General features: G+C 71.0%; 46 protein-coding genes and 2 tRNA genes (2 of these 48 running past the window's edge). 27 read left to right on the top strand and 21 right to left on the bottom strand.

What is annotated here, in order from left to right; genetic code table 11:
- Together P8A18_RS13695 and P8A18_RS13690 are read left to right on the top strand one after the other, a co-directional pair.
- Positions 1 to 385: the final stretch of a DUF8823 domain-containing protein gene (locus P8A18_RS13695; protein ID WP_306054591.1), read on the top strand. It extends 1481 nt beyond the left edge of the window; 385 of the gene's 1866 nt are visible here — the last part of the coding sequence; its start codon lies beyond the left edge, outside the window; its stop codon occupies positions 383 to 385.
- A gap of 349 nt (positions 386 to 734) precedes the next feature.
- The gene (locus P8A18_RS13690; RefSeq protein ID WP_306054589.1) at positions 735 to 1937 is read left to right on the top strand and encodes a PP2C family protein-serine/threonine phosphatase; all 1203 of its coding nucleotides are present in this window, start codon (positions 735 to 737) and stop codon (positions 1935 to 1937) included.
- 10 nt (positions 1938 to 1947) lie between these two features.
- On the opposite strand, the gene P8A18_RS13685 is transcribed toward P8A18_RS13690, so the two are convergent.
- The 3 genes from P8A18_RS13685 to P8A18_RS13675 all read right to left on the bottom strand — a co-directional run bounded on the left by P8A18_RS13685 (position 1948) and on the right by P8A18_RS13675 (position 6717).
- Positions 1948 to 2895, bottom strand: coding sequence for a GNAT family N-acetyltransferase (locus P8A18_RS13685; RefSeq protein WP_306054587.1), 948 nt, complete (start codon positions 2893 to 2895; stop codon positions 1948 to 1950).
- A 77-nt stretch (positions 2896 to 2972) separates the two neighbouring features.
- Positions 2973 to 5060: a restriction endonuclease gene (locus P8A18_RS13680; protein ID WP_306054585.1), complete on the bottom strand. Its 2088-nt coding sequence runs from the start codon at positions 5058 to 5060 to the stop codon at positions 2973 to 2975.
- Between the two features lie 205 nt (positions 5061 to 5265).
- Positions 5266 to 6717, bottom strand: coding sequence for an MFS transporter (locus tag P8A18_RS13675; protein WP_306054583.1), 1452 nt, complete (start codon positions 6715 to 6717; stop codon positions 5266 to 5268).
- Positions 6718 to 6860: 143 nt separating this feature from the next.
- Here P8A18_RS13675 and P8A18_RS13670 point away from each other — a divergent pair, with 143 nt between their 5' ends.
- On the top strand, positions 6861 to 7787 hold the full coding sequence (locus P8A18_RS13670) for a LysR family transcriptional regulator (protein ID WP_371933669.1): 927 nt from the start codon (positions 6861 to 6863) through the stop codon (positions 7785 to 7787).
- Between the two features lie 308 nt (positions 7788 to 8095).
- Here P8A18_RS13670 and P8A18_RS13665 read toward each other — a convergent pair whose 3' ends face one another.
- The 3 genes from P8A18_RS13665 to P8A18_RS13655 form a co-directional block, all read right to left on the bottom strand.
- On the bottom strand, positions 8096 to 9046 hold the full coding sequence (locus P8A18_RS13665; protein ID WP_306054579.1) for a DMT family transporter: 951 nt from the start codon (positions 9044 to 9046) through the stop codon (positions 8096 to 8098).
- 265 nt (positions 9047 to 9311) lie between these two features.
- Positions 9312 to 9384: transfer RNA gene (locus P8A18_RS13660), tRNA-Arg, on the bottom strand.
- A gap of 232 nt (positions 9385 to 9616) precedes the next feature.
- Positions 9617 to 10897, bottom strand: coding sequence for a M6 family metalloprotease domain-containing protein (locus tag P8A18_RS13655; RefSeq protein ID WP_306054577.1), 1281 nt, complete (start codon positions 10895 to 10897; stop codon positions 9617 to 9619).
- A gap of 283 nt (positions 10898 to 11180) precedes the next feature.
- On the opposite strand from P8A18_RS13655, the gene P8A18_RS13650 reads away from it, so the two are divergent.
- Positions 11181 to 11843 (top strand): TetR/AcrR family transcriptional regulator, encoded by a 663-nt coding sequence (locus P8A18_RS13650; protein ID WP_306054575.1) that lies wholly within the window; start codon positions 11181 to 11183, stop codon positions 11841 to 11843.
- A 184-nt stretch (positions 11844 to 12027) separates the two neighbouring features.
- The gene (locus P8A18_RS13645) at positions 12028 to 13566 is read left to right on the top strand and encodes an MFS transporter (protein ID WP_306054573.1); all 1539 of its coding nucleotides are present in this window, start codon (positions 12028 to 12030) and stop codon (positions 13564 to 13566) included.
- Positions 13567 to 13712: 146 nt separating this feature from the next.
- On the opposite strand, the gene P8A18_RS13640 is transcribed toward P8A18_RS13645, so the two are convergent.
- On the bottom strand, positions 13713 to 14225 hold the full coding sequence (locus tag P8A18_RS13640; protein WP_306054571.1) for a MarR family winged helix-turn-helix transcriptional regulator: 513 nt from the start codon (positions 14223 to 14225) through the stop codon (positions 13713 to 13715).
- Positions 14226 to 14361: 136 nt separating this feature from the next.
- Between P8A18_RS13640 and P8A18_RS13635 the strand changes: the two genes are divergently transcribed.
- On the top strand, positions 14362 to 15141 hold the full coding sequence (locus P8A18_RS13635) for a dioxygenase family protein (RefSeq protein ID WP_306054569.1): 780 nt from the start codon (positions 14362 to 14364) through the stop codon (positions 15139 to 15141).
- Between the two features lie 9 nt (positions 15142 to 15150).
- Here the strand turns inward: P8A18_RS13635 and P8A18_RS13630 are convergent, their stop codons facing one another.
- Positions 15151 to 16203, bottom strand: a complete 1053-nt coding sequence (locus P8A18_RS13630; RefSeq protein ID WP_306054567.1) for a questin oxidase family protein — start codon at positions 16201 to 16203, stop codon at positions 15151 to 15153.
- Positions 16204 to 16626: 423 nt separating this feature from the next.
- Between P8A18_RS13630 and P8A18_RS13625 the strand changes: the two genes are divergently transcribed.
- Positions 16627 to 17625: a sigma-70 family RNA polymerase sigma factor gene (locus tag P8A18_RS13625; RefSeq protein WP_306054565.1), complete on the top strand. Its 999-nt coding sequence runs from the start codon at positions 16627 to 16629 to the stop codon at positions 17623 to 17625.
- A 136-nt stretch (positions 17626 to 17761) separates the two neighbouring features.
- Here P8A18_RS13625 and P8A18_RS13620 read toward each other — a convergent pair whose 3' ends face one another.
- Entirely contained in the window at positions 17762 to 18721 is a 960-nt protein-coding gene (locus tag P8A18_RS13620; protein WP_306054563.1) for a helix-turn-helix transcriptional regulator, read from the bottom strand.
- A 62-nt stretch (positions 18722 to 18783) separates the two neighbouring features.
- On the opposite strand from P8A18_RS13620, the gene P8A18_RS13615 reads away from it, so the two are divergent.
- Positions 18784 to 20397, top strand: a complete 1614-nt coding sequence (locus P8A18_RS13615; protein ID WP_306054561.1) for an MFS transporter — start codon at positions 18784 to 18786, stop codon at positions 20395 to 20397.
- Positions 20398 to 20606: 209 nt separating this feature from the next.
- Here the strand turns inward: P8A18_RS13615 and P8A18_RS13610 are convergent, their stop codons facing one another.
- Together P8A18_RS13610 and P8A18_RS13605 are read right to left on the bottom strand one after the other, a co-directional pair.
- Positions 20607 to 21359, bottom strand: coding sequence for a DUF6227 family protein (locus P8A18_RS13610; protein WP_306054560.1), 753 nt, complete (start codon positions 21357 to 21359; stop codon positions 20607 to 20609).
- 133 nt (positions 21360 to 21492) lie between these two features.
- Positions 21493 to 22590, bottom strand: a complete 1098-nt coding sequence (locus P8A18_RS13605; RefSeq protein WP_306054558.1) for a P1 family peptidase — start codon at positions 22588 to 22590, stop codon at positions 21493 to 21495.
- Between the two features lie 256 nt (positions 22591 to 22846).
- On the opposite strand from P8A18_RS13605, the gene P8A18_RS13600 reads away from it, so the two are divergent.
- Genes P8A18_RS13600 through P8A18_RS13575 form a run of 6 tightly spaced genes read left to right on the top strand, consistent with a single transcriptional unit; the run spans position 22847 to position 28415 of the window.
- Positions 22847 to 23998: an MFS transporter gene (locus P8A18_RS13600; protein WP_306054556.1), complete on the top strand. Its 1152-nt coding sequence runs from the start codon at positions 22847 to 22849 to the stop codon at positions 23996 to 23998.
- Positions 23995 to 26319 (top strand): molybdopterin oxidoreductase family protein, encoded by a 2325-nt coding sequence (locus P8A18_RS13595; RefSeq protein WP_306054554.1) that lies wholly within the window; start codon positions 23995 to 23997, stop codon positions 26317 to 26319. The genes P8A18_RS13600 and P8A18_RS13595 overlap by 4 nt, the downstream gene beginning before the upstream one ends.
- A 7-nt stretch (positions 26320 to 26326) precedes the next feature.
- Complete coding sequence (locus P8A18_RS13590) at positions 26327 to 26929, top strand: 4Fe-4S dicluster domain-containing protein (protein ID WP_018104243.1); 603 nt, start codon at positions 26327 to 26329, stop codon at positions 26927 to 26929.
- On the top strand, positions 26926 to 27720 hold the full coding sequence (locus P8A18_RS13585) for a QcrA and Rieske domain-containing protein (protein WP_306054551.1): 795 nt from the start codon (positions 26926 to 26928) through the stop codon (positions 27718 to 27720). Before P8A18_RS13590 ends, P8A18_RS13585 begins: the two co-directional genes overlap by 4 nt.
- Complete coding sequence (locus P8A18_RS13580; RefSeq protein ID WP_306054549.1) at positions 27717 to 28145, top strand: hypothetical protein; 429 nt, start codon at positions 27717 to 27719, stop codon at positions 28143 to 28145. The genes P8A18_RS13585 and P8A18_RS13580 overlap by 4 nt, the downstream gene beginning before the upstream one ends.
- 60 nt (positions 28146 to 28205) lie before the next feature.
- On the top strand, positions 28206 to 28415 hold the full coding sequence (locus P8A18_RS13575; RefSeq protein WP_306054547.1) for a hypothetical protein: 210 nt from the start codon (positions 28206 to 28208) through the stop codon (positions 28413 to 28415).
- Positions 28416 to 28470: 55 nt separating this feature from the next.
- On the opposite strand, the gene P8A18_RS13570 is transcribed toward P8A18_RS13575, so the two are convergent.
- From P8A18_RS13570 to P8A18_RS13545, 6 genes are all read right to left on the bottom strand, one after another.
- Positions 28471 to 28896: a large conductance mechanosensitive channel protein MscL gene (locus P8A18_RS13570; RefSeq protein WP_202454076.1), complete on the bottom strand. Its 426-nt coding sequence runs from the start codon at positions 28894 to 28896 to the stop codon at positions 28471 to 28473.
- 174 nt (positions 28897 to 29070) lie between these two features.
- Complete coding sequence (locus P8A18_RS13565) at positions 29071 to 29625, bottom strand: hypothetical protein (RefSeq protein ID WP_306054544.1); 555 nt, start codon at positions 29623 to 29625, stop codon at positions 29071 to 29073.
- Between the two features lie 217 nt (positions 29626 to 29842).
- A complete protein-coding gene (locus P8A18_RS13560; protein WP_306054542.1) occupies positions 29843 to 30676 on the bottom strand; it encodes an S-methyl-5'-thioadenosine phosphorylase in 834 nt (277 codons plus the stop codon).
- Between the two features lie 145 nt (positions 30677 to 30821).
- The gene (locus tag P8A18_RS13555; protein ID WP_306054540.1) at positions 30822 to 31169 is read right to left on the bottom strand and encodes an FmdB family zinc ribbon protein; all 348 of its coding nucleotides are present in this window, start codon (positions 31167 to 31169) and stop codon (positions 30822 to 30824) included.
- Between the two features lie 67 nt (positions 31170 to 31236).
- On the bottom strand, positions 31237 to 32520 hold the full coding sequence (locus P8A18_RS13550) for an MFS transporter (RefSeq protein WP_306054538.1): 1284 nt from the start codon (positions 32518 to 32520) through the stop codon (positions 31237 to 31239).
- A gap of 342 nt (positions 32521 to 32862) precedes the next feature.
- The gene (locus tag P8A18_RS13545; protein ID WP_306060883.1) at positions 32863 to 34473 is read right to left on the bottom strand and encodes a potassium/proton antiporter; all 1611 of its coding nucleotides are present in this window, start codon (positions 34471 to 34473) and stop codon (positions 32863 to 32865) included.
- Between the two features lie 242 nt (positions 34474 to 34715).
- On the opposite strand from P8A18_RS13545, the gene P8A18_RS13540 reads away from it, so the two are divergent.
- Entirely contained in the window at positions 34716 to 37466 is a 2751-nt protein-coding gene (locus P8A18_RS13540; RefSeq protein WP_306054536.1) for a penicillin acylase family protein, read from the top strand.
- 26 nt (positions 37467 to 37492) lie between these two features.
- On the opposite strand, the gene P8A18_RS13535 is transcribed toward P8A18_RS13540, so the two are convergent.
- A complete protein-coding gene (locus P8A18_RS13535) occupies positions 37493 to 38101 on the bottom strand; it encodes a 5-formyltetrahydrofolate cyclo-ligase (RefSeq protein ID WP_306054534.1) in 609 nt (202 codons plus the stop codon).
- Positions 38102 to 38184: 83 nt separating this feature from the next.
- On the opposite strand from P8A18_RS13535, the gene galU reads away from it, so the two are divergent.
- The 8 genes from galU (at position 38185) to P8A18_RS13495 (ending at position 44523) form a co-directional block, all read left to right on the top strand.
- Positions 38185 to 39087: a UTP--glucose-1-phosphate uridylyltransferase GalU gene (gene galU, locus P8A18_RS13530; protein WP_018551899.1), complete on the top strand. Its 903-nt coding sequence runs from the start codon at positions 38185 to 38187 to the stop codon at positions 39085 to 39087.
- 4 nt (positions 39088 to 39091) lie between these two features.
- Positions 39092 to 40402, top strand: a complete 1311-nt coding sequence (gene glp / locus P8A18_RS13525) for a molybdotransferase-like divisome protein Glp (protein ID WP_306054532.1) — start codon at positions 39092 to 39094, stop codon at positions 40400 to 40402.
- Positions 40403 to 40521: 119 nt separating this feature from the next.
- Positions 40522 to 41022 (top strand): cyclic pyranopterin monophosphate synthase MoaC, encoded by a 501-nt coding sequence (moaC, locus tag P8A18_RS13520; RefSeq protein WP_018551901.1) that lies wholly within the window; start codon positions 40522 to 40524, stop codon positions 41020 to 41022.
- Positions 41019 to 41525: a MogA/MoaB family molybdenum cofactor biosynthesis protein gene (locus P8A18_RS13515; RefSeq protein WP_306054530.1), complete on the top strand. Its 507-nt coding sequence runs from the start codon at positions 41019 to 41021 to the stop codon at positions 41523 to 41525. The genes moaC and P8A18_RS13515 overlap by 4 nt, the downstream gene beginning before the upstream one ends.
- Before the next feature lie 17 nt (positions 41526 to 41542).
- Positions 41543 to 42157, top strand: coding sequence for a GNAT family N-acetyltransferase (locus tag P8A18_RS13510; RefSeq protein ID WP_306054528.1), 615 nt, complete (start codon positions 41543 to 41545; stop codon positions 42155 to 42157).
- 184 nt (positions 42158 to 42341) lie between these two features.
- A complete protein-coding gene (gene sepX, locus P8A18_RS13505) occupies positions 42342 to 43481 on the top strand; it encodes a divisome protein SepX/GlpR (protein WP_306054527.1) in 1140 nt (379 codons plus the stop codon).
- A 98-nt stretch (positions 43482 to 43579) separates the two neighbouring features.
- Positions 43580 to 43653: transfer RNA gene (locus P8A18_RS13500), tRNA-Ala, on the top strand.
- Positions 43654 to 44190: 537 nt separating this feature from the next.
- Complete coding sequence (locus P8A18_RS13495) at positions 44191 to 44523, top strand: hypothetical protein (protein ID WP_306054525.1); 333 nt, start codon at positions 44191 to 44193, stop codon at positions 44521 to 44523.
- Positions 44524 to 44986: 463 nt separating this feature from the next.
- On the opposite strand, the gene P8A18_RS13490 is transcribed toward P8A18_RS13495, so the two are convergent.
- Positions 44987 to 47449: an AAA family ATPase gene (locus P8A18_RS13490; protein WP_306054522.1), complete on the bottom strand. Its 2463-nt coding sequence runs from the start codon at positions 47447 to 47449 to the stop codon at positions 44987 to 44989.
- A 195-nt stretch (positions 47450 to 47644) separates the two neighbouring features.
- Positions 47645 to 48643, bottom strand: a complete 999-nt coding sequence (locus P8A18_RS13485) for an EcsC family protein (RefSeq protein WP_306054520.1) — start codon at positions 48641 to 48643, stop codon at positions 47645 to 47647.
- A gap of 268 nt (positions 48644 to 48911) precedes the next feature.
- On the opposite strand from P8A18_RS13485, the gene P8A18_RS13480 reads away from it, so the two are divergent.
- The 4 genes from P8A18_RS13480 to P8A18_RS13465 are packed head-to-tail and all read left to right on the top strand — an operon-like array spanning position 48912 to position 57172.
- Positions 48912 to 51065, top strand: coding sequence for a DNA methyltransferase family protein (locus P8A18_RS13480; protein WP_306054519.1), 2154 nt, complete (start codon positions 48912 to 48914; stop codon positions 51063 to 51065).
- Between the two features lie 17 nt (positions 51066 to 51082).
- Positions 51083 to 52705, top strand: a complete 1623-nt coding sequence (locus tag P8A18_RS13475; RefSeq protein WP_306054517.1) for a class I SAM-dependent DNA methyltransferase — start codon at positions 51083 to 51085, stop codon at positions 52703 to 52705.
- Positions 52698 to 53915, top strand: a complete 1218-nt coding sequence (locus tag P8A18_RS13470) for a restriction endonuclease subunit S (RefSeq protein ID WP_306054515.1) — start codon at positions 52698 to 52700, stop codon at positions 53913 to 53915. The genes P8A18_RS13475 and P8A18_RS13470 overlap by 8 nt, the downstream gene beginning before the upstream one ends.
- Entirely contained in the window at positions 53912 to 57172 is a 3261-nt protein-coding gene (locus tag P8A18_RS13465; RefSeq protein WP_306054513.1) for a type I restriction endonuclease subunit R, read from the top strand. Before P8A18_RS13470 ends, P8A18_RS13465 begins: the two co-directional genes overlap by 4 nt.
- Before the next feature lie 63 nt (positions 57173 to 57235).
- Here the strand turns inward: P8A18_RS13465 and P8A18_RS13460 are convergent, their stop codons facing one another.
- Positions 57236 to 57671 carry the end of a phospholipase D-like domain-containing protein gene (locus P8A18_RS13460; protein WP_306054511.1) on the bottom strand. 2144 nt of this gene lie beyond the right edge of the window, so the window shows 436 of its 2580 coding nt (coding positions 2145–2580); its start codon lies off the right edge, out of view; the stop codon is at positions 57236 to 57238.

Genomic DNA, 57671 nt, shown 5'->3' with positions numbered 1-57671 from the left:
CTGGCGGCTCTTCGAGGTCGACAGCCCGGTGCCGCTGGCCGATCCGCCGGCGATCGTGGAGCGCGCGAGCGAGGGCGAGCTGACGATCCACGTCAAGAAGGCGGGCCGGGTGCTGATCCGTATCCCGTACTCGCGCTGGCTGGCCGTCGTGGACGAGGACGGCAAGGGGCTGGAACGCCCGCAGGAGACCGAGGCGTCCAAGAACCGCACCGACGACGACACCCCGAAGTCCTTCGTCAACACCAACGGCTGCCTGACCAAGGTGGACGAGGACGAGGACGGCGACGAGTGGACGGAACTCCTGGCCCCCCGCCCCGGCGTCTACCGCCTGGGTGCGCCCTACCAGCTCCCGCCCGGCACCCCGTGCCCGGACGAGCTGCGGTGAGCGACGGGCCCGTCGGCGGCCGCCCGGACGCCGTACGGGCCGCACGGCCGACCGGTGAGGAAGCCGGTCATGGCGCCGAAGGCCCCGCGCTTCTTCGACACGTGTGACACCCGGCCCCTCCCCGACGACCGTCCCTCCCCGACGACCGTCCCTCCCCGACGGCCGCGCCGCCCCGCCGGGGCGGTGCCGGCAGATGGCCGTTCCCAACACTCGTCCCGCAACGCCGATCCCGCTCACGCTCCGTGGTCTGCTGTGACCTTCGGTACAGCCGGGCAAGGCTGTCGGGTGAGCGAGAGGGGAGCACGCAGTGGAGAAGGGCCGGTCGAAAAATCACAGGGTTGGCGTGGACATGTCGGAAGGGTTCGGTGAGCGGCTGCTGGGGCAGCTGCTGGACCGGGCTCATGAGATGCCGCCACAGCTCCTCGCTCCGCTGGTGGCGGAGGAGGTGCACAGGATCGGTGGCCGGGACGTGTCGATCCTGTTGCAGTGCTACGAGCAGGTGGAACTGGTCCCGCTGCCCGGCAGGGGTCTCACAGTCGGCGAAGCGGTGCCGATCGACGGTTCCCGGGCCGGCGAGGCCTTCCTCCGTCTGGCCGCGGTCGAGGACGAGCAGGACGACGGTGTGCGGATGTACCTGCCGCTGCTGGACGGCAGCGACGAGGTCGGGGTCATGGCGCTCACCCTGGACACGGTGGAGGACGACGACCGGCGGCTGCTGCGCCGGCTGGCCGGACTGGTCGCCGACATGGTGGTGACCAAGGGCGCCTACACGGACCAGTTCTTCCGGACCCGGCGGCGTCAGCCGATGAGTCTCGCTGCGGAGATCCAGTGGTCCCTGCTGCCGCCGATGTCGATGAACAACCCACAGGTCTCCGTCGCCGGCATCCTGGAGCCCGCCTACGCCGTCGCCGGGGACAGTCTGGACTACGCCCTCAACGACGACATCCTGCACCTGGCCATCATCGACGCGATGGGCCACGGCCTGAACGCCTCTGTGCTGGCCACCGTCGCCGTGGGCGCCTACCGGCATGCCCGACGCGCGGATGTCGGCCTCGCCGAGCTGTACGCCTTCATGGACAGAGCCATCGATGAGCAGTTCGGCCCCGACCAGTTCGTCACCGCACAGATGATGCGCCTGGACGTCGGGACGGGCCACCTGCAATGGGTCAACGCCGGACACCCGGCAGCGCTGCTGATCCGTGGCGACCGAGTCGTGCGAGTCCTGGAGAACCCGGGGACGCTCCCGGTCGGCTTCGGCGGTGCCGAACCACTGATCTCCTCCATGGACCTCCAGCAGGGAGACCGGCTGATGTTCTACACCGACGGCCTTGTCGAGGAACATCGCCCGGGTCAGGAACAGTTCGGCGAAGAGCGCATGATCGACATCATCGAGCAGGTCGGACCCACCACACAGGGCGTGCAGCACATGGCCCGGAACCTGTCCCACGCACTCAAGCGGGAGAGGGGCGGCACCACCAGCGACGACGCGACCATCTTCCTCGTCGAATGGCGCGGCGGCACCGCCGACCACCTCGCCATGCTCGACCTCTAGGGCCGCGGCGCTATGCCGTGTCCGGCGGATCCTCGTGGGTCCGAAGGGCCCGGCCCGCTCCGCTCCCGGCCCCGCCCGCAGGGAAGTCGTACATGGCGAAGTCCGTCACCGGCCGGTAGCCGACGCGCTGGTAGAGGCCGTTGCTGGTGGGGTTGGCGAGATCCGCGAAGAGCAGCACCTCGTCCGCCCCCTCGGCCAGCGCGGCGCGGCCGGCCCCGACGGCCGCGGCCCCGGCGTACCCGCGCCCACGCAGGTGGGCCGGGGTGTAGACGGGCGTCAGCCGGATCTGCCCGGCGACCAGGGACGTCAGCCCCGCCATGGACACGGGGACGCCGTCCGGGGTCTCCCAGAGAGTGACGCGCCGCTCGGCGACATGCGTATCGGCCCAGGCGCGGGCGTCCTTGGAGCCCACCCCGTTGATGGCCGCGACGAACTCCCCGTACCAGCGCGCCAGCAGCTCGCGGTCCCGCTCATCGGCGATCCGGCCGCTCCCCTCGGGCATCGGCTCGGGCGGGGTGAGGGCGCGGAGCCGGTAGAGCCGCGTGCGCTCGTGGAGCCGGGGCTCCACCCCCGTACGCAGCCGCCACACCTCGGCCAGCGCGGCGGCGGTCCCGTTGTCCGCGGTGACGCCGGGGACGGTGTGGCCGACGGCGTCCAGATGAGCGGCCAGCGAACCGGCCTCCTCGGCGGTCAGGGGCGTGACGACCAGCGGGTGGGGCGGCGTACGGAGGTACGCGGCACGCACCTCACCGGCCTGCTCCAGCACCCCGAAGACGGGCGCCCCGTCCTCGTAGGCGGCGTCCCCGCGCGTACGCAGGCCCTCGGTCACCGTCAGGAGGATGGTGTGCAGATCGGGCAGGGAGCGGAGGAAGCCGCCGGCGCGGGCGAGGAAGGCGTGGACGTCGGGGAGGAGGTGCCAGGTGGGGATGCCGGTGCTCGTGTCCGTTTCGGTGTTCATGGCTCATCCTGGCGCGGGGGAGGGCCCCGCCGCCCGCGATTTACGCAGCAGCGCACCCGCACCCGCCCGCACCGCCGCTACTCCACCTCGATGCCGTAGTCCTGGACCAGTTCCTCCAGGCCGCCCCGGTATCCGCGGCCGCCCGTGACGAACTCCCAGTCACCGTTGGCGCGGCGGCGGAAGGAGCCGAGGACGAGCGCGGTCTCGCCGGGGCGGCCGTCGGAGACGTCCAGCTGGTCGAGAGGGGTCCGCTCGGCGTCGAGCAGCCGGATGCCGGCGTCGGTGAAACCGGACAGGTCGGCGCCGGGATTGGCGACGGGGTCGATGGCCGCGATGACGACCAGCCGGTCGGCGCCGGCCGGAAGGGCGTCGAAGTCGACCTGGATCGCGGCCTTGTCGGGGGCGACGGGTATGAGCGCGCGGACCGTGCCGTCGGGGGTGCGGGGGTTGTTGTAGAAGACGAAGTGGTCGTCGTCCAGCACCCGGTTGCCCCGGCAGACCAGGGCGCAGACGTCCAGGGCGACACCGCCCGACCAGTACATGCCCAGCACATTGTGGTCGTCGCCGCGGCCCTCGCTCTCCGGCGCCGTCCGCTGGGCCGGCACCGGCTGCCGCTGCTCGCCACTGCCCAGCCGCCCGCGCAGGCCGTGCCGGTGCAGCAGGTCGACGAGCTCACCGCCCGGCACCAGCTCCAGCGGCTTGCCGTTGGCGAAGGTGTGGGAGCCGGGCCCGAACTTGGACGTGGTGACCAGGACGCCCTTGTTGGCGCCGGCGTCCTGGACCGTGCCGTACAGGTCGCGGACGGCCGTGGGCGGCACGGTGTTGCGGTAGCGCTTCACCTGGACGACGATCTTGCCGCCCCGGATCGGGGTCGGGTCCAGCGCGTCGACGTCGACGCCCCCGTCGTTGGAACGCTGCGTGGTGACGGCCTGCATGCCCATGGCCCGGAAGAGTTCGGCGACGAGCGACTCGAAGGCCAGCGGGTCCATCGCGTACAGATCGGGCTCCTCGTCGCCGCCATGGGTGACGACGCCGTTGCCGACCTCCTCGGGCACCCGGCCGGGACGCACCGCCGCGTACTGGTCGGGGCGCGCGGACAACTGCCCGCGCAACCCGTCCACCAGGCAGTTGACCGCGTTCACCTGCTCCAGGTGCAGTTCGGCGAAGCCGGCGCGCGAGGCCATGACCGTGCCGAGGAACATGGGCGCACGGCGCCCCGTCGCCGGATCGTGGTCGTCCACGAACCCGTTCAGCGCGACCGACTCCAGCGCCCCGAACTCGTCGGCCGCGAAGAGATCACGCAGGACGAGCAGCAGACACTGGGCGAGGACATCCCGGTACAGGGCCCGGCGCTGCGTGACCGGACGCGGCGACTCCTTCTCCTCGTCCGCGTTGATCATGTACCGCACGGACTTCGCCTCCGGGACGACGTCGTACTTGGGCAGCTCCCAGTTCAGCACCAGCTGCCGCGCCCCCGAGTCGTACGCCGCCGACACCTGGCGCGGCAGCTCGTCGGGCCAGCCCGTCGAGGCGTACAGCGCGGCCGAGAAGTACGCCACCGCCGCCTCCGCGTCCCCGTTGCGCAGCCCGGCCGTCATCTCCTGGATTCCGGCGTTGTGCCGCCGGATCTCGCCCAACTGCGCGTCGGCCCACTGCTGGTACTGCCGCTGGTACGTCGCGAACTGCGCCTGCCGCTGCGCCTCGGCCGCCTGCGCGGACTGCCAGTCCCGCTCGAACCTGGCCCGCGCCTCCGCCTCCGCCTGGGCCCGCCGTCCGGCGGTCCACCCGCCACCCTGCGCCTGGTACCGCGCCGGGTCCGGCATGGGCACGGGCTGCGCGAGCGGCCCCGGCGCGAACGCCTCGACCCGCTCGGCCCGGGCCAGCGCGGAGGCCCGGAACGCCGGAGCCCGGCACCCGGTGGCCAGCAGCCCCTGCAAGGCCTCGACCCGGGCATCCAGCTCCCGCGTACGCCGCCGGGCCTCCGCCTCGCGCTGCTCCCGGTACGCCGCCTTCCGCTCCCGCTGACTGCGCGCGACTTCCCGCTGGTACGCCCGCTGTTGCCGCTCCTGATCCCGCTGATACCTGGCTTGCGCCTCACGTTGACGTTGCTGTTGGCGCTGTGCCTCGGCCCAGACCCCGACCAACCCATTGGAGCGACGACTCATGCCTCGCAGGCCCTCCCCACCAGGACGTCAGACGCGCGTACGCACGGTGAGCCCCGGCCCCATAACCAGCAGTGATGGGACAACTTTAGTGCGCGACGAACGCGGGGCCCATGCACTTGACGGGAGAGAACCTGATGCCGGGGGGAGGGAGGGGCCCGTACGGGTACGGGTGCAGGTACGAGCACGGGTACGGGTACGGGGCCGGTCAGCCGGAGACGGGGAGGTCGGTCCGTCCGCCGGAGGCGTCCACCGGGGGCGCCGGCTCGCCGCCCCGCGGGGTGCGCAGGCCGAAGGCGCTGATGGAGGCGGCGAGGACCGCTGCGGCGAACGGGACGAGCAGACCGGCCCGGTAGCCGTCCAGCAGCGCGGCGGTGCTCCGCCCGTGCGTGGCGGCCACGCTGACGGCGGTGACCGCGGAGAGCCCGAGCGCGGCACCGAACTGGAAGGCGGTGTAGAGGAGTCCGCCCGCGAGCCCCTGCTCCTCCTCCGCGATCCCGTCCGTGGCCACGATGGTGAGCGGTCCGTACGCCAGGGAGAACGCCAGGCCGAGGATGAGCAGGCCCGGGAACATCGCCGCGTAGCTCCAGTCCGCACCCAGCGGCAGGAACAGCCCGTACGAGACCACCGCGAGCAGCAGCCCCCCGAAGATCACCCTCGCCGTGCCGAAGCGGTCGACCAGCCGCGGGGTGAGGGTCGGCGAGAGAACCGCGTCGACCCCGATGACCAGCATCGCGAAGCTCGTCTGCAACGTCGACCAGTCGCGCAGTTCCTGGAGGTAGAGCACGATCAGGAACTGGAAGCCGAAGAACCCGGCGGCGAAGAGCATCGCCGAGAGGTTCGCCCGGAGCAGGGAACCGTTGCGGAAGATCCCGAGGCGCACCAGGGGCTCGGCGGAGCGCCGTTCGATGAGGAGGAAGGCCGCGAGGAACGCCAGCCCGGCCAGCGACGTACCGACGCCGGCGACGAACCCGGCGTGGGCCGCGCGCTCGACGGCCAGCACGATCAGCACGAGTGCGGCGGTGATGGTGAGCGCGCCGGCGACGTCCACGCGCTGCCCCGACCTGTCCGGGCGCGGGGACTTGGGAACGAACGCGAGGGCCGCGACCAGGATGAGGAAGGAGAGCGCGACCGGGGCGAAGAAGACCCACCGCCAGCCGACGGCGGTGAGCAGCCCTCCGGCGACCAGCCCGACCGTGAAGCCTCCGGCGGCGGTGCCCGAGTAGACGAGCAGGGCCTTGTTGCGCTCCGGCCCCTCGGCGAAGCCGGTGGTGATCACGGAAAGCCCGGCCGGGGTCATGAAGGCGGCGGCGACGCCCGTGACGAACCGCGCGACGATCAGCACCCACCCCGCGTCGGCGAACCCGCCGAGCCCGGAGAACACCAGGAAGACAGCGAGCCAGAACACGAACATCTGCCGCCGCCCGAACAGGTCGGCCGCCCGCCCGCCGAGGAGCATGAAGCCGCCGTAACCGAGTACGTAGGCGCTCATGACCCACTGCAACTCACCCGTGGACAGACCGAGGTCGGCGCGGATCGAAGGCAACGCCACGTTGAGCATGGCGACATCGATGCCTTCGAGGAAGATCGCGCCGCACAGTACGAGCAGGATGCCCCACTTGCGTGCGCTCAGCCCGCTCGAAGTACTCAAGGCACTCATGACGAAGAACCCCTCCCGGGGGGACGGCTGCTGATGGAGCCTCCAGCCTTCGCCAGTTCCGGGAGGGGGAACAACAGCGAAGACCGCAACGTTCGGTAAGCCAGGCTTACCGAACCGCATCCACGTCCCACGCGATCCCGGAGATGTACGTGGACCAGACCGAACTCGAATGCTTCCTCGTACTGGCCGAGGAACTGCACTTCGGCCGCACCGCCGCCCGCCTGCGCCTCTCCCGCGCCCGCGTGAGCCAGCTCATCCAGAAACTGGAACGCCGTGTGGGAGCCCCCCTCTTCACGCGCACGAGCCGACGGGTGACCCTCACCACCCTGGGCGCCCGCCTCCGCGACGACCTCGCACCACACCACCGCGGCATCGAGAACGCCCTCGCGCGGGCCGTGGCCGCGGCACGCGCCATCGAAGGAGTGCTGCACGTCGGCTTCTCCACACCCTTGGCAGGCGAACTGGTGATGAAGACGATCGAGGAGCTGCGCACCACCCACCCCGAACTCGCGGTCGAGGTGTGCGAGGTCCCCCTCTCCGACCCGTACGGGATGCTGCGAAGGGGCGACTTCGACCTCCAGCTGACGGACTTCCCCGTACACGAGCCCGACCTGACCCGCGGCCCCACCCTCCTGGTCGAAAACAGGGTCCTGGCAGTGGCATCCGCACACCCACTTGCCGCACGCGGCACCCTGACCCTTGAGGACCTGGCCCAGGTGCCCCTTCTGACCATCGCGGGCGACATCCCGGACTACTGGTCGGAGCACCACCTGCCGACCCATACCCCCCACGGCACCCCGATCGAACCGGGCCCGTCCGTCACCAACCACCAGGAGGCCCTCACCCTGGTCGCCGCCGGCCGGGGAGCGCTGCTCTCAGGAGCCCACATAGCGCTTTACCACGGCCGCCCCGGCATCGCGTACATCCCACTGAAGGACGGCAACCCCCTCGCCTACGGCCTGACGCGACGCTCCGCCGCCACCGGCAACCGGGCTCTGGAACTCTTCGGCCGGGTGGCACGCGAGGTGGCGGGAGGCATGGCCCCGGCGGTTCCCGGGAGAGCGGCATAGGGAAAGGGCCGGTCCTGGCAACCGGATGGCGATTTCAGCGCACTGAATCGTGGAGGGTGCAGTACAGGAACTCGGGCGTGCGGCGCGAGTGCGTGCCAGGCGTCGCGGGCCCGCGAAGATCCGCCGGACAGGCCCTGACGCTCTCTCGGGCGATCACATGCCCAGCAACGTGTCGACGCCGTGCGCAGGGCGACAGTCATGCCGGCCGGTGAACGATGCCGGAAAGCCGTATGCGGGAGAACCGCGCATATGGCCCGAAGCGGCGGAAACTGGTCGGAGGGCGGCAGCCACCGCGCCAGTCCCCGATGCTAAGAGGCTCGGTCTGGGGCAAGCTCCGGGTTCTGGGTGGGGGTGTCGGTCGGGGCCGGGACGTCCTTCCCGGCGTTCTCCGGCGCACCGAACCAGGCCACCGCGACCGCGCCCGAGACCGCCAGGACGAAGCCGGTCACCGCCAGCCAGGCGAAGCCGGGACGTGAGGCGTCCCCCAGCCACCAGACGCCGATCATGCCGGGCAGCACGGTCTCGCCGACCACCAGCGCCGCCGTCGCCCCGTTCACCGAGCCGATCTGCAGCGCGATGGTGTGCAGGTACATGCCGCCGATGCCGGCGACCAGAATGGCGTACAGGGCCGGGTCGGTGAGCAGCGTGCCCAGGGCGAATGGATCGATCCCGTTCAGCACTCGCACGCCCACGCCCAGCGCGCCGAAGCCGAGACCGGAGAGCAGACCGGCCAGGATCGCGGCCCGGGCGCCGAGCATCCGGACCAGGACCGTGCCGCCCGCCATCAGCAGCAGTGCGATCGTGAGGAGCCACCAGTGGGTGGTGACCGGCGTGTGCCCGCTGCCCTCAGAGCCCGCCGCGCTCGCGAGCAGCACCAGCGCCGAGCAGACGACCGCGATCGAGGTCCACTCCGCCCGGGTCAGCCGGATGCCGAGCAGCTTGACGCTCAGGACGGCCGTGACGACGAGGTTGGCGCTGATGACCGTCTGGGAGAGGAACAGCGGCAGCAGGCGAGCGGCGCCCGCGCCGAGTCCGAAGCCGACGAAGTCCAGGACCGTGCCGACGATGAATTCCCAGGTCATCGCGGCCTGGGCGGTGGAGGAGAGACTGGGGCCGCCATGCGCGGTGACCTGTCCGGTGGCAGGCCCGGCGCCGGCCGCCTCGCGGCGGGCCGACTTGCGGGAGCCGACGGCCTGGAGGACGGAGCCCGTGCCGTAACAGATCGAGGCCGCAACGGCGGTCAGGAGTCCTATGAGCACCGAGCGCTCCGTTCAGGGGGGTGGTTCCTGGCTGTTCTCCCTGCCAGACGCGGGAACGACCGCTCGCGTTGCGTGAACCGGGTCTGGCCTGCGTCGAGATGGACGTGAAGAAGTCCGTCCGGTACCGCCCTTGAACGCCGGATCCGTTGGATGCGGACTCTCCGAACGGGCTTGAGGCTGGTGTTCGCCATGCTGATGGCCACTGTCACGGCGACGACGAACAGCGCACCCACCCGAGAGAGGTAAGCGCGCTGTTCAGACACTGTGCCCCCGGCAGGATTCGAACCTGCGACACCCGCTTTAGGAGAGCGGTGCTCTATCCCCTGAGCTACGAAGGCGGGGATCTGTCCGAAGTGTGTCGAACGGGCACCACGTGCGGAGCCGGTTCCCGACGTGTTCGGGCAGGTTGGTGATCGGCCTGTGGTGGCCTGCTCGCCGCCGCCAGTGTAGCGGGTGGCGTTCTCGGCGTACCGGGGGTTCGGGCGCAGGGGTGGTGCTCCTCGACGACGGTGCGTGCGGCGTCGGGCGCGGCCCCTGCGGTGATCGTTCACACCGGTCGGCCGCTCGCGGCTACGGCCGCGTCACCTGCACCCGGTAGTCCCCCTTGGCGTCCTTCTCCAGTACCGAGATCCGTATCCCGTTGGCCCGGTCCGTGAAGGTTTCGCCGGGCTGGAACGCGGCGTCGGAGAGTTCGGCGTGGACGTTGGGGAGGCGGGTGCAGCCGGGGCTGTCCTTGGTGCTGTCGGCCACGGAGACCGGGCCCTGGCCGGTGTCCACGTCGGAGTTCACCTTGTAGATGAGGACGCCGGGGCGGCAGACCGCCTGGTCGTTGCCCGCCTGGGTGCGGACTTCGACGGCGTAGCCGGATTCGGCGGTCAGGGGGACGAAGGCCAGTTTCAGGCCGCCGCGGGTGGCCAGGGGTTCCAGGACGTGGTCCGTGGTGCCGGGGCGGGCGGCGCAGCTGACCTGGTCGTTGTCGAGCCAGCCGAGCTTCCACTTGTGCCAGCCCAGCAGGTCGTTGTTGGCGCCCCAGTCCTCGGACATGATGTCCCAGTGCCCGACCGAGCCGCCGCCCTCCATCGTGTAGAGGTCGGGCAGGCCGAAGACGTGGCCGTTCTCGTGGGGCAGGACGCGGTATCCGGTCTGGGCGTACGAGCCCGAGCCGTCGTCCTGGCGGCTGTAGACGAAGGACGTGTTGGCGAGCGGCACCCCGTCGGCCAGGGGGGCTTCGTCGTTGCCCGAGAAGGTCACCGACAGCACGGTGTCCAGCGCCGAGGGGCCGGCGTTCGGGGTGACCAGGATGTTGACCAGGTCGTACTCGGTGAAGTCCACCTTCGGGTCGGCGGCGGCGACGATGTCGTTGACCAGGTGGCGGTAGCCCGGTTCGTACGGGGAGCCGCGCTCGATTCCGTACTCGGCGAAGGGCAGCGGCATCCGCAGCCACGAGGTGATCGGGGCCTCGGGTATGTAGGTGAGCCGGCCGTAGGAGCTCGTGCGGAACCAGTCCGTGGTCTGGGGGAAGAATTCGGCGAGGCGGTCCTTCGCCGGCTCCGTGCCCGGGGCGTCAGGGAAGTCGATCATCAGGTTCAGGGCGTGGACCTGGCCGGTGGAGCGCGCGTAGCCGGGCTGGGTCGGCATGCCCTCCGACATCTGCACGCCCATGGAAGAGGCGATCCGGCACGGGCCGAGGCCGGTCGCCCGGGGAGCGGTGGCCGCCGGTCCCGCCGAGGCCCTGCTGGGCAGCGGCAGGGTGCTGCTCGCCGTCGCCAGTGCCGCGATGACCAGGGCCGTTGCGGCGCCGAGTGCGACCGGGCGGCGGTGCTTGCGTATCCGGTGGCGTGGCTGCTGCATAGAGGCGCCTTCGGGGCCGCGGCAGTCGGCCGACCCTGACTGCGCTCTGCCGTCAGCCTCTGCCGGGCGATCGCGGGGCGCTCGCTGGGTGCGCCGATCGGTTGGTTTTCCGGTGGTTTCCCGAGGGCGTGTCCGGTGCGGCGAGTGGTGTGACGCAGGTCACAAAGAGTGGGGAAATAAGTGGGGAGGCCTTCCCCGTTTGCACTCGTGTCCCCGCGAAACGGGGAGGCGGTCCCCGGTTCGTTTACGGCCGGGCCGCCCCGGAAGAGTAAGGAGCGCCGCCGTGGTTCCCGCCGCCCGTACCGCCACCGTACCGGCTCAGTCGCGCACGCCCCGGCCCAGGGCCGACGCGCTGCGCAACCGGGAGCGGATCGTGACGGCCGCGCGCGAGATGTTCGTCGAGTTCGGGCCGGAAGCGCCGCTCGACGAGGTCGCCCGCCGCGCGGGCGTCGGCAACGCCACCCTCTACCGGAACTTCCCCGACCGCGCCGCACTGATCCACGAGGTCGTGCTCTCGGTCACCTCCCGCACCACCGACCGCGCCGAGGAGGCCGCAGCCGAGGAGGCGGACCCCTTCGCCGCCCTCAGCCGCTTCGTCCACGCGGCGGCCGACGAACGCATCGGGGCCCTGTGCCCCATGCTGTCCGGCGGCTTCGACAAGGACCATCCCGAACTGCTCGCCGAGCGCCGGCGCCTCGAAGAGGCCGTCGAGGGGCTCGTCGCGCGCGCCATGTCCGCGGGGCGCCTGCGTACCGACATCGCCGTCGGAGACGTACTGGTCGCCCTCTCCCAGCTCACCCGGCCGCTGCCGGGCATCGCCTGCCCGAACATCGACCGGTTCACCCACCGCCACATCCAGCTGCTCCTGGACGGACTGGAGGCCCCGGCCCGGTCCGTGCTCCCCGGAACAGCGGCGACCTTGGAGGACCTGCGGCGCCGGATGTGATCCGAGCCCCGCTCCCTTCCCTCTTCACCCTCACCCCGACCCTGACCTGACCTGACCCTGACCCGAGCCTGACCGACTCCGTCCGTCCTCCCTTCCTCTCTTCCTCCTTTCGCCGTGCCTTCGACGAACGAGCGCACGGTTGACGATCCCGCGCGCCCTCGCGCGCCCCTAGGTGGCTACTCCCATGTCGAAAACAGCTGATATCCAACTCCCCGACCCCAGCCGCTGGAAAGCGCTGGCGTTCATCGCGCTCGCGCAGCTGATGGTCGTGCTCGACGCCACGATCGTGAACATCGCCCTGCCGCACGCGCAGACCGACCTCGGCATCACCGACGCCAACAAGCAGTGGGTCATCACCGCCTACGCCCTCGCCTTCGGCGGGCTGCTGCTCTTCGGCGGGCGCATCGCCGACCTCTGGGGCCGCAAGCGCACCTTCGTCGTCGGACTCGTCGGCTTCGCGCTGGCCTCCGCGCTCGGCGGCGCGGCACAGAACCAGGGCATGCTGTTCGGCTCCCGCGCGCTCCAGGGCGTGTTCGGCGCGCTGCTCGCGCCCGCCGCGCTCTCGCTGCTCGCGGTGATGTTCACCGATGCCAAGGAGCGCGCCAAGGCGTTCGGTATCTACGGGGCGATCGCCGGTGGCGGTGGCGCCGTCGGCCTGATCCTCGGCGGTCTGCTCACCCAGACGCTGAACTGGCGCTGGACGTTCTTCGTCAACATCCCGTTCGCGATCGTCGCGGCGGCCGGTGCCTACTTCGTCATCCGCGAGCCCGCCGGCAGCCGTAACCGCTCCTCGCTGGACATCCCGGGTGTCGTCCTGTCCGCGCTGGGCCTGGTCTCGCTGGTGTACGGATTCACCCGCGCCGAGTCCGCGGGCTGGTCGGACGGGCTGACCATCGGTACGTTCGTCGCCGCCGGCGTCCTGCTGCTGGCCTTCGTCCTGACCGAGTCCCGGGTCAAGTCGCCCCTGCTGCCGCTGCGCGTCGTGATGGACCGCAACCGCGGTGGCGTCTACCTCTCGCTGGGCCTGGCCGTCATCGCGATGTTCGGCCTGTTCCTCTTCCTCACGTACTACCTCCAGGTCGTCAAGGGCTACTCGCCGATCAAGACCGGCTTCGCCTTCATGCCCATGATCGCGGGCATGATCACCGGGTCCACGCAGATCGGCGCCCGGCTGATGACGCGGGTCCCGGCCCGCAAGCTGATGGGTCCCGGCTTCCTGACCGCCGCCGTCGGCATGCTGCTGCTGACGCGTCTGGGCATCGACTCCTCGTACGCGGCGGTCATCCTGCCGGGCCAGCTCCTGCTGGGTCTGGGCATGGGCACGGCGTTCATGCCGGCCATGTCGCTGGCCACGCACGGGGTCGAGGCGCGGGACGCGGGTGTCGCCTCCGCGATGGTCAACACCTCGCAGCAGGTCGGCGGTGCGATCGGTACGGCCCTGCTGAACACGATCGCCGCCTCCGCCGCCACGGCGTACGCCACCTCGCACGCCGCGCTCGGCGCCAGTGACCCGGAGCTGCTGAAGCTCCAGTCGATGGTGCACGGCTTCACCGGTGCCATCTGGTGGGCCGTCGGCATCCTCGTGGTGGCCGCCGGGATCGCGCTGACCTTCATCAACGCCGGACGTCCGGCCGCGACCGGTACGTCCGCGGGCTCCGGTTCCGGTTCCGGTGACGCGGACGGTGTCGAGGACGAGGTCAGGATTCCGGTCGTCGCCCACTGATCCAGCGCCCACTGATCCAGCGCCGGCTGATTCAGCGCCGGCTGATCCAGCGCGGCTGATCCACCGCCGGGCCGATACGTTTCTGCCCCGGTCCCGTCGTACGACACGACGGGACCGGGGCAGAAGTGCGTGGAGGGGCGGCCGGGTCAGCGCAGCCAGGGCAGGTCGGCGTCCGCGCAATCGGGCTGCAGTCCGGTGGCCAGGACCTGCATGATCTCGCCGAGCGAGCGCACCTGCTCCGGGGTCAGGCGGTCGAACATCGCCTGGCGGACGGCCTTCACATGGCCGGGCGCGGAGCGGCGCAGCATCTCGTGGCCCTCGTCGGTGAGGACCGCGTTCTGGCCGCGCTTGTCGGAGGGGCAGTCCTCGCGGCGTACCCAGCCGTTCTTCTCCAGCCGGGCGACGGCGTGCGAGAGCCGGGAGCGGGTGATCTTGGCGTCCTTGGCCAGCTCGGTCATCCGCTTCTGATGGCGGGGCGCCTGCGAGAGCTGGACGAGCAGGCCGTAGTAGATGTGCGGCATGCCGGCATCGCCCTGCAACTGGCGGTCGAGGTGATCCTCCAGGAGCGTGGTGGCGTGCAGGTAGGCCCGCCAGACGCATTGTTCTTCGTCGGTGAGCCAGCGCGGCGCACCGGTTGATGCCGTGGTCATGTACTCCACTGTACGACCTTTTCTTGAAAGTTGAACAAGATAGAGCTAAGGTCTCTCAAGGTAGGAGCTTGAAGATTAAAGCATCCTTCCTTCTGAAGCCTTCCAGTAGAAGACTTACCTTGAGTAGCAGCAGATGGGGAGTGTCATGACTGTCACCGCGGAGCGCATGCCCGCCCTCTATCTCTCCCACGGCGCCCCGCCCCTGGCCGACGACCCGGTCTGGCCCGGCGAGCTGGCCGCCTGGTCGGCCCGGCTGCCGCGCCCCACCGCCGTCCTCATGGTCTCCGCGCACTGGGAGGAGGCCCCGCTCGCACTCGGCGCGACCGAGACGGTCCCGCTGGTCTACGACTTCTGGGGCTTCCCCGACCACTACTACCAGGTGCGTTACGCCGCCCCGGGCGCCCCGCGCCTGGCCGAGAGCGTGCGCAAACTGCTGCGCGGCGCCGGTACGCCGGTCCAGGACATCCCGGACCGCGGCCTCGACCACGGAGCGTACGTACCGCTGGTCGAGATGTTCCCCGACGCCGACATCCCCGTACTCCAGATCTCCCTGCCGACGCTCGACCCGCAGAAGCTGATGGACATCGGGCGCAAGCTCGCCCCGCTGCGCGACGAGGGCGTGCTGATCATCGGCAGCGGCTTCTTCACGCACAACCTCGCCGCCCTGCGGCACGCGGGCGGCACCCCCGGCTGGTCGGCGGAGTTCGACGACTGGGGGCACCGCGCGCTCCAGGAGCAGGACATCGACGCCCTCCTGGACTTCCAGCACAAGTCCCCGGCCGGCCGTCTCGCCCACCCCCGCACCGAGCACTTCGCACCCCTCTTCGTCACACTCGGCGCCTCCGAGCAGGAGCTCGACCAGGGGCGCAGCGTGATCGACGGCTTCTGGATGGGCCTGGCCAAGCGCTCGGTGCAGTACGGGTGAGCAGCGCCTTCAGAGCGCCGGCGGGTTCAGCTCCACCGAGCGCAGCGCGGCCGTCAGGGCCGTCGCGTCGCCCACGTCCAGCGCGGTGTCCGTGAACTTGATGGTGTGGTCGTCGCCGTGCGCCGCCGCCCGCGCGAACACCTCCTCGGCCGACAGCGGCCCGGGCCCGTCCGGAACGGCCACGGGCAGGGCGGGGGAGTAGGCCGCGGTGACCGCCGCGCTCGCCGCCCACGCCGCGCCCACGCTCGGCGCCCACAGCTCGCGCGGCAACGCGGGCAGCGAGCGCAGCACGGCGTTGGGCGCGGTCGCCGCGTGCACCAGCATGATCGGTTCGCCGTGCCCGTACGCCGCATAGCGATGGGTGGCGGCCCGCACCAGCTCCGTCAGCCGGGCACGCGCCTCGTCGGGGCCGGTCACGGGCCGGCCGGGCCACTGCGGGAACGCCGTGAGCTGGTCCAGCCGCGCCCGGATGCCGCCGCTCCGGTCAGGTACCGGCACCACGGCGTCCAGCGCGGCCCCGGCGCTCGGGGCCGGGGCGAGCGTGGCCAGTGGGGGCAGCGGCTGGTGGCGGGCCGCCCAGTAGCCGAGCGCGTGGGCCAGCTCCCTGACCCGGGGGCCGTTCTCCTCCGTGGCCAGCAGGGAGCGCACGCTGTGGCCGACCCGGATCACCGGGTGCGTGGCGCCGCCCGCGATGCCGGGGAGCAGCCGGGGCCACCACTCGGCGAGGACCTCGCGCCAGGGGCGGGCGGCCGTCTCCCGCTCGAAGTACACCGCCCAGTCGGCGATGCGGCGCGGGTCGCCGAGGGCCTCGTGCCAGTTCGCGGGGGTGACCTCGGCGAAGCGGTCCGGCATGTCCTCCAGCTTCTGCCGGTAGTGGTCCAGCCAGCGGTGCACGCCCGGGGCCTGCCCGTGGTGGACCAGGGCCTCCACGGCCATGGGGGCGTGATTGCTCAGCCAGCCGTGCCGCTCGGGGCCGAAGGAGTGGAGCCGTTCCAGTGCCTCGTCCAGCGTGCCGGAGGTGTCGGGTGCGGTGCGCGGTGTGCCGGGTGTCGTCTCGTCCATACGCCGACACGCTAGGCAGCGCGTACCGGTCCGGTAACCGGCTGTGGTCCCGGGCGGGGCGGGCCGCGGGGACTAGGACCGCGGTCCCGGACGTTCGTAGTCGAGTGGGTGGCGCCGGAGGCGTACGACACGGGTCCGCGTTCCTGAGCAACCGGGCACCCATGACCGGACGTCTACCGGGGTACGAGCGCAAACGGGTGGCAGCGAGCGCCGACGGGGTCCCGAAAAGTCCCGTACAGCCGCTCCGACCTGCACGTTCGTGCTCAGCCGCACCGAGTGCCCGCCTCGGTGGTGCGACAGGGTACTGCATGATCGCGAAATTGAATGCCGGGCATGGGAATTCTGTCCGGATTCCAGTCGTTGTTTCCAACGGATGCAGGGCACCCGAGAGGGTGTCGCGACCTACTCAGCAAGGGAGCACGCATGGCAACCCGTGCCGTCGCCCGTCGTTCGTCCGCCACGGGCGGGACCAACCGGGCGAGCAGTGTTCGCGCCGTGGGCGGAGAGATCGCCGATCGCGACCTGGTCGGCATGTACCTGGACGAGATAGCGCGTACGCCGCTGCTCGACGCCGCGAAGGAGGTCGAGCTCTCGCAGGCCGTCGAAGCGGGCGTCTACGCCGGCCGGATCCTCGACGGCTCGGTCGAGAGCGAGGCCGGCGGTGCCTCGCGCGAGGAGCTGGAGGGGCTGGTCGCCGAGGGCGAGCGCGCCAAGGACATATTCATCCGTTCCAACCTCCGCCTCGTCGTCGCCGTCGCCCGCCGCTACCCGCGGGCCGGGCTCCCCCTGCTCGACCTGATCCAGGAGGGCAACGCGGGCCTGGTGCGCGCGGTCGAGAAGTTCGACTACGCCAAGGGCTTCAAGTTCTCCACGTACGCCACGTGGTGGATCCGCCAGGCCATCACCCGCTCGATAGCCGACCAGTCGCGCACGATCCGGCTCCCCGTCCACCTGGTGGAGGAGCTGGGCCGTATCCGCCGTGTGCAGCGCGAATTCAACCGCGAGCACGGGCGCGACCCGGAGCACGCGGAGATCGCCGCCGAGCTGGACTCCACGCCGGGGCGCGTCGGTGACGTCCTGGACTGGGCCCGTGACCCGGTCAGCCTCAACATGTCCGTGGACGACCAGGGCGACACGCAGTTCGGCGACCTGCTGGAGGACACCTCCGCCGTCTCGCCCGAGCAGTCGGTGCTCACGCTGCTGCGCAGCGAGGAGCTGGAAGACCTCATCGGCAAGCTCGACAACCGGACCGCGTCGATCATCCGCATGCGGTACGGCATCGAGGACGGCCGCGAGCGGACCCTGACCGAAGTGGGCAAGCAGCACGGCCTCACCCGGGAGCGCATCCGCCAGATCGAGAAGCACGCACTGCTCGAATTGAAGCGAATGGCTCACGACACGGGCTTTGACGCTGCGGCGTGAGCCCGAGTCCAGTAACCTCCGAATTGGGCCGCTTCACCTGGCCCCCCTGAGCTGAGTCCCGGCGCCCACCCCCCCCTGGCGCCGGGGCTCATTCTTTTGCGCGCGCCTTCCTTCGCGCGCGCCCCGCCCGCAGCCGTCAGGAGGCAGCCGCGCGGGTGAGCCGGGAGCCCAGGTCGTGCAGGTAGGACACCAGCTGCGGCGGCTCGTGCGCGGTGAACTCGCAGTCCACCAGTGCCAGGCGCACCGCCACCCACTCCAGCGAGTCCCGCAGCACACCACGCAACCGGCAGCCGCCCTCGCCCTCGGGCTCCAGCGAGCCGAGCGCACCGGGCAGCCGCGAGGCGACGAACTCCACCGGAGCCGCGAAGCTCACATCCACCGCCAGCTCGTGCCGGCGCGCCATCGAACTGCTCAGGAACTCCGCCGCGTCACCCGCGGGCAGCTCCCGCGGCGCGAACCGCGACCCCGTCGCGAACGGCTCGCTCACCCGGTCCACCCGGAAGGTGCGCCACGCCTCCCGCTCCAGGTCGTACGCCACCAGGTACCAGCGCCACCCGGTGCTCACCAGCCGGTACGGCTCGACCTGGCGCCTCGTCTCGGCGCCGTCCCCCGCGCGGTAGGCGAACCGCAGCCGCTCCCGGCCGGTGACCGCCGACGCCATCACCGTCAGCGTCTGCGGATCGATCGTCGAACCGTCGCCCCTGGCCAGCGGCACCGTCGCGTTCTGAAGGGTGGAGACGCGGTGGCGCAGCCGGGAGGGCAGCACCTGCTCCAGCTTGGCCAGCGCGCGTACGGAGGCCTCGTCCACGCCCTCGATGGCATGACCGGCGCCGGCCCGCAGTCCCACCGCGATGGCCACCGCCTCCTCGTCGTCCAGCAGCAGCGGGGGCATGGCGGTGCCGGCCACGAGCCGGTAGCCGCCGACCGAGCCGCGCGAAGCCTCGACCGGATAGCCCAGGTCACGCAGGCGGTCGATGTCGCGGCGGATGGTGCGCGGGCTGACGGCGAGCCGGTCGGCCAGCTCGCTGCCCGGCCACTCGCGCGGCGTCTGGAGCAGTGACAGCAGATTCAGCAGTCGTGCCGGGGTATCGGTCATGTCACTCAGGATGCGCGCCCATTGGGTCATGACCTGACCTAGTTGCCGTTTAAGTTCTTCACATGACTTCCTCCGCACCTCTGCCGTCGCCTGCGGTCGCCTCCGCGCCGGCCCCGGCCCCGTCGGACCGCCGCCGGTGGTTCGCCCTGGCCATCGTGATGACCGCGGCCTTCATGGACCTGGTCGACGTCACGATCGTCAACATCGCCATCCCCAGCATCGAGCGGGACACCGGCGCCTCGTTCAGCTCGATCCAGTGGATCGTCGCCGGTTACGCCCTGGCCTTCGCCGCCGGGCTGATCACCGGCGGCCGGCTCGGCGACATCTACGGCCGCAAGCGCCTCTTCCTCATCGGGATAGGCGGCTTCACCCTCGCCTCCGCGCTCTGCGGATTCGCCGCCAACCCGGAGATGCTGGTCGCCTCCCGCCTCCTCCAGGGGGCGACGGCGGCGCTGATGGTGCCCCAGGTGCTGTCGATCGTGCACGCCACCTTCCCCGCCCACGAACGCGGCAAGGTCTTCGGCCTCTTCGGCGCGATCGTCGGCCTCGGCGCGGTCTCCGGACCGCTGCTGGGCGCCCTGCTCACCGAGTGGAACATCGCCGGCCTGGAATGGCGCCCGATCTTCCTCATCAACCTGCCCGTCGGCATCATCGGCCTGGTCCTCGGCAGCAAATACATCAGCGAGTCCAAGTCGCCCAAGGCGCTGCGCCTCGATCTGACCGGCGTCGTGCTGGTGACGCTCGGCATGCTGATGCTGATCTACCCGCTGACCCGGGGCCGCGAGCTGGGCTGGCCGCTGTGGGGCTACCTGTCGATGGCCGGAAGCGTCCTCGTCTTCCTCGTCCTCGTGCTGTTCGAGCGTGCCAAGGGCAGCCGGGACGGCTCGCCGCTGGTCGAACTGTCGCTGTTCCGGGTCCGGAGCTTCGCCGCCGGTATCGCCGTGCAGCTGACCTTCGGCATCGGGCTCGGGATCTTCTTCCTGGTCTGGACGCTGTACATGCAGCAGGGCCTCGGCTGGAGCGCCCTGAAGGCCGGCACGACCGGCATTCCGTTCTCCGTCTCCGTCTCGGTCGCCGCCGGCCTCTCCGTGCAGAAGCTGGTGCCCCGCTTCGGCCGCAAGGTCCTCCAGGCGGGGGCGCTGCTCATGGCCGCCGGTCTGCTGCTCTACATCTGGGAGTCCGGCCACTACGGCATGGAGATCACGTCCTGGCAGATGGCGCTGCCGCTCGTGGTCATGGGCGTCGGCATGGGCCTGATCGTGGCCCCGCTGGCCGACGCGGTGCTCTCCGAGGTGCCCAAGGAGCACTCCGGTTCCGCCTCCGGTCTGTTCAACACCGTCCAGCAGATGGGCAACGCTCTCGGGCTCGGGCTGGTCTCCGTCGTCTTCTTCGGGGCGATCGGCGACCGGCTGACCCCGGCACAGGTGGGCCCGGCGTTCGCCGACGCCTTCGAGCAGTCGCTGTGGTGGGTGGCCGGGGTGCTGCTCGTGATCTTCGTGGTGATGTTCGCGCTGCCGGCCAGGCCGAAGCAGCACGTGGAGGGCGCCGACGAGGAGGCCGTCGAGGCCCCGGCCGGTGAACTCGCGGGCGGGCCCGCGGAGAACCCCCTGGGCGGTGGACCTGTGGCGAACGACGACGCCGGGGAGGCCGCCGGGGAGCCCGTGCTGACGCACTGAGCCACGGCGTTACGCGGCAGAGGCGGCCGGTGCCCGCGTCCCCCCGAGGGACGCGGGCACCGGCATGCGCGGGGCCCCGGACGGCGTGCGGGGTCGGCCGGGGCGCGGGGGCCGACGACTGCGCGCACGGGAGCTGTCCGGGGCGGGGGCGCCCGCCGCGCCCCGGCCGTCCGCCGCGCCCCGGACGGCCGGTGGGCCGGGCGCGCAGGTCAGCAGATGCGGGTACGGCTCTCCATCGCGCCGCGTGCCGCCTCCTCGTCGCCGTACACCTCGCACATGTGGCGGCCGTCCGGCGTCGCCGTGTGCTCGACCTCCCACAGGCTCGTCTCGCTCCCGTCGAGGAGCAGGAACGCGTGCTCGTACAGCGTGAAGCCCGCGTTCCGTCCGTCGACCTGGCACTGGCGGCCGAAGACCTGCGTGATGTGGTGGGCGAAGGCCGCCCGCAGCAGATCGGCGGTTGCCTCGCCCGGCACGTCGCCGTTCTCCGCGCGGCGCAGGACCCGGCGGGCGTGGTCCGCGGAATTGTCCGGGGCGTACATCCGGGGCAGCGGCGGCGGGGGAGCGGCCATCAGGGCGGACAGGATCTCCAGGTCCGCCTGCGCGCCGGCGTCCCCGAAGTCGGGGGCCTCCCACAGGCCACCGGTCAGCCGGGCGGCGGCGATGTGGGCGTCGGCCTCGTCGTCGTACAGCTCGTGCTGCCGGGTGTCGGGATGCCCGGCGCCGCGAGGTCCGCCCCGCACCAGCTCCCACAGCGTGAGCGCCGAGCCGTCGCTCAGCAGATATGTATGCCGGTAGGTCTCGCGGTGCAGGGTCGCGCTGTGGTGGGAGGAGTGCAGGGAGCTGCTGTGGGCCAGCGCGGTGCTCAGCCGCTCCATCGTGCTGTCGGGCAGGTCGAACGAGTTGAGAGCCCGTCGCAGGAGTCGTTCGAGGTGCTGCTCGGTTGTCTCGTACGGATCGCTCAAGGTGCTGTCTCCAGGCCGTCGCCGCGTGTGACGTGATGCGTGCATAACGTAGCCCCTGAGGCTGACATCGGGACCGGGGTTCGGGAAAACGTATGGCGCGCGCGGAAGGTTCCACGTGTCCACCCGAACTTCCTTACGCCGACGGCGATTCGGTTCCCCCGCCGGAACCGTCGGGCGCCCGCCCCGTGCGCCGGAGCGTCCCGTAGAGGTCGCTGTACGCCGGACAGGCGCCCCCGCCGTCGCGGCCGTCGGTGCCCGAGGCCGCCCGCACCGCCTTCACGATGGCCCGCGCCACGACCTCCGCACCCGCCGCGAGCAGGGGATTGAGCGCGACCGGGTTCTCCGCGTCCAGCGCCTGCCGGCCGGTGGCCAGCGCGAAAACGGTGTCCCCGTCGGTCAGCAGGTGCACGGGCCGGATGGCGCGGGCCAGCCCGTCGTGCGCCGTCCCCGCGAGCTTCTGGGCCTGTGCGCGGCCGAGATCGGCATCGGTGGCGACGACGGCGAGCGTGGTGTTGAGCGGGGGGCGCGTGTCCGCGTCGCGCGCCTGTTCCAGGCGCCGTTGCGCCGCCTCGTGGACCTCGGCGGGCGGGGCGACGGCCGGCTCGGCGCCGCCGTACTCCCCGTACAGCACCCCGGTACGGGGATCGAGCACCGAACCCGCCGCGTTCACCACGACCAGCGCGCCCACGGTGTGCCCGGACGGCAACAGGACGCTCGCGGTCCCCACCCCGCCCTTCAGCCGCCCCGCGACCGCCCCCGTGCCCGCGCCCACGCACCCCTCGGCGACCACCGCGCCGGCCTCGGAGCCCGCCGCGGCCTCCACCGCGGCCCGGCCCGTCGAGGCGTCCGGCCTGGCCCGCCAGTCGCCGCCCCGGCCCAGGTCGAACACGCAGGCCGCCGGCACCACCGGAACGACCTGCGCCGGATCGGCTCCCACCCGCACCCCGCGGCCCCGCTCCTCCAGCCAGGCCATCACCCCGGACGCCGCGTCCAGCCCGTACGCGCTGCCCCCGGTGAGGACGACCGCGTCGATGCGCTGCACCAGGTTGCGCGGGTCCAGCGCGTCCGTCTCCCGGGTCCCGGGCCCGCCGCCGCGCACATCGACGGCCGCCACCGCGCCGCCCTCCGGCGCGAGCACCACGGTCGTACCGCTGAGCGCCCCCTTGCCGGGGACCTGGGCATGCCCGACGCGCAGCCCGGCCACATCGGTGAGCGCATCCTGACGGGCCATCGGTACTCCTCGGGGGCGGTGACGGGGCGGGGCGGTGACGGGGATGGGGACGGAGCGGGGCGGGGACAGTGGCGATGACGAGGCGGGGGCAGGGGCGGGAGGAGCGGCTGGGCCGGGGCGGGAGCAGGGGCATGGCGTACGCGGTCAACGTACCGGCGGGGCGGGCGCGCGGGGAGATGTGTCCCGGCCCCGACTCGCTCACCCCGTAAGGCTACAAAACAGGACCAACCGCCCCGCTCAGCCCTACGGTGACGGGGTGACCGAGCCACCTGATGCCGCAGGCGCAGCCGCGCAGCCCGCCCCCGGTGCCCGCACCGGTTCCTCCGGCGGGGCCGGCACTCCGCCGCCCGACGGCGGGTCCGCCCGTGCCGGGAGTGCCGGTCCCCGGTCCGTGACCGCGCGGGCGACCGCGGCCGGTGTCATCGTCTCCCTCCTGCTGATCGTGGCGATCGTGCTCGGCAGCCGGCTGCTGGCGAACTTCGACTCCGCGCTCCTGCCGTACGCCGTGGCCTCGGTCTTCCTCGCGTTCGGCGTCGCCTACCGGTACACGGTGTGGGTGTCCGCACCCGGGGCCAGGCGGCTGTTCAAGAAGGGGTGGGGGAGCCTCTTCTCCGTCGCCAACTTCCGCCGGGCACCCACCGCGCTGCCGAAGATGGCCGCCACCTACCTCGGCTTCCAGAAGTTCCTCGGCGCCCGCTCCCACGCCCGCTGGGCCGCCCACCAGCTGATCTTCTGGGGCTGCGTCCTGGCGGCGCTGATCACCTTCCCGCTGACCTGGGGCTGGTTCACGTTCACCTCGGGCACCGGGTCCGGACCCGGCTACGAGATGCGTATCTGGGGCTTCAAGATCATCGGGTTCGACTCCCTGGACATCCTCGGCTGGCTGATGTTCCACGGCCTGGACATCGCGGCCGTCCTCGTCATCCCCGGCGCCTCGTACTTCCTGTGGCGGCGGATGAGGGACCGCGCTGCCATCACGGGCCAGCGGTTCGGCTACGACCTGGTGCCGCTGATCGCGCTCATCGTCATCTCGGTGACCGGTCTCCTCCTCACCTTCTCCTCGATCTTCCTGCACGGCGGCGGCTACGAGTTCCTGGCGATCCTCCACATGGCCTCGGTGGTCTTCACCCTCATCTACATCCCGTTCGGGAAGTTCTTCCACATCGTCCAGCGGCCCGCCGCCGTCGGCATGCAGCTGTTCAAGTACACCGGCCGGCAGGACGAGCAGGTCTTCGGCTGCCGCCGCTGCGAGGAACCCATCGACACCACCCCGTACGTCGACAACCTCCGCGGCACCATGCGCGACCTCGGCCTCGGCTTCGACGAATGGGCCGAATACTGCCCCCGCTGCAAACGGGTGCTGCGCGGCAGCGCCTATCTCTCCCAGGTGAAGAAGGGCTTCAAGTGACCGCGGACCCGCGAGCGCCCCAACCGCATGCGGTCGTTCCCATCGACCCCGCCCTCGCACCGCCCGGCACCCGGGCCTTCCGCGACGCGGGCGGCATCCCCGCCGACCGGTGGCACGCCGACCAGAACGGCGAGACCCTCGTCCCCACCCACTGCTGCTTCTGCGGTGTCCAATGCGGGATGTATCTGCGCGTCGACCGGGGCGGCAAGGTCTTCGGCGTCGAACCCCGCAACCACGACATCAACCGGATGCGCCTGTGCCCCAAGGGCATCAACGCCTACCAGCAGGTCAACCACCCCGACCGGCTCACCGTCCCCCTCATGCGCCGCTCCCGCGACGAGCCGCTGCGCGAGGTCTCCTGGGACGAGGCGCTCGACTTCACCGTCGCCGAGATCAGACGCATCCAGCAGACCTACGGGAACGACGCCTTCGGGCTGCTCGGCGGAGCGAGCCTGTTCTCCGAGAAGACCTATCTGGTCGGCAAGTTCGCCCGGGTCGCCCTCAGGACCCGGCACGTCGACTACAACGGCCGGCTCTGCATGGTCAGCGCGGCGGGCGCCAACAAACTGGCCTTCAACATCGACCGGGCCGGCAACCCCTTCTCCGACATCCTGCTCACCGACTGCCTGCTGATCGCCGGCTCCAACGTCGGTGAGTGCTTCCCCGTGATGACCCAGTACGTGTGGGGGGCCCGGGACCGCGGCGCCGGCCTCATCGTGATCGACCCCCGCGAGACGGCCATCGCACGGACCGCCGACATCCACGTCGCCCTCAAGCCCGGCACCGACTCCGCGTTCTTCAACGCCGTGCTGAACGTCGTCATCGCGGAGGGCCTCACCGACGAGGCCTACCTCGCCGCCCACGCCACCGGCTGGGCGGAGGTGAAGGCCAAGGCCGCCGAATACCCGCCGTCCCGGGCAGCCGAGATCTGCGGGGTGCCCGCCGAACAGATCGTCCAGGTCGCCCGCACCTTCGCCCGCGCCCCCAAGGCCATGGCCTGGCACGCCCGGGGCATCGAGCACCACTCGCAGGGCGTCGAGAACTGCCTCGCCGTGATCAACCTCTGCACCGCCACCGGGCACATCGGCAAGCCCGGCGCCGGCTACGGCACCCTCACCGGCCAGGGCAACGGGCAGGGCGGCCGCGAACACGGCCAGAAGTCCGACCTCCTCCCGGGCGGACGCTCCATCAACAACGACGAGCACCGCCGGCAGATCTGCGAGATCTGGGGGATCGAGGAGTCCGAACTCCCGCCCGCCGGAACCTCGATGATGGAAATGGTCTGGCAGATGCAACGCCGCGAGATCCGCGGCCTGATCGGCATCTGCAACAACCCCTTCGTCTCCCTGCCCAACTACAAGGTGGTCAAGGAGGGGTACGACGCCACAGAGTTCCACGCCCAATTCGACTTCTTCCTTTCCGAGACCGCCGCCAACGCGCACGTCGTCTTCCCCGTCACCACCTGGGCCGAGGACGAAGGCGTCATGGCCAACGCCGAGGCCAGGGTGGTCAAGCACAACAAGGCCCAGGACCCGCCCCCCGGCGTCCGCACCGACACCTGGGTCATGTGCGAACTCGCCCGGCGCCTCGGCGCGGGCGACAAATTCGCCTTCGCCGACTCGCGCGCGGTCTTCGACGAACTGCGCATCGCCTCCGCCGGCACCGTCAACGACTACTACGGCATCACCTACGAACGCCTGGAGGAGACCGGCGGCATCGCCTGGCCCTGCCCCTCCACCGACCACCCCGGCACCCCCCGCCTCTTCGAGGACGGCAGGACCTACCACCCCGACGGCAAGATCCATCTACAGGTCGTCGAGTGGCACCCGCCGATGGACCCGTACGACGACGAGCACCCCATGAGCCTGACCACCGGACGTACCGTCGCCCACTTCCTCTCCGGCAACCAGACCCGCCGTCTGGGCGCCCTCGTGGAACAGACCCCCCGCCCCTGGGCCGAGGTCCACCCCTCCCACGGCTTCCGCAACGGCGAACCGGTCCGCGTTGTCACCCGGCGCGGCAGCGAGGTCTTCCCCGCCCTGGTCACCGAGGCGATCCGCCCCGACACCGTCTTCATCCCGTACCACTGGCCGGTCCCCACCGCCGCGAACGCGCTGACCATCGACGCCCTCGACCCCCGCTCCAAGATCCCCGAGTACAAGGTGTGCGCCTGCCGCATCGAGCACGCCGAGCGGATCGACGAGGTCCCCGCACCCCCGGTAGCGCCGGGACACGTCGCCTACCCGGAGACCCAGGTCTCCCGCACCGACCCGCTGCCGCCCACCTCCCCGCAGGGCCGCGGCACCTCGGAGAGGAGCTGATGCCCGCATGATGGGCCGAACGATCTTCATCGACCCGGGGCGCTGCATCGGCTGCCAGGCCTGCGTCTCCGCCTGCCGCGAATGCGACTCGCACCGCGGCAAGTCCATGATCCACCTCGACTACACCGACGAGGGCCAGTCCGTCGCCTCCCTTCCCACGGTCTGTATGCACTGCGAGGACCCCGTCGCCCCCTGCGCCGAGGTGTGCCCGGCCGACGCGATCCTGGTGACCGCCGACGGCGTCGTGCAGCAGGCCGACACCACCCGCTGCATCGGCTGCGCCAACTGCGTCAACGCCTGCCCCTTCGGCGTACCGAAGATCGACCTCCAGGCGAAGCTGCAGATGAAGTGCAACCTCTGCTACGACCGCACCGCCTACGGCCTCGCCCCCATGTGCGCCACCGTCTGCCCCACCGGGGCGCTGTTCTACGGGACCGCCGAGGAGCTCCAGGCCGAACGCCCCGGCGTCCAGGTCGCCGACTCCTTCGTCTTCGGCGAGAGCGAGGTCCGTACCGGCGTCGCGATGGTCGTGCCCGCCGACCGGGTCCAGTGGCCGGTGCCCGGCGGCCTGCCCGTCGTGGAGATCAACGGGAAGGACGTCCGGCGATGACCGAGACGGAACACCCGCCCCCCGGCGACCCGAAGCAGCCACCGCCCCGCGACCCGGGCGGCACACCCCCCGGAGCCCCCGGCCGGCCCGCCTCCGGCGATCCGCGCGAGGCCCTGCACGACCGGATCGCCGCCGACTCGCTCACCACCCGCCGTGACTACCTGCGGATCGTCGCCACCGTGTCCGGCGGTCTCGCCGCCGGCGGTCTCGGGGTCGCCGCCGGCATTCTGCCCCGCCACGGCGACTCGGACGAGGACGGCAAGGCCCCGGCCCCGAAGCGGATCGCCTCCCAGCTCCTTCCCGGCGAATCCCTCGCCTTCGACTACCCCGACGCGGAGGACCGGGCGGTCGCCGTCCGCCTCAACGACGGCGCCCTCGTCGGCTACTCCGCGATCTGCACCCACCTCGCCTGCGCCGTGCTCTGGCGGAAGGACCGGGGCACCGAGGGCGAGCTGTACTGCCCCTGCCACGAGGGCGTCTTCGACGCCCGGACCGGCGAGGTCACCGCGGGCCCGCCGCCCCGGGGGCTGCCCAAGGTGGTGCTCACCGAACAGCCCGACGGCAGCATCTGGGCGGTCGGCACCACCCGCTCCGGCGAGAGCGTCGAGCACGGGCTGTGCCGCCGGCTCGGCGAGGACCGCCCCGACCTCGCCGGCCGTATCGGCTGCCCCGGCGTCCGCGACGGCGCGGAAGCCCCCGCCGCCCCCGGCGCCGCCCGCACGGTGGCCCCCGGCCCCTCCCGCCCCCGCACCGGAGCCGGCGCGTCCGCGACCCCCGGGAGCCCGACATGAGCGCCGAAGACGGTCCGCGTCCCGGCGACGACCGACAGCACCCCGGCCCGGCCCCCGGCCCGCAGCCCCCCGGCCCGCATTACCCCGAGTACCACCCGGGCAGCGCGCGGGCCGAGCTCAACCGGCCCCTCCACGAGCGGTACCCGCAGATCCGGCCCACCAGCGGCTACGGCGACCCCCGCGTCCGCCACACCGGGCCCGGACCTGGGGCCGGCACCGACCAGGAACCCGAGCGGTCCGCCAAGCTCACGGCCCGGCTCGTCCTCGCCATGAGCGTCGTCATCGGGCAGCTGTGGGGTCTGACGGTGATCGTCGACGAGTGGATGGAGGGCCACTCGGCCACCGCGTGGTGGGGGGCCGGGTTCCTCTGCCTCTCGTTCCTCGTCGTCCTGGGGCTCTGGCTCCTCGCCCCGAAGGACCGCTGACCGCCGCCCTCCGGGGCCGGGGCTCGACGGGAGCGGGGCCGGCAGCCGTACCCTGGAGCTATGAGTACCGCCCCCGCCTCCGGCCCGCGCGACGCGGAGCCGAATACTCCGGACCGGCCCCGGCCCAAGCTGGCGCTGATCTTCGACGATCCGCTGGACCAGCAGTCAGCGGACGACACGGACCAGGGGTGGGGCGAGCGGGCCCCGTCCGGCGGCAGCGCCGCCGACCTCGCGCGCTTCCTCGACGAGAAGCCGCCGCACCACATCTGACCGCGCCCGCCGCTGCCCGGCAGCCTCGGGCGTACCGCCCGGCCGCCGGGACGGCTCACGCCTGGTGGCTGCCGCCGCGCTGAGCGATCAGGGTGTCGCGGATCTCCTTCAGCACCTCCAGCTCGCTCACCTCCATCGTCTCCTGCACGCCTTCCTTCGCCGCCTGCATCGCGGCCCGCCTGGCGAGGTACTTCGCCATCGGCAGGACCATCAGGAAGTAGACGACCGCGGCGGTGATCAGGAAGCTGAGCGTCGCGCTGAGGACCGAGCCCCACAGAATCCGGATGCCCTCCGTCGCCTCGCCCGTCGCCGGGTCCGTCGTGCACGGGGCCTTCAGGCAGGAGCTGTAGTTCTCCAGGTCCTTGGTGCCGAACGCACCGACGAGCGGATTGATGATGCCCTTGACGATCGCGTTCACGATGTTCGTGAACGCCGCGCCGATGACGACGGCGACCGCCAGATCGATCACGTTGCCACGCATCAGGAAGGCCTTGAAGCCGTCCAGCAGGCTGACCTTCTTCGTCTCGCTCACGGGTGCGCTGTCCTCCGTATGTATCGCAAGGGGGGTGAACTGCCTTGCAAACTACGGCAGTAGATGGGGAAACCACCTCATCCGGGGCTGTTGTCAGGTGACGTGATGGTTCGCCAGTACGAATCAACACAGGATCACCGCGAATCCGCCCGAGATCCCGGCACCCGCCAGGTCTGCGGCCGTCGTCCTCGGCACCGCCAGTACGATCAGCGCCCCCGCGCCCGACGCGCCCTCGGCCGACACCGCCGGCACCTGCTCCACCCGCGCCCCCTCGGCCAGCACCCGGGCCTTCGTCCCGGCCCCCTCGGACGCCACCACATCCACCCGGTCGCCCGGCCGCAACAGCCGCACGGTCGCCGCGTCCGCGATCCGTACCGGCGCCGACACCAGCCGCACCGGGGGTGACGCCCGCCCCGGCGCTGCGTCGGCGCCCTGCCCGCCCCCGCCTCCACCGAACCCGGAAACGGCCAGCGCGGCCGCCGTCAGCGCCAGCCCCGCCGCCATGGACCGACGCTGCCGCCACACCGCCCGGCGCAGCCGGTGGCCCGAGCCCCCGCGCACCCGCAGCGGCGGGAACGCGGGCACCCCGCACGGCGGTGGGGCGGGCAGCGGCCCCGGCGGCGCACCCGCGACGGAAGCGGTGGGGCCGGGCAGGGAGGAGAAGGGGGAACCGGACATGGGCATCGCGAACACCGCCTGCGTCAGGGAGTAGGTCGGACGGGTCTCCTGGTCGTGCCGTCCGGCGGCCGGAATGCCGACATCCCGGCCGCCGCACAGACCTCACGATCCACCAGCCAGCCCATTTCCGCCGGGCCCTGTGGACCGCCCACCCGATGTGGAAAACTCCCTCACCCGCAGGCAGGCCCCCGGACCGGGACTCCCACGGCGAACACCCCTACGGCAGCGCGATCCCCGTGTCGACGCCGTCCAGCGCGTGCCCGCACGGGCAGTCCCGGCCCGCCTGGGCCGGCAGCGCGGTCACCGCGTCGAAGAGGACCGAGCGCAGCCGGTCCACATTGGCGGCGAACACCTTCAGCACCTCCTCGTGGGAGACGCCCTCGCCGGCCTCCGCCCCCGCGTCCAGGTCCGTCACCAGGGTCATCGTCGTGTAGCAGAGGCCCAGCTCACGGGCGAGCACCGCCTCCGGGTGCCCCGTCATGCCGACCACCGACCAGCCCATCGCGGCGTGCCAGCGCGACTCGGCGCGGGTCGAGAAGCGCGGCCCCTCGACGACCACCAGCGTGCCGCCGTCCACCGCCTCCCAGCCGCGCCCCCGCGCGGCGGCCAGCGCGGCCTTGCGGCCCTCGGGGCAGTACGGGTCGGCGAAGCCCAGGTGCACCACGTTCGGCACCGCCCCGTCCGCCCGGGTCTCACCGTCGTAATAGGTCTGGACGCGGGTCTTCGTGCGGTCCACCAACTGGTCCGGGACGAGCAGGGTCCCCGGGCCGTACTCCGGGCGCAGCCCGCCCACCGCGCACGGGCCGAGCACCTGGCGTACGCCGACCGAGCGCAGCGCCCACAGGTTGGCGCGGTAGTTGATGCGGTGCGGGGGCACATGGTGGCCGCGGCCGTGCCGGGGGAGGAAGGCGACCCGGCGGCCGCCGATCTCGCCGAGGAAGACGGAGTCGCTGGGCTCTCCGTAGGGGGTTTCCACGCGGACCTCGGTGACGTCCTCCAGGAAGGAGTACAGCCCCGAGCCGCCGATCACGCCGATCTCTGCGTTAGACATGCGGTCACAGTAGGCGTTCGGCCTCGGCCCACGGCAGAGCGGTCGGGGAGCACGGAGCACGCCGCCCGGCAGCGCGGGCGGGGACGCCGACGACCCCGCCGAACGGATCGGCGGGGTCGTGGGAGAAGCCAGGTGGGGCGGCCGGTCAGGCGGCCGAGGAACCGCTCGACGAGGACGAGGCGGTGGACGACGAGGACGTCGACGTGGTGGAGGACTTCGAGTCCGACGACGTCGAGGACGAGGAGTCGGAGGACGACGAAGATTCGGAACCGGAGGTCTTCGCGGTGGCCGACGCGGGCGTGCTGCTCGACGAGGAGCCGCGGCTGTCGTTCCGGTAGAAACCGGAACCCTTGAAGACGATGCCGACCGCCGAGAACACCTTCTTCAGGCGTCCGTCGCAGCTCGGGCACACCGTGAGGGCGTCATCGGTGAACTTCTGCACCGCTTCGAGGCCCTCGCCACACTCGGTGCACTGGTACTGGTAGGTCGGCACTTTGTTCCTCCTGGCACTCTGACTCGATGAGTGCTAACGACGCTCCATAGTGACGTATTCCGCCGGATCAGTCCACCGTGACCGGCCCGCGGTGACCGATACCACGCGCCACGGTGCGGCCCACACCCGTCGGCAGGAGCCGGGAACGCAGCGCCACCAGGGTCACCAGCGCCAGCACCGTACCCACCAGCGGCACCAGGAATCCCGCGCTCGCCCCATGGGCGTCCGCGAGCCGGCCGGCGACCGTCACGGCACCCGCCTGGCCGAGCGCGACCGCGCCCGTCAGCCAGGTGAACGCCTCGGTCCGCGCGGAGCCCGGCACCAGCGCCTCGACCAGCGTGTAGCCGCTGATCAGGGCGGGGGCGATGCACAGGCCCACCAGCAGACCGAGCGCGGCGAGCAGCGGCACCGAGTGCACCGCCCACAGGCCCGAAGCGGTCAGCGCGAGGGCCGTGTACCCGGCGATCAGACGGCGGCGGGGGCCGGACTTCCAGGCGATGGCCCCGCAGGCGATCCCGGCGAGCATGTTGCCGGCCGCGAACACCCCGTACAGCACACCGTTCGCGCCCGGGTTGCCGATCTCCTCGGCGAACGCGGTGATCGAGACCTGCATGCCGCCGAAGACCGCGCCGATCCCGAGGAAGGCGACCGCGAGGACGCGTACGCCGGGTATGGACAGGGCGGAGGCGTGGCGCGGGGCGCCGGGCAGGCGCGTGGCGCGTACGGGCGGCTGGGTGGCGCGCCGCGCGGCGAAGAGCAGGCCGCCCACCAGGGTGAGCGCGGCCTCGGCGATCAGCCCTGCCGCCGGGTGCACGCCCGTGCACAGCGCGGTGGCGAGTACGGGGCCGATGACGAAGGTGAACTCGTCCGTCACCGACTCGAACGCGGCGGCCGTCGCCATCAGGGGCGAGGCCGGACGGTCCGGGGTCGCGCCCAGCAGGGCCGCCCAGCGGGCCCGCACCATGGGGCCGACCTGCGGGACGGACGCGCCCGTGGGGACCGCCGCAGCGAACAGCGCCCACAGGGGGGCGCCCGCGAGGGCCAGCGTCACCAGGAGCGAGACGGAGGCCGCGTGCACCAGGACGCCGGGCAGCAGCACGGCTCGCTGGCCGAACCGGTCGGCGAGCTTGCCGGTCTGCGGGGCGAACAGGGCCATGGAGACCCCGGTGACAGCGGCGACGGCGCCGGCGCTGCCGTACGAGCCGGTGGTGTGCTGCACCAGCAGGACGATGCCGATGGTCAGCATCGCGAAGGGCTGCCGTGCGGCGAAGCCCGGGAGGAGGAAGGTCCACGCACCGGGGGTGCGCAGCAACTGCCCGTATCCGGGGCGGTCGGAGACCGTGGACGCCACGGTCCTTGCCTTTCTGCCGCCTGGTGGCCGTGCTCCCGGCAGGCGGCCCCGCACGGGGCGGGGCCGGGCCGGAGCTGCCGAGAGCTGTCCTCTTCGCGCGGAACTGCGGTAGATGCCGGGCGCTCGTGACCGGGGCGCGGGGCGCTGCCGGTCCGGAGGACGCCACGACCGCCATACGGTCGCGCCAGCTCTGCGTCAGGCAGAGTTGGTCGTCTATCGGTTGATCAACTGGTCGATCGGAAAACAGTGGATCTGGGTTTCCTTCATGCTACAGGCAGAAGGCGCAGGGGCCCTGTGATTGTGTGCACCCTGCCCTTCGCCGCCTGTGATCACTTTGTGTGATCAGTGATGTGCCTTCGCGTTGCGCTTATGGGGCTCGTCCTTGTCGCCGTCGCGCTTCTTCGTGTCGTCCGTCCTGCCGAGCTTCTTGACCGCCTTGAGCGCACCGGAGACATGGGGCCCCGTAAGGGCTTCGTCGCCTCCGTTGTGTCCGCCCGTGCCCAGCCAGCCGGCCAGCTTGCCGCCCTCTCCGACCGCGCGCAGCCGTGCCTCGGCCGCGTCGCGTACCGGGTCGGTCGCCACGACCAGGAGTTCGTCGCCGCGCCGCAGCACGGTCGACGGGGTGGGTACGAAGCTCTTGCCGTCGCGGACGACGAGGGTGACGGCGGCGCCCGAGGGCATGCGCAGTTCCCCGACCTCGACGCCGTGCATCTTCGACTTCGCCGGGATGGCCACCGACAGCAGGTGCCCGCGCAGCCGCTCCAGGGGCGCCGATTCGATGCCCAGGTCGGCGGCCTCGGACGGGTCGTCCGCGATGTTCAGGGCCTTGGCGAGCCAGGGCAGGGTCGGGCCCTGGATGAGGGTGTAGACGACGACCAGCACGAAGACGATGTTGAAGACGCGGGTGGAGCCGTCGATTCCGGACACCATCGGAATGGTCGCCAGGATGATGGGTACGGCGCCGCGCAGCCCCGCCCAGGACATGAGGGCCTTCTCCTGCCAGGGCAATCGGAAGGGCGCCAGCGAGATGAAGACCTCCAGCGGCCGTGCCACCACGGTCAGCACCAGGCCGACGACGACGGCCGGCCAGAAGTCGTCCAGCAGGTCGTGCGGGGTGACCAGCAGACCGAGCAGGACGAACATGCCGATCTGGGCCAGCCAGCCGAGCCCGTCGGCGAAGCCGCGGGTCGCCGGCCAGTGCGGCAGTTTGGCGTTGCCGAGGATCATCGCGGCGAGGTAGACGGCGAGGAACCCGCTGCCGTGCAGCATGGCGCCGGCCGCGTACGCGGACACCGCGATGGCCATGACCGCGATGGGGTAGAGGCCGGAGGCGGGCAGCGCCACATGGCGCAGCCCGTACGCGCCGAGCCAGCCCACCGCGAGGCCGACGGCGGCGCCGATGGCCAGTTCCAGGGCTATCTCGCCGATCAGCACGTACCAGCTGTCGACCTCGCCGATGGTCGAGAAGGCGACCACCAGGATGACGACGGGGGCGTCGTTGAAGCCGGACTCGGCCTCCAGGACGCCGGTGATGCGGGCGGGCAGCGGCACCTTGCGCAGCACGGAGAAGACCGCGGCGGCGTCCGTGGAGGAGACGACGGCGCCGATGATGAGGGCCTGCCGCCACTCCAGGCCGACCAGGTAGTGCGCGCCGGCCGCGGTCACGCCCACGCTCACGCCGACGCCGAGGAGCGACAGCACCACGGCCGCGGGCAGCGCGGGTTTGATCTCTTTCCACTTCGTGCCGAGGCCGCCCTCGGCGAGGATCACGACGAGCGCCGCGTAGCCGATGACCTGCGTCAGTTCCGCGTTGTCGAATTTGACGTCGAAGAAGCCGTCCTGGCCCATGGCGATACCGATGCCGAGGTACAGGAGCAGGCTGGGGAGCCCGCTGCGGGACGAAATGCGTACCGCCGCGACGGCGACGAGCAGGACGAGTGAGCAGACGAGCAGGAGTTCGTTGAGCGTGTGGACAGTCAGTGGCCGGTCCTTCCCTGCGTACGCCTGCCGGATCCTCTTCCGGCGGCCAGTACTTCGTTACCTTACCTAATCTTTAACGTTTTCTTGATGCGTTCGAGTATTCGTACGATCGCTACGCAATTCGAGCCATCCTGATACCGCGTCCGAGTGGCTTACGCGCTGCGCCTATGGTTGCTCCAGCACTCCCAGGACCGCCCTGCCCTCGAAGGACAGCGATGCCCGCCACAACAACCGCCTCTTCCGGCTCCACCGGTACCGCCGGTGGCGGGTCGCGCAAGAAGAAGGGGCGACGAGCCCGCCTGATCGTGATCGTCCTGGTGCTGGCGCTCGTCGCGGGTATCGGTTACGGAACGTACTGGTCCGTATCCACCGTGCGCGCCTCGTACCCGCAGACCAGCGGAACGATCCAGCTCGCCGGTCTCGGCGGCAACGTCGAGGTCAAGCGCGACGGCTACGGGATCCCGCAGATCTACGCGGACTCCGACGCCGACCTGTTCCGCGCCCAGGGCTTCGTCCAGGCGCAGGACCGCTTCTGGGAGATGGACGTCCGCCGCCACCTGACGGCCGGCCGGCTCTCCGAGATGTTCGGCTCCGGCCAGGTCGAGACGGACTCCTTCCTGCGCACGCTGGGCTGGCGCAAGGTCGCGCAGGAGGAGTACGACACCGTCCTGTCCGCGGAGACCAAGAAGAACCTCCAGGCGTACGCGGACGGCGTGAACTCCTACCTCGAAGGGCGCGACGGCAAGGACATCTCCGTCGAGTACGCCGCCCTCGGCTTCACCAACGACTACAAGCCGTCGAAGTGGACCCCGGTCGACTCCGTCGCCTGGCTGAAGGCGATGGCCTGGGACCTGCGCGGCAACATGCAGGACGAGATCGACCGCTCGCTGATGACGAGCCGGCTCGACAGCAAGCAGATCAAGGACCTGTACCCGGACTACCCGTACGACAAGCACGAGCCGATCGTCACCGAGGGCGCCATCTCCACGGTCACCGGGAAGTTCGACCCCGAGGCCACAGGCTCCGACGGCAGCGGCGCGACCACCGTGGAGGGCGCCACCCAGGGCCTGACCACACAGCTCGGCGCGCTCTCCGACACGCTGGACGAGATCCCCGCGCTGCTCGGCCCCAACGGCACCGGCATCGGATCGAACTCCTGGGTCGTCTCCGGCAAGTACACGACGACCAACAAGCCGCTGCTCGCCAACGACCCGCACCTCGCGCCGATGCTGCCCTCGCTCTGGTACCAGATGGGCCTTCACTGCCGCGCGGTCTCCGAAACCTGCAAGTACGACACGGCCGGGTACACCTTCTCCGGCATGCCCGGTGTGATCATCGGCCACAACCAGGACATCGCCTGGGGCTTCACCAACCTCGGCGCCGACGTCACCGACCTCTTCCTGGAGAAGGTCACGGCCGACGGCTACCTGTACGACGGCAGGACGAAGCCGTTCACCACCCGCGAGGAGACCATCAAGGTCGCCGGCGGCAAGGACCGGCACATCACCGTCCGCGAGACCAACAACGGCCCGCTGGTCTCCGACCGCAGCGGCGAACTGGAGAAGGTCGGCCAGAAGGCCCCCGTCACCAACTCCGCGCCGGACCGCGCCGACGGTTACGCGGTCGCCCTGAGGTGGACCGCGCTGGACCCGGGCCACTCCATGGACGCCGTCTTCGAGCTCAACCGCGCCAAGGACTTCACGACCTTCCGGGCCGCCGCCCAGCACTTCGAGGTTCCCTCGCAGAACCTCATCTACGCCGACACCAAGGGCAACATCGGCTACCAGGCCCCGGGTAAGATCCCGGTCCGCGAGCAGGGCGACGGCACCACGCCCAGCCCCGGCTGGTCCTCGGCTTACGGCTGGAAGAAGGACCCGATCCCGTTCGACGAGCTGCCCTACGAGTACAACCCGAAGCGCGGCTACATCGTCACCGCCAACCAGGCCGTGATCGACGAGGACAAGTACCCCTACCTGCTCACCAAGGACTGGGGCTACGGCAGCCGCAGCCAGCGGATCAACGACCTCGTCCAGTCGAAGATCAAGGGCGGCGGCAAGATCTCGACCGAAGACATGCAGAAGATGCAGATGGACAACACCAGCGAGATCGCCGCGCTGCTGGTGCCCGAGCTGCTGAAGATCAATGTCTCGGACAAGGACGTCCGTCAGGCGCAGAAGCTGCTGGAGGGCTGGGACTACACCCAGGAGGCCGACTCGGCCGCCGCCGCGTACTTCAACGGCGTCTGGCGCAACATCCTGAAGCTGGCCTTCGGCGACAAGCTGCCCAAGGAGATGCGCGTCGAGGGCGAGTGCCTGAACGTGCGTCCCGCCAACAGCTCGGGCCCGGTGGACGAGCAGGACCGCCTCGTGCGCGAGTGCGGCCAGCGCTCCCCGGACTCGGCGCAGCCGGACGGCGGGGACCGCTGGTACCAGGTCGTCGCGAACCTCATGGACAAGCCGGAGAGCGACTGGTGGAAGTCGCCCAAGAGCCGCAAGGACAAGGCGACCGAGACCCGTGACGAGCTGTTCGGCCGCGCCATGGAGGACGCGCGCTGGGAGCTGACGGCCAAGCTCGGCAAGGACATCACCACCTGGAACTGGGGCCGGCTGCACCAGCTGACCCTGAAGAACCAGACGCTCGGCACGGAAGGCCCCGGATTCCTCCAGCGGGTCCTCAACCGCGGCCCGTGGAACCTCGGCGGCGGCGAGGCAGCGGTGGACGCCACCGGCTGGAACGCGGCCGGCGGCTACGAGGTGGTCTGGGTGCCGTCGATGCGGATGGTCGTCAACGTGGGCGACTGGGACAAGTCCCGCTGGATCAACCTCACGGGCGCCTCCGGGCACGCGTTCAGCGCGCACTACACCGACCAGACCGACAAGTGGGTCAACGGCGAACTGCTGCCCTGGGCCTACGGCACGAACGCCGTGGCCGGGACGACGAAGGACACGCTGACCCTCAAGCCGTGAGCGCCTGTACGAGGGCCCCCGGTGCTTCAGCCCGCGCTGAAGCGCCGGGGGCCCTCGGGTGTCACCACCGCGTTCACGGGGAAGTCGTGCGGCTCGGCCGGGACCCGGGCGGCCACCTCGTCCGCGTACAGCAGGACGACCAGCGCGGGTGTGGCCCCGGCGGCCGTCAGGCGGGCCAGCACCCGGTCGTAGCTGCCGCCGCCCCGGCCCAGGCGCATGCCGCGCGCGTCCACCGCGAGACCGGGCAGCAGCACCGCGTCCGCGTCCAGGACGGCGTCGGGGCCCAGCCGCTCACCGACGGGTTCGAGCAGTCCGCGGCCCGCCTTCGCGAGGCCGCCCGGCCCCTCGTACAGCGCCCAGTCCAGGTCGTTGTCCGCGAGCAGCACCGGCAGCAGCACCCGTACGCCCCGCGTGCGCAGCGCGTCCAGCAGCGCGCGGGTGCCCGGCTCGCGCCCCACCGAGACGTACGCCGCGACGGTACGGGCCCCGCCGATCTCCGGGAGGGCGAGCGCGTGCCGGGCGAGAACCGCGGCGGCCCGCTCGACGTCCTGATCCGTCAGGAGGCGGCGCGCGGCGAGCAGTTCACGCCGCAGGAGCGCCTTTGCGGACATCTCGGTGTTCAACGGGGCACCCATCGACTTCTCGTACGCGGCTATATGAGGACAAAGTTAACCGGAGGCTCATCTTCCGCCCATGTGTGCCGGTTAGGGTTCACGCCATGACCCAGTCGAACCCCAGGATCAGCAAGGCCGTCATCCCGGCGGCGGGCCTCGGGACCCGCTTCCTGCCGGCCACCAAGGCCACTCCCAAGGAGATGCTGCCTGTCGTCGACAAGCCTGCCATCCAGTACGTCGTCGAGGAAGCGGTGGCCGCCGGACTGCACGACGTCCTGATGATCACCGGTCGCAACAAGCGGCCCCTGGAGGACCACTTCGACCGGAACTACGAGCTGGAGGGCGCTCTGACCCGCAAGGGCGACGCCGACCGGCTGCGCAAGGTCCGCGAGTCGAGCGACCTCGCCACCATGCACTACGTCCGCCAGGGCGACCCGCGCGGCCTCGGCCACGCCGTGCTGTGCGCCGCGCCGCACGTCGGCGACCAGCCCTTCGCGGTGCTGCTCGGCGACGACCTGATCGACCCGCGCGACCCGCTGCTGTCCCGCATGACCGAGGTCCAGGAGCGCGAGGGCGGCAGCGTCATCGCCCTCATGGAGGTCCCGCCCGCGATGATCCACCAGTACGGCTGCGCGGCCGTGGAGACCACCGCCGAGGCGGACGTGGTGCGCGTCACCGGCCTGGTCGAGAAGCCGGACCCCGCCGAGGCGCCCAGCAACCTCGCCGTCATCGGCCGCTACGTCCTGGACCCCGCCGTCTTCGACATACTGCGGAAGACCGAACCGGGCCGGGGCGACGAGATCCAGCTCACCGACGCACTGCAACTGCTGGCCGAGGACGAGAAGGCCGGCGGCCCGGTGCACGGCGTCGTCTTCAAGGGCCGGCGCTACGACACCGGCGACCGCAGCGACTATCTGCGTGCCATTGTCAGACTCGCGTGCGAACGTGAGGATCTGGGGCCGGAGTTCCGCAGCTGGCTCCGCAGTTACGTCACCGAGGAGATGTAGCACGTTGAGCAGCACGATCTGGTCGGTGGACGAGCACCTGGAAGACATCCTCGCCGCGGTGAAGCCGCTCGAACCCATCGAGCTGCAACTGCCCGAGGCGCAGGGCTGCGTCCTGGTCGAGGACGTCGTGGTGGAGGTCGCCCTGCCGCCCTTCGACAACAGCTCCATGGACGGTTACGCGGTGCGCGTCGCCGACGTCGAGGGCGCGACCGAGGAGTTCCCCGCCGTCCTCACCGTCATCGGCGATGTCGCCGCCGGCGACGACGGCCTCGGCACCGGCCGGCGCGTCGGCCCCGGCGAGGCGGCCCGCATCATGACCGGCGCCCCGCTCCCGGAGGGCGCCGAGGCCGTCGTCCCCGTCGAGTGGACCGACGGCGGTACGGGCGAGGGCCCCGCCGCCGCGATGCGCGCCCACAGCGACGCCCCCGAGGACGCGGGCGGTGAGGTCCGCGTCCACCGCCCGGCCGAGGCCCGCGCCCACGTCCGGGCCAGGGGCAGCGACGTACGCCCCGGCGACCTGGCGCTCAAGGCGGGCACGGTGATCGGGCCGCCGCAGATCGGACTCCTCGCCGCGATCGGCCGCTCCACCATCAAGGTGCGGCCGCGCCCGCGCGTCGTCGTCCTGTCGACCGGCAGCGAACTGGTGCAGCCCGGCGGCGAGCTGAGCGGCGGCCAGATCTACGACTCCAACAGCTTCGCCCTCACCGCGGCCGCCCGGGACGCCGGAGCCATCGCCTACCGCGTCGGTGCCGTCGCCGACGACGCCGAGACGCTGCGCGCCACGATCGAGGACCAGCTGATCCGCGCCGACCTGGTCGTCACCACGGGAGGCGTCAGCGTCGGCGCGTACGACGTGGTCAAGGAGGCCCTGTCCTCGGTGGGCGACGAGGACGAGCCGGGCGGCGGCGTCGACTTCCGCAAGCTCGCCATGCAGCCCGGCAAACCGCAGGGCTTCGGTTCCATCGGCCCCGACCACACCCCGCTGCTCGCCCTGCCGGGCAACCCGGTCTCCAGCTATGTGTCCTTCGAGCTGTTCGTGCGGCCCGCGATCCGCACCCTGATGGGCCTGCCGGAGGTCCACCGCCCCACGGCCAGGGCCACGCTCGCCACCGACAAGGCCCTGGCCTCACCGGCCGGCCGCCGCCAGTTCCTGCGCGGGAGCTACGACGCCGAGGCCGGCACCGTCACGCCCGTCGGCGGTTCTGGATCGCATCTGATCGCCGCACTCGCCCAGGCGGACGCGCTGATCGTGCTGCCCGAGGACGTCACCTCCGCCGAGCCCGGCACCGACACCGAGGTGGTCCTGCTCCGCTGACCCGGGGCCGGTGGCGGTACGGTATCTGCCGCTGTGCCTTCGGGGGCCACCCCCCGGGCCCCGGCCCCGCACCCGGTGCGGCACCGGGGAATCGGCGCCCTACCGCTAGGCGGAGTGAGTTGAGTACGCAGAACAGGCTGACGCACATCGACGAGGCGGGGGCCGCCCGCATGGTCGACGTCTCCGGGAAGGACGTCACCGCGCGCGTCGCCCGCGCCAGCGGCCGGGTCCTCGTGTCGCCGCGTGTCGTCGAACTGCTCCGGGGCGAGGGGGTCCCCAAGGGCGACGCCCTCGCCACCGCCCGGATCGCCGGGATCATGGGCGCCAAGCGGACCCCGGACCTGATCCCCCTCTGTCACCCGCTGGCCGTCTCCGGTGTGGGCGTCGAGCTGAGCGTGGCCGACGACGCCGTGGAGATCACCGCGACGGTGAAGACCACCGACCGCACGGGCGTCGAGATGGAGGCACTGACCGCGGTGTCGGTCGCCGCGCTCACCGTGGTCGACATGGTCAAGGCCGTCGACAAGTCCGCGGTCATCACGGACGTCCGCGTCGAGGCGAAGTCGGGCGGCAAGTCCGGCGACTACGTCCGCACCGCGCCGCCCGGAGCCGACGCGTGAGCGCCGGGCCCCCGTACCGCGCCCTTGTGGTGACCGCGTCGAACCGCGCGTCCGCCGGGGTCTACGCCGACAAGGGCGGACCGCTGATCGCCGAGGCGCTGACCGGGCTCGGCTTCACGGTCGACGGCCCCGAGGTCGTGCCCGACGGCGACCCGGTCGAGCGGGCGCTGCGTGCCGGGGCGGCCGCCGCGTACGACGTCATCGTCACCACCGGGGGTACGGGCATCTCGCCCACCGACCGCACCCCCGAGGCCACCCGCCGGGTCCTGGACCACGAGGTCCCCGGCATCCCGGAGGCGATCCGGGCCGAGGGCCGCGACAAGGTCCCCACCGCCGCGCTCTCGCGGGGCCTCGCGGGCGTCGCCGGGCGCACCCTGATCGTCAACCTGCCCGGCTCGACCGGCGGGGTGCGTGACGGGCTCGCCGTCCTGGAGAGGCTGCTGGTGCACGCCGTCGACCAGCTGCGCGGCGGCGACCACCCCCGACCCGGGAGCCCGAGCTGAACGTCCCGACCTGGCCGGTGATCCTGGCGGACGGCGATGTCGCCCTCCGGCCCATCAAACTGCGCGATCAGCGCGAGTGGCGCGAGGTCAACCGCCGCAACCGGGACTGGCTGCGCCCCTGGGAGGCGACGGTTCCGCCGCCCGCCCCCGGCGGCCCGGTCGCCCAGCGGCCCACGTACCGCCAGATGGTCCGCCACCTGCGCGCCGAGGCCAACGCGGGCCGGATGCTGCCGTTCGCCATCGAGTACCGGGGCCGTCTGGTCGGTCAGCTGACCGTGGCCGGGGTCACCTGGGGCTCGATGTGTTCGGGGCACGTCGGCTACTGGGTGGACCAGGAGGTGGCCGGGCGGGGAGTGATGCCGACGGCTGTCGCTCTCGCCGTCGACCACTGTTTCCGCGCGGTCGGACTCCATCGGATCGAGGTGTGCATTCGCCCGGAGAACGGGCCGAGCCGCCGCGTCGTGGAGAAACTCGGATTTCGCGAGGAAGGGCTGCGTCCCCGATATCTGCACATCGACGGGGCCTGGCGGGACCACCTGATCTACGCGCTCACGGCGGAGGAGGTGCCGGACGGGCTGCTGCGCAGATGGCACCGGACCCGGCCGGAGCGGCCGGAGCATCGCGCAAAATGAAATACATGTTCGAATTGGATCGGCACTGTCCGTGTACAAGGCGAAGCATGACCGCTAACGAACACGCAAAGACCCACTGTTGATCTGAACAATCACAAAAAAAGTCCGCGATATCAGCCGGATCGTGCGACACACCGCGCCAATTGGCGGATGCCTCCGCGCAAACCCCTCTACGGTGTGAGATGTGAGCAGCAGCGGCCTCATCTACGCAGTCATCGTCGGGGCCTGGGCCGCCTACTTGGTGCCGATGTGGCTCCGCAGGCAGGACGAACTCAACGAAGCGCGTCCCACGGAACGCTTCAGCACCGCCATCCGGCTGCTGTCCGGCCGGGCGGCGATGGAGCGCCGATATGCCAAGGGGCTGCAGGAGCGCACCGACGACGAGGCGGCACCCGACGCCGACCCGGACGTGAGCACGGACCGAATGGAATCCGTCGACGTCCGGGCCTTCGCCGCGCCCCCGGCGCACACCGAGGCCCGGGTCCACGACCCGGCCGGTGCGCCGGAGCGCGCGCCCCGCAGACGGCGCGAACGGCACGCCGAGCCCGCCGAGTCCGCCGCCCCGGGCCCCGCCCGGCGGCGCGTGCGCCCCGGCGGAATCGACGCGGAGCGCGCCCGGCGCGCACAGCGCCTCCAGGTCCTCGCGCGCCGTCGGCGCACCACCGTCGTCCTCTTCCTCGTCTTCACGCTCGGCGCGATCGTCGCGGCGGTCGGCGGCCTCCGCTTCCTGTGGGCCCCCGCCGTCCCGGCCGTCCTGCTCAGCGCGTACATCGCGCATCTGCGGGCGCACGAGCGGCGCAGGTTCGCCTTCACCATGGACCAGCGCCGCGCCGAGGTGGCCGCCCAGCGGCTGCGCGAGAACCGCCCCCGCCGCCATCAGCCCGCCGCGCCGGCCCCCGCCGACGCCGACGAGGACTCCGAGGCGCGCCACCCCGCCCCCGAACCCGCCCCCACGGTCTCCCCCCAGGAGGCCGGCCGCCGCGCCCTGGTCGAGCAGACGGACCACGCGGAGTGGGTGGACCAGCAGCGCGAGCGCGGCCCGGTCCAGGGCGACAGCTGGGAGCCCGTCCCGGTCCCCCTCCCCACCTACGTCACCGCCCCGGTCGCCCCCCGCGCCACGGGCGGCGTCGAGGTCGGCAACCCGGAGACCTGGAGCGCGGCCCGCTCCAGCACCGCCGAGCCCGCCCAGGACACCGCGACACCCCCGGCCGAACCGGCCCCGCGCCGGCGCGCGCCCCAGTCCCGCCGCTCCCGTGACCGGGGCCGCACCCCGCTCTTCGACCAGTACGAGGACGGCGACCGCCCCCGCGCCGCCAACGAGTGACCCACCCGCCCGGCCCCCGGCGACACCGCCACGGCTGACCAGCGCGGAACGGATTTCCGAGCACCCCGTTGGGGGTGCTAGAGTTTCACTCGTTGCAAGGGCCTGTGGCGCAGTCTGGTAGCGCACCTCGTTCGCATCGAGGGGGTCTGGGGTTCAAATCCCCACAGGTCCACCGCACGGCAAAGCCCCTACCGGGTTCATCCGGTAGGGGCTTTGAGCTGTCGTACAGCAGCGAAGTACAGCAACTACTTCGGGATCTTGCCGACCCAGGTGCTCGCTGAGCTCGGGCTGTAACAGGTTTCTCTGCCTCATCAGGGCACCCGGGCTCCGGCTGCGCCCGCGCTCCTGCCTCCGGCCCGCTCGGCGCTGCCGCCGCCGGCGCGCGCCCGCTGCGTAGGCCCGTGGGGCATGAGGGGAGAACCGAGCTCGCAGCTACAAGACGATGCTCCCGGCGGGTGCGCTCCGGCACCGGGATGGACGGGGCGCCTTTCGCGAGTGCCGGCCGGAGCGTGGCGAGCGTCGTGGGGCTCTCATCCCGACCGCCTTCGCCCCAGGCGGAGCCGAGCAGTCGCGGCCCAGCCTGGGGCCGCTCCCGCTCCACGACGTGTGGGTCGAAGGCGGGCGGGATGGGAGCTGGAGTGAGTGGTGGGTTGAGGTGGTGAGGAAAAGGTCGAGGCCTAAGCTCCCTCCAGGGTGAAGGGGGAGGCACATGGAGCAGCAGTGGCCGGAGGGGCCGAGTGCCGATCCTGATGCGGCTGGGGAGCGCTACAGGGCAGACATGCAGACGTCGCACGGGTCCATGCGGAATCTGTTTCGCGTGGAAATGCCCAGCGCCAACATTGGTTTGGCGATAGCGCTCATCGCGAGCGTCTTCGTGGGAGTTGTTTGGTCACCCAGAACGGGGGCGATCATCGCTGGAGCTTTCGCCGCGCTGTTCGTCGTCGCCCTGGCTGTGGCGCTCGTAGCAGGCAGCAGAGGTTGGAACGCTGCACGGGCCGCCTACAAGTTCACCTTTGGCTGGGCAGATTGGATCACGCCCTAGCTTCCGTGCCTGCCTTCGTGCAGCCGGGTGCGGTACAGCAGCGACGCTGCCACGGTGAGGCGTGCGGTGCGGGCGAAGAACCGAAACCATCAAGCCCTGTGGGTGGCCAGCGCTCCGACCAACTCGCCAACCTCCGCTCGCCAGGCGCGGACCTGGGCCTCTGTCGGGCCGATCTCGTATTGGTGGTAGTGGCATCCCAGGCATAGGTGTGACCAGACGGCGGTGGTTCGGCGAGCGGTCTCGGCTGAGGTGTAGCAGGGGAGGCATAGCATCTTGGCCCGCATCGTGGTGCCCGCGAGTCCGGGCACCGCGGCGTCGAGTGTGTGGTCGACGGAGATCTCCAGGGCGGTTCGCAGAGCGAGTGAGGCCCCGCGTCTGCGACCAGCGGGTGTGGCACCCAGGCGGGCGACGAGCAACCGATCTGCGATCAGAAGGAGTTCCTCGGCAGAGGCAGTGGAGGTACTCACGACGCGGTCACCTCCGGCCTGCGCACCTTCTGCGCCATGGTCTCGATGTCGTCGACGAATCGGTGGGGGGCCATGATCTGAGCCCCGGCGGCGTGGGCGCCGTTCTGGCACTGCTTGAGGAGTTCCACCGCACGCGGCCCGCAAAGGGTGCGCAGTTCCTGGTAGACATCGCCGGTCCGTTCGGCGTCGCCGAACAAGGCCAGCGCTGCGACCTTCAGGAGCTTGTCCGCTTCGCCAATGGCCGCCTGCAGTACGTGCTCGGGCGCGCCGGCGCGGTGGTTCCGGATCCAGGCGGCCTCAAGGAAGGCGTTCTCCAGGGCGATACGGCACAGGCTGGGCAGCACGTGGGTCCGTGCCGCCGTCGGCAGGTCACTGGTACTGGCGAGGGCCCGCGCATCGTCGAGCGCCTGCCGTACCGGGTCGGTCACCGGCTTGACCTTCACCTTGGACGACTTGGCCCGCTCGACCTCGAACACCGTCACGGGCAGGCCCTGACTGCTGAACGCCCGCTGGAGTCGGGTGTCGTGGGTGAACACAACGACCTGTCGGTGTTCGCCCAGTTCGTGCAGGACCTGGGCGAGTCCGTTGACCTTGGCGGGGTCCATGGACTGCACGGGGTCGTCGATGATGATGAAGCCGAACGGGCTGTCGGTGGTGGCGGCCCGGGGCAGGAACAGGGACAGTGCCAGGGAGTGCTGCTCGCCCTGGCTCATGACGCCGAGAGCAGAGGCCTCCTGGCCGTCGACGGAGACATCCATGACGAGCTTGCGGACAGTGGCCTTCTCGCTGCCCTTCAGGCTCACGGCCTTGAGGTCGATGTTGCTCTCCTGGCGGAGCCGCTCCCAGATCCGCTGCGAATGGTCGGCGAAGCCTTCCATGCGCTGTTCCCGAAGCTCGGTGGCCAGTGCCTTGATCCAGGTGCTCGCTCTCTTGATGTCCCTCAGCCGAGACCTGTTCGCCTCCACGGCCTGCGCCTTCTCCGCCCAGGCCGCCAGGCGGACGACGAGCCCGCGCCAGCGCTCGTCCCGCTTCTCCAACTCCTGTACGGCACGCTGCCTGACCGAGGCACAGGCATCGGCCAGGGTCACGGCGGCATGGAGGGCGCGTCGGGCGAGTTCGTCCGGATCGCTGATCGACCGGCAGGTGGTCCAGGCGGTCCACGGGTCGGTGAGGGAGGTGGGGATTCGCCGAGGCGTGTGAACGAGATCCTGCACGGCTCGCGCGGCCAGCCGGAGTTCGTCGCGCGCGCAGGTGGCTGCCTCCGCCTCCTGCCGCAGTGCGGCGATCTGGGCGATGGCATCCGCCGCCCACGCCGCGTCCAGCATCCCGGCGCTCCCGCACACGGAGCAGGATGCCTCGTCGGGGTGGCGGTCGTGGTGCGCCACGGCGCGTTCGAGCAGTTCCGCACGCCGCATGGCTTCCTCGGTATCGGTGCCGTGCAGGTCTTCGATGCCGGCGAGAGCCTGGCGTAGACGCTCCACAGCGGTGCGGACCTGGGCCACATCCGGTTCCTGTACCACTGCCTCGGCACGCAGCCGGGCGATCAGGTTGTCGTCCGTGTCGCCGGGCAGACCGGTGACCAAGGCATCCAGGGCTTCGAAGTCAGGGGTTCCGGCTGTGTCGAGGGCTACGAGCGCCTGGATCGCGCGATCGTCGTCCTCCAGCTCGTACAGGGCCTCCTTCAGGCCCGGCAGCTCCGCCTTCGCCGCCTTGTCCGCGTCCTCGAACACCTTGGCTTCCCTGCGGAGCCGGCTGTCGGCGGCGCTGAGCCGGCCCAGACCGAGGATGGTGGCGATGGCGTCGTACATCTCGGAGGGCTTGCCGCTGATCATGCGGTTGAGATCGACGTACGACAGGAAGGGCCGGAAGTCCTGCAAGTCCTGTTTCCAGTCCACCTGGTCGAGACTTGCGCGGCCGTAGCCCGGCCGCTTCAGCTCTGCCCGGGAGTCTTCGAATCCGTCGCCTTCCCAGGTGCGGGTGAGGGTACTGCGGCCGGCGTCTCCTTCGATGGCCAGCTTGACCTCGATCTCCGGCCTGCCGACGGTGTCGTGGAGGTTGCGCCAGTTGCTGCTGCGCGTGGCGTGCTGCCCCTGCCAGCGCATGTTGACGCCAGTGAAGGCAGTCTCGATGCCCTCGGCAATGCTGGACTTGCCGGATCCGTTGCGGCCCACGACCAGGTTCACGCCGGGTCGGGGGCTCAGCTTGAGCCAGGCACGCGGTCCGATGCCGCGGAAGCGGGTGACGGCGACCGACTCGATGTAGGTCCGGCCGATGGTGGAAGGGCTTCGGGTCTCGCCGGCGCCCAGAGCCGTCCACAGGAGCAGCTTCACGGGCTCACCGAGAGGCGACCGCTCAAGGCGCCTGCGCACGTGGTCGGCCACGGTTCCGCGCCGGTCGTTCCGCTCCTTGCGAGCGGTGTCTTCGGGGACGTGCGCGTTCTGTTCTCGCTGTTCCGTCATGAGGTGCCCCCCTGGGCATCGAGTCCGTGGATGACGCGAGCGGGGCGCTGCGGTGCAATTTCTGCCGCGCTGCTCGCCAACGGAACATTAGGAAGAGGAAGGGCGACGCGAGATGCAAGAGGCTGGTAACCGGGGTTATCGGTCTTGGAACTCGCACCAGATATGGCTGCTCGCCCCGGGCCCAGCGGCCGTCACCTACGTGGCGTCGTGCCGGTCGGCCGCCAGCGCAGCCGGTAGCGGCAGCCCGTACTTCTCGCACAGGAACCGGGTCTGGCAGTAGCGCCGGGCGTCGGCAGCCACGTTGCCGAGGACCGAGGAATTCATGCCCGCGCCGATGAGAACACCCACGAACGGCACGACCTTGGCGACGTTCTTTACGGGCACCCTGGTGCCCGCTGGACCCAGCTGTCGCATCAACTTCTCCAGCGCGGCCAGGAGACGGTGGTCCTTGCGGAGGTTGTCCGACCACCGTAGGCGTCCCTTGACCGCGCCCGCCGCATGAGCGGTGTCACGCAACGGCTTGACTTTGGCCGCCTGTGCCATGAAGGACCGCTGTACCAGGCGTTGGATGAAAACCTGCTCACCAGGGTCTTTGGCGTCGTAACCGTAGGAGTACGCGATGCGCGACGCGATCGACGTGCTCAAGACCTGAATGACGAGGATGTCAGCTGTCAGAGCGACGGGTATGCCGGCGACGGGGACCATGGCCAGCAGGCCCATGGCGCCGCCCTCGAACGCGCCGGCGGTCCGCCACTTGAGGGTGTTGGAGGTCAGCAGTTGGTCGCACACCTTGAGGTCCTGCCCTCGCAGGTCGGAGAAGCTGCCGATGTCCAGACCGCGCTTGCGGGCGAGCTTCTCGACGTTCTTCGGGTCGTTGAGTTCCATGGCCCAGTCATTGATCAGTTCGAGCATCGCCGCCGCGGCTGTGAGTGCCGGCTGTACGGCCTTGTCGGCAATCGCCCCACTCGCGCGACGGATCGGTTCCGTCACCACCTCCGGCACGGCGTTCGTAGCCCGTCTCACGGCGTTTCCCGCGACCTCACCCGTGCGACCGATCGCGGCGCTCGCCCAGTTCGGCAGACCACGGCGGTTGTCCCGGCGCTGCCAGTGGTCATTGAGCGTGTGCCATACCTGCCCTTCGTAGGCGCTCATCCGGGACGCACCGTCGATGAGTGGGTCGGCGTGAGTGCTCATTGGGTTTCTCCATTTCGACGGTGATCGCTGGGTCCTGGGGGCGGACTGCTCCTGGGCGGGCCATGGCGGGGCAGTGCGGCACCACACTGAGCCCCAACAGCTTGTGGCGATTGGAGAAGGGTGATAACCCCGGTTACCAGAGCGACTGACAGGCGCCCCGAACTCTCGCTGTAAGGTTTTGGCACCTGCCGCCGAACCGGAGTCCAAGCGATCCGATCGGCCCGCAGGACGAAGAGAGCAAGGTCTGTATTCAGAGGGGGCGGGGCTCGTGACCAGTGCGCGTGGGGCAGCAGCGCTCGTCGTGCCCGAGGAGCCGGCCTGGCGGATCACATACACCGAAATCGCCTCCCTCGCACAGGTGAAGCGGCCCGTTCCCACTACCTGGAGCCGTCGTCACCCGGACTTCCCGGCGCCGATCGCCCACGAGGACGGCCGTCCCGTGTTCGACGCCCGCGCCGTCGTCGACTGGCTGACGGACACGGGCCGAGGCAATGCGGACCCCCGCCACCTCCGCGCCGAGCTCGCCCTGCACACCCTCGCCGCCTGGCGGACCCCCACCCTTCCGGCGTCCGTCCTGGTGGGCGCGCTGACCGCGCTGCTCTGCGTGCGCCAGCAGTACGACGCTCCGGTCGCCGGTCAGGACTGGGACGCCCTGGTCGCCAAAGCCGCCGAGCTGGATGCCGAGGACCAGTTCCTGCTGGCCGAGCTGCGCGCCGTAGCCGCCCCGGATACCACCGGCCCGACCCTCGCCGTGCTCGCGGACGAGCTGATCGAGGCCGCCTACACCCCGGCCGAGGCCTTCGACTGGGTCCTGGAGGCGCGGCAGCGTCTCGGCTCGCATGATCTGGCCGTCGACCAACCCGCCCCGGTGGTCGTCCGAGCCCTCGCCGCCCTTTCCGGCATCGACACCCTTCGAGAGGAGTCCGTCGTCGTCACCCCGCACGCGCGTGCCGGCGACCTCCTCGCCGCTCTGCATGACCGGGCCGCCGAAGACTCCGGCCACACCTATCTCGCCGCCGACCCCGACCCGGCCCGCGTCCGCCTCGTACGCCGCCGGATGCTCGTCCGGGGGGTGTACGAGTTCAACCTCGACGCCGTGGAGGGCGCGGACCTGTCGGCCTCCGTCGATGAGTGGGGATACCCGGACCTGCTGGTCTGCGCCCTTCCGTACGAGGCCGCGGAGACCCGTAGGCCGGAGGCCGTCCTCGAGCAGGTGCAGGCGCTCACCGACTACCTCGAAGCCGGCTCCACCGCAGTCGTCCTCGGACCGGCCGATGTCCTCGTACGTCCGCTGCGCCAGCACGGCGAGGCCGACCGGCTGCGTCGCTCCTTCCTCGGCGAGGGCCTGCTGAAGGCTGTCGTCAGCCTGCCCGACGGCGCTATGCCGTACCGGCCCGGCTACCGCACCGCGGTGTGGGTTCTCTCCCGCACCCCGCAGGAGGAGCGCGTGGGCCGGGTCCTGCTTGCCGACCTGTCCGCGCGGCCGCTCACGCAGCCGGTGCTCGACACGCTCGCCGAGGACATCGCCATCTGGCGCGCGTCCGGATGGCGCGGGGACCGGCGACACGATCCCCGCCACGGCGTGATCGTCCCCGCGAAGGAGCTCGACGACCACCCGGGCGCCGCCTTCACCGCGAGCCGGCGCCCCTACGAGGCCCGCTACGCCCGTGCCGTCGTCGAACGCCCCGCCCGTATCAGCGACCTCGAGCAGCGCCTGGCCGACCTCCAGCGACAGTCCCGCCCGCACGTCGACCTGCGCGCGGCGACGCGCATCCAGGCCGTGCTGCGACCGGAGGACCAGCCGGTGCGGCGCACCACGGTCCGACGCCTTCTGGAGGAACGCCGCCTGCGCCGCCGTCCCGGCCACCGCATCGCGCCCGAGCACCTCACGGCCGACGGCCACTACGCGGTGCTCGGCCCGGACGAGATCCTCGGCACGGCGCGGCTCGGCAGCCGCCGGATCGACCGCGGTCTACTCCTCACGGCGTACGAGCACGCCCAATTCACCGAGCCCGGCGACGTCGTCGTCACCACCAGCCCCCGCTTCGGCGTCCACGTCGACACCGAGGGCCTGTCGGTGGTCGCCGCCCCGGCCCGCATACTGCGCGTCCGCCCCGACGGCGATCCGCGGGTCCGACCACGGGTGCTGGCCGCGCTGCTGCAAGCGGCGGCCGCCGAGCACACGCGTACCAGCGGCGCCGTACGGGCCTCCCGCGGCATCGAGGACCTGGACATCCCGGACCTGGGGCGCGAGGAGACGGAACGATACGACGCCGCGCTCGACGAGATCGAGCTCCGGGCGACGCTGCTGCGCGAGCAGTCCGCCGCCCTCGACGACCTGACCCGCATCACAGCCGCCGGCCTCACCGACGGCACCTTGACCATCCAGAACCTGCCCGGCCTTCCGGGAACCGACGACTGAAGGAGACGGTCTGCCCGATGGCTACCGCTGCGAGAAGGCCCACCGACCAGGCGGAGCTGTTCAGCGCCTCCACCGCCAAGGAGATCCAGGCGATCCTCTGGAAGGCCGCTGACAAGCTGCGCGGCTCGATCGACGCCGCGCAGTACAAGGAGTTCGTCCTCGGCCTGATCTTCCTGAAGTACGTCTCCGACGCCTTCGACGAGCGCCGCGGCGAGCTGGCCACGGAGCTCGCCGACGACGGCATCACCGAGGAACGGATGGACGACTTCCTGGAGGACCGCGACGAGTACACCGGCGCCCATGTCTTCTGGGTCCCGGAGACCGCCCGCTGGTCGTGGATCGCGGCGAACGCCAAGAGCCAGGGCGTCGGCAAGCTGCTGGACGACGCGATGGACGCGGTCATGGCGGAGAACCCGCCGCTCAAGGGCGTTCTGCCGAAGATCTTCAACCGCGACAGCATCGATCAGAAGCGCCTGGCCGAGTTGGTCGACCTCATCAGCGACGCCCGCTTCGGCGGTACCGAGGACACGCCGGCGCAGGACGTGCTGGGCGAGGTGTACGAGTACTTCCTCGGCAACTTCGCGCGCGCGGAGGGCAAGCGGGGCGGCGAGTTCTACACACCCCGGTCCGTCGTCCAGCTCATCGTGGACATTCTCGAACCGTACGAGGGCAGGGTGTACGACCCGGCGTGCGGTTCGGGCGGCATGTTCGTCCAGGCCGGCAAGTTCATCGAGGCGCACCGGGGACGCGGTCACAAGGCCGACATCGCGGTCTACGGGCAGGAGCTCAACGAGCGCACCTGGCGGCTGGCCAAGATGAACCTTGCCATCCACGGCATCGACGGCAACCTTGCCCCCCGCTGGGGCGACACCTTCGCCGAGGACAAACACGCCGACCTCAAGGCCGACTTCGTGATGGCCAACCCGCCCTTCAACATCAAGGACTGGGCGCGGGACGAGAGCGACGTGCGGTGGAGGTACGGCGTCCCGCCGAAGAACAACGCCAACTACGCCTGGCTCCAGCACATGGTTTCCAAGCTGGGAGAGCGGGGAACGGCCGGCATCGTGCTGGCGAACGGCTCGATGAGTTCCCAGTCCAGTGGCGAGGGCGAGATCAGGCAGACGATGGTGGAGGCGGACCTCGTGGCGTGCATGGTCGCGCTGCCGGCCCAGCTCTTCCGGACGACGCAGATCCCGGCCTGCCTGTGGTTCCTGGCCAAGGACAAGTCCCCGCAGGGGGCCGAGCGCCTGGACGACAGACGGGGCGAGATCCTGTTCATCGACGCCCGGGACATGGGCGCGATGGCCGACCGTACGGAGCGCGTGCTGACCGAGGCCGACCTCGCCAAGATCGCCGGGACGTACCACGCCTGGCGCGGCACGGCGTCGGCGCGCGAGGCGGGGCTGTCGTACGCGGACGAGCCGGGGTTCTGTCTTTCCGCCGATCTGGCGACGGTCCGCGCGCACGCGTACGCGCTGACGCCCGGACGGTACGTGGGGGCCGTCGAAGCGGAGGAGGAGGACGGGGAGGCGATGGCCGCGCGGATCAACGGCCTGACCGAGGAGCTGTACGGGCTCTTCGACAAGTCGGCGGAACTGGAGAAGGTCTTCCGGGAACAGCTGGGGAGGGTCGATGTCTGAGTGGGAAACAGTTCCTCTCCAGGACGTTCTGGACTTCCAGGAGGGCCCCGGGATCATGGCCGTGGACTTTCACCCCGAAGGCGTTCCCCTCCTGCGTCTCGCGGGCCTGAAACGTAACGCCTCTTTGCTGGCCGGATGCAATTACCTGGACCCGGAGAAGGTCACGAAGCGGTGGGACCACTTCCGGCTCCGGAAGGGGGATGTCCTGCTCAGCACCTCGGCGTCCCTCGGGGAGGTCGCCACGGTCGATGATTCGGCGGTGGGCGCGGTCGCGTACACGGGGATCATCAGGTTCCGCCCCAAGAACTCCGCGGTCGACGCCGACTTCATCCAGTACATGCTGCTCGCCCCGTCGTTCAAGCGGCAGATCGAGGCCATGGGCGTCGGCAGTGTGATGAAGCACTTCGGGCCCACGCATCTGCGGCAGATGACGGTGGATGTTCCCCGGCTGCGGGACCAGCACGCCATCGCGGAAGTGCTCGGGGTGCTGGACGAGAAGATCGCCGTCAACGAGCGCATCGCGGCCAAGGCCGATGAGCTGTCACACGCCCTGTTCGCCTCCGAGTTCGGTGTCACGGCCGCTCGGGCTTCGGGAAGCGACTGGACCCCCGGGTACCTGTCGGACCTCTGCTCGACGCAGTACGGCTACACCGCCAGCAGCACGCCGGAACCGGCGGGCCCGAGATTCCTGCGGGTCAAGGACATCAACAAGAGGAACTGGATCACCTGGGACGACGTGCCGCACTGCGAGATCAGCGAACGCGACCTGGAGAGGTACCGGCTGTCCGTGGGCGATGTCCTGGTGGCTCGCATGGCCGACCCCGGAAAGTCCGCGATCGTCGAGGAGCCCGCCGATTCCGTCTTCGCCTCGTACCTGGTACGGCTCAGGACGGCCTCGCTCGCCCACTCGTACTTCGTATGGGGGTTCCTGAAGTCGCGGGCGTACGCCGACTACGCGGAGAGCGTACGCGGGGGCTCGGTGCAGGCGAACATGAACGCCAAGGTCATCGTCGGAGCCCAGCTCTCCATCCCCCCGGTCGCACTCATGGAGCGCTACCTGCGTCACATCACCCCCGTGCGCAGCCGCCTGACCCTGGCGCTGAAGGAGTCCCGGACGCTGACCGCGCTGCGTGAGACCCTCCTTCCGCCGCTCATGTCCGGGCGGCTCCGCGTCAAGGACGCCGAGCAGATGGTGGAGGACCACGTATGACGGCCGGCGGCGACGACGGACGCAACCACCGCCCCCACGAGTCCGACTGGGAGCTGCTCGCCCTGGACGAACTGGGCAGACTCGCCTGGCGGCACACCCCCGGCCACGAGTTCGCCCCCGGCTCGGGCCACCGCAGGTCCTGGGACGACCTGATCCTGTATCCGGATCTCACCGAGGCGGTCGAGCGGCTCAACCCCGGTCTGCCCACGGCCGCCGTCCAGGACGCCGTCGTCGCCGCCGCGGCCCCGTCGTCGCAGGACACCTATGAGGAGAACCGCACCGCACACGGTCACCTCACCACCGGCATCCGCTCCCTCACCTACGTGGACGCGTTCGGCGCCGAGCACAGCCCGACCGTCCGCCTCGTGGACCTGGAGGACGCCGACGCGAACGTCTACCGCGCGGTCAGCCAGGTCACCGTCATCGACGGCGAGAGGAACCGCCGCTTCGACGTCGTCCTCTACGTCAACGGGCTGCCCCTCGCGGTCCTGGAGCTGAAGCGCGCCGGCGACGAGGACGCCACCCTCCAGACCGCCCACTCGCAGATCACCCGGTACGTCGAGGAGTTCCCGACCGCCTTCCGCTACAACGCGGTCGTCCTGCTCTCCGACGGCATCACCGCGAAGTACGGCACGCCCTTCACCCCGTACGAGCACTTCGCGCCGTGGAACACGGACGAGACCGGGGCCCGCGTCGACCCGCTCGACGCGGAAGGGATAGCCGACTCGGGCCAGAACCTCGCTGTGCACGGGCTGTTCACCCGGCCACGCTTCCTCTCCCTCATCCGGTCCTTCGTCAACTTCGTTCCCTCCAAACGGATGAAGCGCATCGCGAAGCCCCACCAGTTCCACGCGGTGACCCGCGCGGCGGCGGCCGTCCGGGAGGCTTCGGCGAGCGACGGCAGGGCCGGTGTCGTCTGGCACACCCAGGGGTCGGGCAAGTCGGAGGAGATGGTCCTGACCACCACCATGGTGATGAAGGACCCGGCGCTGCTGAATCCGACGGTCGTCGTCATCACCGACCGTACGGATCTCGATGACCAGCTGTACTCCACGTTCCTGGAGAGTGAGGTCCTCCCGGAGACGCCTCAGCAGGTTCTCAGCCGGGCCGAGCTGCGCGCGGAGCTGGCGGCCAAGCGAGTCGGCGGCATCCTCTTCACCACGCTCCAGAAGTTCGGCCGGACCAAGGAGGAGAAGGAATCCGGCGCGGACCACCCATTGCTGTCCGACCGCCGCAACATCGTGGTCGTCGTGGACGAGGCGCACCGCAGCCACTACGACTCCCTCGACGGATACGCCCGCCACCTGCGCGACGCTCTTCCGCACGCCACGCTGCTGGCCTTCACCGGCACTCCGGTCTCCGCGGCCGACCGCAACACCCGCGAGGTGTTCGGCGACTACGTCGACGTCTACGACCTCAAACGGGCCGCCGACGACGGAGCAACCGTCAAGGTGTTCCACGAGAGCCGCGTCATTCAGCTGGTGCTGGGCGTGGACGCCGACCCGGCCTCGATCGACGAGGAGGCCGACCGCATCACCGACGGCCTGGACGACACCGAGCGCCGCCGGGTCGAGCAGGCCGTGGCGACGATGAACGCGATGTACGGAGCTCCCGCCCGTGTGCGGGAGCTCGCCGCGGACCTCGTCGCGCACTGGGAGGGCCGGCGGGAACGGATGCGGCCGTTCGTCGGCGTCTCGGAGACAGGCGGTGCGGCGGGCAAGGCGATGGTGGTGTGCGCGACCCGGGAGATCTGCGTACGCGTCTATGACGCACTGCGCGAGCTGCGGCCCGAATGGCACAGCGACGAGGTCGACACGGGGGCCATGAAGATCGTCTTCTCCTCCAACTCGCGCAAGGACCCGGCCCATCTCCTGGCTCATGCCCTCAGCGACAGCCGGCGCAAGGCGGTCATCAACCGGGCCAAGGACCCCGACGACGAACTCGAACTACTCATCGTCAACAACATGCTGCTGACCGGATTCGATGCCCCTCCGGTGCACACGATGTACCTGGACCGGCCGCTGAAGGGGGCCAGCCTGATGCAGGCGCTGGCCCGAGTCAACCGTCGTTTCAGGGCCAAGGAGGAGGGCCTCCTCGTCGGGTACGCGCCGCTGACCGAGAACCTTCAGCGCGCCATCGCCGAGTACACCGAGGCCGACCAGGAGGACCGCACCCTCGGTCAGGACCTCGGCAGGGCGTTGGACGAGCTGCGCAACGAGTACGACATCCTCACCGGCATCCTGCGCGGCTTCGACTGGCGCACACGGCTGGAGATGCCGTCGCGGACCGCGTTCATCGACGCCGCGATCAAGGCCGCGAACTTCCTGCGGGACCCGCGAACGGCGGGCAACGACCCCGACCGGCTGGACGACCCCCGTCAGACACTCGGCCGTCGCTTCCGCGAGCACGCCCATCGCCTGGAACGCTTCCACGCCCTGTGCGCCGGAGCCAGGAACATCGGCGAGCGCTTCCCCGACCACCCGTCCTGGCGGCGCGACATCCAGTACTTCGTAGAGGTACGGGCGTACATGGCGAAGTACGACGCGATGGACCGCGAGGCCCGCGGCCTGCCCGTCGCCCGGGACGTCGAGCTGTACCTCGCGCAGCTGACGTCCTCGGTGGTCGAGACCAGCGGGGTGACCGATCTGTTCGCGGAGGCAGGTCTGGAGACCGCCGAGCTGACTCATCTGAACGACGCGCTCGTGGAGCGGATGCAGAGCGGTGAGACACCGCACCTGGCGGCGGAGGCCCTGAGGCGGCTCGTCGAACGGAAGATGCGCGAGGTCACACGGCACAACATCGTCCGGCGGACCACGTTCTCCGAGCGGCTCCAGGACCTGATGACCCGCTACACGCGGCAGCAGTACACGAGCGCCGAGATCATCGCCCAGCTGGTCGACATGGCGAAGCAGGTCATGGACGACGCCGGCCGCGGCGAGAAGTTCGAGCCGCCGCTGGACTGGCGCGAGCTCGCCTTCTACGACGCTCTGGCCGACCACGGCACGGCGCGGTCGGTCATGGGCGACGACGTACTGGCCGGGGTTGCCCGTGAGCTGGTCGCGGAGGTCCGAAGCAAGCTGAAACCGGACTGGATCGCCCGCGAACCCGTCCGTGCCCGCCTGCGCAGCGCCATCAAGCGTCTCCTGGCCCGCCGCGACTACCCGCCGGACCAGGCGCCGGAGGCCATCAACTTGGTCCTCAGGCAGATGGAACACTTCGCCAACGAGTGGGCCACGAAAGAAATGAAGGAGGAGTAGGTGTCAGCGTCGGCCGCCGAACACGACGGCTGTCCGGATACAGGTGGAAGACAAGGGCCTGGATTACACGAAGGCCCGGCCGCCCGCCGCTCGACCGTGCTGCGGCCCGCAACGAGGCGGCCGGCCCTCGGACAGTCCCAGCTCCGCGAGGACTTGGCGCGCGAGGTCGAAGGGCTGGTTGCGGGGGCCGTGCGGTACGGACACGGCGGACTCGAAGCTCCGTTGCGCGGCGAGGGCTCTGGGCCCCACCAGGCCGGCCAGCCGGTAGTGGCGCCACAGGGGGACGGCCTTCGCCGCGTCGACGATGACGAGATCGGGTCGGCGCCAGACGGCCAGGGCCCAGCGCTCGCCATCGGGACCACCAGTGGCCCAAGCCCCCACCAGGGATTCCTCCTCGGCGGCGCCGATCGCTTCCAGGGCCACGAGGGCGGGGTTACTGAAACGTCCGACGGCGTGCAGCATGAGCCGCCCGTGGCGGTGCACGTCGCGGCCCCTTTCG

It is taken from the genome of Streptomyces sp. Mut1 (assembly GCF_030719295.1).
In the GTDB taxonomy this organism is placed as follows: Bacteria; Actinomycetota; Actinomycetes; order Streptomycetales; family Streptomycetaceae; genus Streptomyces; species Streptomyces castrisilvae.
Note: the sequence above shows the minus strand (reverse complement) of the source record. Positions and strands in the feature narration are given on the sequence as shown.

What these genes read in the sequence shown, in the direction of transcription:
- P8A18_RS13690 (WP_306054589.1), top strand. Translation starts at nt 735, where the DNA reads ATGTCGGAAGGGTTCGGTGAGCGGCTGCTGGGGCAGCTGCTGGACCGG.
- P8A18_RS13685 (WP_306054587.1), bottom strand. Translation starts at nt 2,895, where the DNA reads ATGAACACCGAAACGGACACGAGCACCGGCATCCCCACCTGGCACCTC.
- P8A18_RS13680 (WP_306054585.1), bottom strand. Translation starts at nt 5,060, where the DNA reads ATGAGTCGTCGCTCCAATGGGTTGGTCGGGGTCTGGGCCGAGGCACAG.
- P8A18_RS13675 (WP_306054583.1), bottom strand. Translation starts at nt 6,717, where the DNA reads ATGAGTGCCTTGAGTACTTCGAGCGGGCTGAGCGCACGCAAGTGGGGC.
- P8A18_RS13670 (WP_371933669.1), top strand. Translation starts at nt 6,861, where the DNA reads ATGTACGTGGACCAGACCGAACTCGAATGCTTCCTCGTACTGGCCGAG.
- P8A18_RS13655 (WP_306054577.1), bottom strand. Translation starts at nt 10,897, where the DNA reads ATGCAGCAGCCACGCCACCGGATACGCAAGCACCGCCGCCCGGTCGCA.
- P8A18_RS13645 (WP_306054573.1), top strand. Translation starts at nt 12,028, where the DNA reads ATGTCGAAAACAGCTGATATCCAACTCCCCGACCCCAGCCGCTGGAAA.
- P8A18_RS13635 (WP_306054569.1), top strand. Translation starts at nt 14,362, where the DNA reads ATGACTGTCACCGCGGAGCGCATGCCCGCCCTCTATCTCTCCCACGGC.
- P8A18_RS13630 (WP_306054567.1), bottom strand. Translation starts at nt 16,203, where the DNA reads ATGGACGAGACGACACCCGGCACACCGCGCACCGCACCCGACACCTCC.
- P8A18_RS13625 (WP_306054565.1), top strand. Translation starts at nt 16,627, where the DNA reads ATGGCAACCCGTGCCGTCGCCCGTCGTTCGTCCGCCACGGGCGGGACC.
- P8A18_RS13620 (WP_306054563.1), bottom strand. Translation starts at nt 18,721, where the DNA reads ATGACCGATACCCCGGCACGACTGCTGAATCTGCTGTCACTGCTCCAG.
- P8A18_RS13615 (WP_306054561.1), top strand. Translation starts at nt 18,784, where the DNA reads ATGACTTCCTCCGCACCTCTGCCGTCGCCTGCGGTCGCCTCCGCGCCG.
- P8A18_RS13605 (WP_306054558.1), bottom strand. Translation starts at nt 22,590, where the DNA reads ATGGCCCGTCAGGATGCGCTCACCGATGTGGCCGGGCTGCGCGTCGGG.
- P8A18_RS13590 (WP_018104243.1), top strand. Translation starts at nt 26,327, where the DNA reads ATGATGGGCCGAACGATCTTCATCGACCCGGGGCGCTGCATCGGCTGC.
- P8A18_RS13585 (WP_306054551.1), top strand. Translation starts at nt 26,926, where the DNA reads ATGACCGAGACGGAACACCCGCCCCCCGGCGACCCGAAGCAGCCACCG.
- P8A18_RS13580 (WP_306054549.1), top strand. Translation starts at nt 27,717, where the DNA reads ATGAGCGCCGAAGACGGTCCGCGTCCCGGCGACGACCGACAGCACCCC.
- P8A18_RS13575 (WP_306054547.1), top strand. Translation starts at nt 28,206, where the DNA reads ATGAGTACCGCCCCCGCCTCCGGCCCGCGCGACGCGGAGCCGAATACT.
- P8A18_RS13570 (WP_202454076.1), bottom strand. Translation starts at nt 28,896, where the DNA reads ATGCGTGGCAACGTGATCGATCTGGCGGTCGCCGTCGTCATCGGCGCG.
- P8A18_RS13565 (WP_306054544.1), bottom strand. Translation starts at nt 29,625, where the DNA reads ATGTCCGGTTCCCCCTTCTCCTCCCTGCCCGGCCCCACCGCTTCCGTC.
- P8A18_RS13560 (WP_306054542.1), bottom strand. Translation starts at nt 30,676, where the DNA reads ATGTCTAACGCAGAGATCGGCGTGATCGGCGGCTCGGGGCTGTACTCC.
- P8A18_RS13540 (WP_306054536.1), top strand. Translation starts at nt 34,716, where the DNA reads ATGCCCGCCACAACAACCGCCTCTTCCGGCTCCACCGGTACCGCCGGT.
- P8A18_RS13535 (WP_306054534.1), bottom strand. Translation starts at nt 38,101, where the DNA reads ATGGGTGCCCCGTTGAACACCGAGATGTCCGCAAAGGCGCTCCTGCGG.
- galU (WP_018551899.1), top strand. Translation starts at nt 38,185, where the DNA reads ATGACCCAGTCGAACCCCAGGATCAGCAAGGCCGTCATCCCGGCGGCG.
- P8A18_RS13495 (WP_306054525.1), top strand. Translation starts at nt 44,191, where the DNA reads ATGGAGCAGCAGTGGCCGGAGGGGCCGAGTGCCGATCCTGATGCGGCT.
- P8A18_RS13490 (WP_306054522.1), bottom strand. Translation starts at nt 47,449, where the DNA reads ATGACGGAACAGCGAGAACAGAACGCGCACGTCCCCGAAGACACCGCT.
- P8A18_RS13485 (WP_306054520.1), bottom strand. Translation starts at nt 48,643, where the DNA reads ATGAGCACTCACGCCGACCCACTCATCGACGGTGCGTCCCGGATGAGC.
- P8A18_RS13475 (WP_306054517.1), top strand. Translation starts at nt 51,083, where the DNA reads ATGGCTACCGCTGCGAGAAGGCCCACCGACCAGGCGGAGCTGTTCAGC.
- P8A18_RS13470 (WP_306054515.1), top strand. Translation starts at nt 52,698, where the DNA reads ATGTCTGAGTGGGAAACAGTTCCTCTCCAGGACGTTCTGGACTTCCAG.
- P8A18_RS13465 (WP_306054513.1), top strand. Translation starts at nt 53,912, where the DNA reads ATGACGGCCGGCGGCGACGACGGACGCAACCACCGCCCCCACGAGTCC.